This window comes from Streptomyces sp. NPDC056347, assembly GCF_042262625.1.
Lineage (GTDB): Bacteria > Actinomycetota > Actinomycetes > Streptomycetales > Streptomycetaceae > Streptomyces.
In genome coordinates this window covers 1-56,733 of record NZ_JBHJQP010000022.1, presented here as the reverse complement: position 1 = coordinate 56,733, position 56,733 = coordinate 1, and the positions used below count along the sequence as shown (strand labels likewise).

The 56,733-nt window shown below is 72.1% G+C and carries 49 protein-coding genes; 29 read left to right on the top strand and 20 right to left on the bottom strand.

The genetic code is table 11. The features are described 5' to 3' along the window. The first annotated feature begins 139 nt into the window (after positions 1-139). Positions 140-1,393: an MFS transporter gene (locus ACFCV8_RS08435; protein ID WP_376684507.1), complete on the top strand. Its 1,254-nt coding sequence runs from the start codon at positions 140-142 to the stop codon at positions 1,391-1,393. A 37-nt stretch (positions 1,394-1,430) separates the two neighbouring features. Beyond that, positions 1,431-3,998, top strand: a complete 2,568-nt coding sequence (gene lanKC / locus ACFCV8_RS08430) for a class III lanthionine synthetase LanKC (protein WP_376684506.1) — start codon at positions 1,431-1,433, stop codon at positions 3,996-3,998. A 12-nt stretch (positions 3,999-4,010) separates the two neighbouring features. Here the strand turns inward: lanKC and ACFCV8_RS08425 are convergent, their stop codons facing one another. The 5 genes from ACFCV8_RS08425 to ACFCV8_RS08405 form a co-directional block, all read right to left on the bottom strand. Beyond that, positions 4,011-4,541, bottom strand: coding sequence for a hypothetical protein (locus ACFCV8_RS08425; RefSeq protein ID WP_376684505.1), 531 nt, complete (start codon positions 4,539-4,541; stop codon positions 4,011-4,013). Between the two features lie 48 nt (positions 4,542-4,589). After that, positions 4,590-6,497, bottom strand: coding sequence for a BTAD domain-containing putative transcriptional regulator (locus tag ACFCV8_RS08420; RefSeq protein WP_376684504.1), 1,908 nt, complete (start codon positions 6,495-6,497; stop codon positions 4,590-4,592). Between the two features lie 402 nt (positions 6,498-6,899). Continuing rightward, on the bottom strand, positions 6,900-9,827 hold the full coding sequence (locus ACFCV8_RS08415; protein ID WP_376684503.1) for an AAA family ATPase: 2,928 nt from the start codon (positions 9,825-9,827) through the stop codon (positions 6,900-6,902). 83 nt (positions 9,828-9,910) lie between these two features. Beyond that, positions 9,911-10,099: a hypothetical protein gene (locus tag ACFCV8_RS08410; RefSeq protein WP_376684502.1), complete on the bottom strand. Its 189-nt coding sequence runs from the start codon at positions 10,097-10,099 to the stop codon at positions 9,911-9,913. A 105-nt stretch (positions 10,100-10,204) separates the two neighbouring features. Beyond that, positions 10,205-13,231 (bottom strand): type 2 lanthipeptide synthetase LanM family protein, encoded by a 3,027-nt coding sequence (locus ACFCV8_RS08405; RefSeq protein WP_376684501.1) that lies wholly within the window; start codon positions 13,229-13,231, stop codon positions 10,205-10,207. Positions 13,232-13,567: 336 nt separating this feature from the next. Between ACFCV8_RS08405 and ACFCV8_RS08400 the strand changes: the two genes are divergently transcribed. Then, the gene (locus tag ACFCV8_RS08400; RefSeq protein ID WP_376684500.1) at positions 13,568-14,074 is read left to right on the top strand and encodes a hypothetical protein; all 507 of its coding nucleotides are present in this window, start codon (positions 13,568-13,570) and stop codon (positions 14,072-14,074) included. Between the two features lie 185 nt (positions 14,075-14,259). Here ACFCV8_RS08400 and ACFCV8_RS08395 read toward each other — a convergent pair whose 3' ends face one another. After that, positions 14,260-15,327: a LacI family DNA-binding transcriptional regulator gene (locus ACFCV8_RS08395; protein ID WP_376684499.1), complete on the bottom strand. Its 1,068-nt coding sequence runs from the start codon at positions 15,325-15,327 to the stop codon at positions 14,260-14,262. Positions 15,328-15,448: 121 nt separating this feature from the next. On the opposite strand from ACFCV8_RS08395, the gene ACFCV8_RS08390 reads away from it, so the two are divergent. From ACFCV8_RS08390 to ACFCV8_RS08375, 4 genes are all read left to right on the top strand, one after another. After that, the gene (locus tag ACFCV8_RS08390) at positions 15,449-16,600 is read left to right on the top strand and encodes a Gfo/Idh/MocA family protein (RefSeq protein ID WP_376684498.1); all 1,152 of its coding nucleotides are present in this window, start codon (positions 15,449-15,451) and stop codon (positions 16,598-16,600) included. 174 nt (positions 16,601-16,774) lie between these two features. Further along, positions 16,775-17,917 (top strand): dihydrodipicolinate synthase family protein, encoded by a 1,143-nt coding sequence (locus tag ACFCV8_RS08385; RefSeq protein ID WP_376684497.1) that lies wholly within the window; start codon positions 16,775-16,777, stop codon positions 17,915-17,917. Beyond that, entirely contained in the window at positions 17,914-18,741 is an 828-nt protein-coding gene (locus ACFCV8_RS08380; protein WP_376684496.1) for a sugar phosphate isomerase/epimerase family protein, read from the top strand. Before ACFCV8_RS08385 ends, ACFCV8_RS08380 begins: the two co-directional genes overlap by 4 nt. A 329-nt stretch (positions 18,742-19,070) precedes the next feature. Beyond that, the gene (locus ACFCV8_RS08375) at positions 19,071-19,391 is read left to right on the top strand and encodes a hypothetical protein (RefSeq protein ID WP_376684495.1); all 321 of its coding nucleotides are present in this window, start codon (positions 19,071-19,073) and stop codon (positions 19,389-19,391) included. Positions 19,392-19,473: 82 nt separating this feature from the next. On the opposite strand, the gene ACFCV8_RS08370 is transcribed toward ACFCV8_RS08375, so the two are convergent. The 3 genes from ACFCV8_RS08370 to ACFCV8_RS08360 all read right to left on the bottom strand — a co-directional run bounded on the left by ACFCV8_RS08370 (position 19,474) and on the right by ACFCV8_RS08360 (position 23,518). Beyond that, complete coding sequence (locus tag ACFCV8_RS08370) at positions 19,474-20,211, bottom strand: immunity 49 family protein (RefSeq protein ID WP_376684494.1); 738 nt, start codon at positions 20,209-20,211, stop codon at positions 19,474-19,476. Positions 20,212-20,351: 140 nt separating this feature from the next. Continuing rightward, positions 20,352-23,096, bottom strand: coding sequence for a hypothetical protein (locus tag ACFCV8_RS08365; protein WP_376684493.1), 2,745 nt, complete (start codon positions 23,094-23,096; stop codon positions 20,352-20,354). Then, positions 23,093-23,518 (bottom strand): DUF6507 family protein, encoded by a 426-nt coding sequence (locus ACFCV8_RS08360; RefSeq protein WP_376684492.1) that lies wholly within the window; start codon positions 23,516-23,518, stop codon positions 23,093-23,095. The genes ACFCV8_RS08365 and ACFCV8_RS08360 overlap by 4 nt, the downstream gene beginning before the upstream one ends. A 916-nt stretch (positions 23,519-24,434) precedes the next feature. Between ACFCV8_RS08360 and ACFCV8_RS08355 the strand changes: the two genes are divergently transcribed. Continuing rightward, positions 24,435-24,860, top strand: a complete 426-nt coding sequence (locus tag ACFCV8_RS08355) for a hypothetical protein (protein ID WP_376684491.1) — start codon at positions 24,435-24,437, stop codon at positions 24,858-24,860. A gap of 330 nt (positions 24,861-25,190) precedes the next feature. Further along, positions 25,191-25,805 (top strand): hypothetical protein, encoded by a 615-nt coding sequence (locus ACFCV8_RS08350; protein WP_376684490.1) that lies wholly within the window; start codon positions 25,191-25,193, stop codon positions 25,803-25,805. 193 nt (positions 25,806-25,998) lie between these two features. Here the strand turns inward: ACFCV8_RS08350 and ACFCV8_RS08345 are convergent, their stop codons facing one another. After that, a complete protein-coding gene (locus tag ACFCV8_RS08345) occupies positions 25,999-26,649 on the bottom strand; it encodes a TetR/AcrR family transcriptional regulator (protein ID WP_376684489.1) in 651 nt (216 codons plus the stop codon). A 60-nt stretch (positions 26,650-26,709) separates the two neighbouring features. On the opposite strand from ACFCV8_RS08345, the gene ACFCV8_RS08340 reads away from it, so the two are divergent. Beyond that, positions 26,710-27,681, top strand: coding sequence for a hypothetical protein (locus ACFCV8_RS08340; RefSeq protein WP_376684488.1), 972 nt, complete (start codon positions 26,710-26,712; stop codon positions 27,679-27,681). 162 nt (positions 27,682-27,843) lie between these two features. Then, positions 27,844-28,479: a GNAT family N-acetyltransferase gene (locus ACFCV8_RS08335; protein WP_376684487.1), complete on the top strand. Its 636-nt coding sequence runs from the start codon at positions 27,844-27,846 to the stop codon at positions 28,477-28,479. 65 nt (positions 28,480-28,544) lie between these two features. Here ACFCV8_RS08335 and ACFCV8_RS08330 read toward each other — a convergent pair whose 3' ends face one another. Further along, positions 28,545-28,769, bottom strand: a complete 225-nt coding sequence (locus ACFCV8_RS08330; RefSeq protein ID WP_376684486.1) for a DUF397 domain-containing protein — start codon at positions 28,767-28,769, stop codon at positions 28,545-28,547. Further along, positions 28,756-29,580, bottom strand: coding sequence for a Scr1 family TA system antitoxin-like transcriptional regulator (locus tag ACFCV8_RS08325; RefSeq protein ID WP_376684485.1), 825 nt, complete (start codon positions 29,578-29,580; stop codon positions 28,756-28,758). Before ACFCV8_RS08325 ends, ACFCV8_RS08330 begins: the two co-directional genes overlap by 14 nt. Before the next feature lie 113 nt (positions 29,581-29,693). On the opposite strand from ACFCV8_RS08325, the gene ACFCV8_RS08320 reads away from it, so the two are divergent. Continuing rightward, positions 29,694-30,035, top strand: coding sequence for a hypothetical protein (locus ACFCV8_RS08320; RefSeq protein WP_376684484.1), 342 nt, complete (start codon positions 29,694-29,696; stop codon positions 30,033-30,035). A 175-nt stretch (positions 30,036-30,210) separates the two neighbouring features. Next, positions 30,211-30,732 (top strand): hypothetical protein, encoded by a 522-nt coding sequence (locus ACFCV8_RS08315; protein ID WP_376684483.1) that lies wholly within the window; start codon positions 30,211-30,213, stop codon positions 30,730-30,732. A 68-nt stretch (positions 30,733-30,800) separates the two neighbouring features. Here ACFCV8_RS08315 and ACFCV8_RS08310 read toward each other — a convergent pair whose 3' ends face one another. Next, complete coding sequence (locus tag ACFCV8_RS08310) at positions 30,801-31,184, bottom strand: winged helix-turn-helix transcriptional regulator (RefSeq protein ID WP_376684482.1); 384 nt, start codon at positions 31,182-31,184, stop codon at positions 30,801-30,803. 101 nt (positions 31,185-31,285) lie between these two features. Between ACFCV8_RS08310 and ACFCV8_RS08305 the strand changes: the two genes are divergently transcribed. The 4 genes from ACFCV8_RS08305 to ACFCV8_RS08290 all read left to right on the top strand — a co-directional run bounded on the left by ACFCV8_RS08305 (position 31,286) and on the right by ACFCV8_RS08290 (position 34,375). After that, positions 31,286-31,945, top strand: coding sequence for an NAD(P)-dependent oxidoreductase (locus ACFCV8_RS08305; RefSeq protein WP_376684481.1), 660 nt, complete (start codon positions 31,286-31,288; stop codon positions 31,943-31,945). 150 nt (positions 31,946-32,095) lie between these two features. Beyond that, positions 32,096-33,187: a hypothetical protein gene (locus tag ACFCV8_RS08300; protein WP_376684480.1), complete on the top strand. Its 1,092-nt coding sequence runs from the start codon at positions 32,096-32,098 to the stop codon at positions 33,185-33,187. Between the two features lie 162 nt (positions 33,188-33,349). Further along, complete coding sequence (locus tag ACFCV8_RS08295; RefSeq protein WP_376684479.1) at positions 33,350-33,832, top strand: hypothetical protein; 483 nt, start codon at positions 33,350-33,352, stop codon at positions 33,830-33,832. A 66-nt stretch (positions 33,833-33,898) separates the two neighbouring features. After that, the gene (locus ACFCV8_RS08290; protein WP_376684478.1) at positions 33,899-34,375 is read left to right on the top strand and encodes an SUKH-3 domain-containing protein; all 477 of its coding nucleotides are present in this window, start codon (positions 33,899-33,901) and stop codon (positions 34,373-34,375) included. Between the two features lie 235 nt (positions 34,376-34,610). Here the strand turns inward: ACFCV8_RS08290 and ACFCV8_RS08285 are convergent, their stop codons facing one another. Next, positions 34,611-35,366 carry a hypothetical protein gene (locus tag ACFCV8_RS08285; RefSeq protein ID WP_376684477.1) on the bottom strand — a complete coding sequence of 252 codons (756 nt, stop codon included), beginning with the start codon at positions 35,364-35,366 and terminating at the stop codon, positions 34,611-34,613. A gap of 56 nt (positions 35,367-35,422) precedes the next feature. Beyond that, on the bottom strand, positions 35,423-36,682 hold the full coding sequence (locus ACFCV8_RS08280) for an APC family permease (RefSeq protein WP_376684513.1): 1,260 nt from the start codon (positions 36,680-36,682) through the stop codon (positions 35,423-35,425). Here ACFCV8_RS08280 and ACFCV8_RS08275 point away from each other — a divergent pair. From ACFCV8_RS08275 to ACFCV8_RS08265, 3 genes are read left to right on the top strand one after another with little or no spacing between them, the layout of a single operon-like run. Further along, a complete protein-coding gene (locus ACFCV8_RS08275) occupies positions 36,644-37,060 on the top strand; it encodes a YwqJ-related putative deaminase (protein ID WP_376684512.1) in 417 nt (138 codons plus the stop codon). The two genes, ACFCV8_RS08280 and ACFCV8_RS08275, sit on opposite strands and share 39 nt — an antisense overlap. A 30-nt stretch (positions 37,061-37,090) precedes the next feature. Next, positions 37,091-37,567 carry an SUKH-3 domain-containing protein gene (locus tag ACFCV8_RS08270; protein ID WP_376684476.1) on the top strand — a complete coding sequence of 159 codons (477 nt, stop codon included), beginning with the start codon at positions 37,091-37,093 and terminating at the stop codon, positions 37,565-37,567. Continuing rightward, a complete protein-coding gene (locus ACFCV8_RS08265; RefSeq protein WP_376684475.1) occupies positions 37,560-37,946 on the top strand; it encodes a YwqJ-related putative deaminase in 387 nt (128 codons plus the stop codon). Before ACFCV8_RS08270 ends, ACFCV8_RS08265 begins: the two co-directional genes overlap by 8 nt. Before the next feature lie 161 nt (positions 37,947-38,107). On the opposite strand, the gene ACFCV8_RS08260 is transcribed toward ACFCV8_RS08265, so the two are convergent. Further along, a complete protein-coding gene (locus tag ACFCV8_RS08260; protein WP_376684474.1) occupies positions 38,108-39,019 on the bottom strand; it encodes a hypothetical protein in 912 nt (303 codons plus the stop codon). 176 nt (positions 39,020-39,195) lie between these two features. On the opposite strand from ACFCV8_RS08260, the gene ACFCV8_RS08255 reads away from it, so the two are divergent. The 5 genes from ACFCV8_RS08255 to ACFCV8_RS08235 all read left to right on the top strand — a co-directional run bounded on the left by ACFCV8_RS08255 (position 39,196) and on the right by ACFCV8_RS08235 (position 45,692). Then, positions 39,196-39,687: a hypothetical protein gene (locus tag ACFCV8_RS08255; protein ID WP_376684473.1), complete on the top strand. Its 492-nt coding sequence runs from the start codon at positions 39,196-39,198 to the stop codon at positions 39,685-39,687. Between the two features lie 46 nt (positions 39,688-39,733). Continuing rightward, positions 39,734-40,210 carry an SUKH-3 domain-containing protein gene (locus ACFCV8_RS08250; protein WP_376684472.1) on the top strand — a complete coding sequence of 159 codons (477 nt, stop codon included), beginning with the start codon at positions 39,734-39,736 and terminating at the stop codon, positions 40,208-40,210. A 312-nt stretch (positions 40,211-40,522) separates the two neighbouring features. Beyond that, positions 40,523-41,821: an alpha/beta hydrolase family protein gene (locus ACFCV8_RS08245; RefSeq protein WP_376684471.1), complete on the top strand. Its 1,299-nt coding sequence runs from the start codon at positions 40,523-40,525 to the stop codon at positions 41,819-41,821. 139 nt (positions 41,822-41,960) lie between these two features. Further along, positions 41,961-44,204, top strand: coding sequence for an ATP-dependent RecD-like DNA helicase (locus tag ACFCV8_RS08240; protein WP_376684511.1), 2,244 nt, complete (start codon positions 41,961-41,963; stop codon positions 44,202-44,204). Positions 44,205-44,402: 198 nt separating this feature from the next. Further along, complete coding sequence (locus ACFCV8_RS08235) at positions 44,403-45,692, top strand: citrate synthase (RefSeq protein WP_376684470.1); 1,290 nt, start codon at positions 44,403-44,405, stop codon at positions 45,690-45,692. Positions 45,693-46,344: 652 nt separating this feature from the next. On the opposite strand, the gene ACFCV8_RS08230 is transcribed toward ACFCV8_RS08235, so the two are convergent. The 4 genes from ACFCV8_RS08230 to ACFCV8_RS08215 all read right to left on the bottom strand — a co-directional run bounded on the left by ACFCV8_RS08230 (position 46,345) and on the right by ACFCV8_RS08215 (position 51,223). Then, positions 46,345-48,654, bottom strand: a complete 2,310-nt coding sequence (locus tag ACFCV8_RS08230; RefSeq protein WP_376684469.1) for a heavy metal translocating P-type ATPase — start codon at positions 48,652-48,654, stop codon at positions 46,345-46,347. Between the two features lie 116 nt (positions 48,655-48,770). Next, complete coding sequence (locus ACFCV8_RS08225) at positions 48,771-49,082, bottom strand: heavy-metal-associated domain-containing protein (protein ID WP_376684468.1); 312 nt, start codon at positions 49,080-49,082, stop codon at positions 48,771-48,773. A gap of 91 nt (positions 49,083-49,173) precedes the next feature. After that, positions 49,174-50,181, bottom strand: a complete 1,008-nt coding sequence (locus tag ACFCV8_RS08220) for a PrsW family intramembrane metalloprotease (RefSeq protein WP_376684467.1) — start codon at positions 50,179-50,181, stop codon at positions 49,174-49,176. A 121-nt stretch (positions 50,182-50,302) separates the two neighbouring features. Beyond that, complete coding sequence (locus tag ACFCV8_RS08215; RefSeq protein WP_376684466.1) at positions 50,303-51,223, bottom strand: sugar phosphate isomerase/epimerase family protein; 921 nt, start codon at positions 51,221-51,223, stop codon at positions 50,303-50,305. A 194-nt stretch (positions 51,224-51,417) separates the two neighbouring features. Here ACFCV8_RS08215 and iolC point away from each other — a divergent pair, with 194 nt between their 5' ends. From iolC to ACFCV8_RS08195, 4 genes are read left to right on the top strand one after another with little or no spacing between them, the layout of a single operon-like run. Then, positions 51,418-52,413: a 5-dehydro-2-deoxygluconokinase gene (gene iolC / locus ACFCV8_RS08210; RefSeq protein ID WP_376684510.1), complete on the top strand. Its 996-nt coding sequence runs from the start codon at positions 51,418-51,420 to the stop codon at positions 52,411-52,413. Further along, positions 52,410-53,291, top strand: a complete 882-nt coding sequence (iolB, locus tag ACFCV8_RS08205; RefSeq protein WP_376684465.1) for a 5-deoxy-glucuronate isomerase — start codon at positions 52,410-52,412, stop codon at positions 53,289-53,291. The genes iolC and iolB overlap by 4 nt, the downstream gene beginning before the upstream one ends. After that, complete coding sequence (gene iolD / locus ACFCV8_RS08200) at positions 53,288-55,177, top strand: 3D-(3,5/4)-trihydroxycyclohexane-1,2-dione acylhydrolase (decyclizing) (RefSeq protein WP_376684464.1); 1,890 nt, start codon at positions 53,288-53,290, stop codon at positions 55,175-55,177. The genes iolB and iolD overlap by 4 nt, the downstream gene beginning before the upstream one ends. Before the next feature lie 25 nt (positions 55,178-55,202). Beyond that, entirely contained in the window at positions 55,203-56,702 is a 1,500-nt protein-coding gene (locus tag ACFCV8_RS08195; RefSeq protein ID WP_376684463.1) for a CoA-acylating methylmalonate-semialdehyde dehydrogenase, read from the top strand. The last annotated feature ends 31 nt before the right edge of the window (positions 56,703-56,733 follow it).

Below are 56,733 nucleotides of genomic sequence, written 5' to 3'. Positions count from 1 at the left end.
GGACCGCCCCGCCCCCCACTTTCCGCCGCTTACCCACACCGCCCCCACTTTCCGCCGTATACCCACCCCGCCCCCGCCTGCCGGCACCTCCCCACCCCGCCCCATCGAGCCGCCCGCGACCCACCGACGGGAGCCCCACATGGCCACACCCCTGCGAACCAACCGGGACTTCCGACTGCTCTGGATGAGCGGCCTGTTCGCCGTGCTCGGCACCCAGATGACCGCCCTGGCCCTGCCGCTCCTCGTGCTGCGCGAGACCGGCTCCGCCGTGCGGGCCGGTGCGATCGGCACCGTGTCCGTCGTCGCGGTCCTGCTCACCATGCTCCCCGGCGGCGTCCTGGCCGACCGGGTCGAGCGCCGCAGGCTCATGCGGCTGTGCGACCTCGGCAGCTTCTGCGTGGTCGGCGCCCTGGTCGTGGCCGTGTGGACCGGGCACGCCCCGCTGCCCCTGATCCTGCTGGTCGCGGGCGCGGGCGCCGTCATCGGCAGCGTCTACGGCCCCGCCGCCTTCGGGCTGATGCGCAGCGTCGTACCCCCCGACGACATGGGGACCGCGACCGCCCGCCTCCAGGCCCGCACCTCCACCGCCCGGCTGGTCGGACCGCTCGCCGGGGGCGCCCTGTTCGGGCTGCACCCCGTCCTGCCGTTCCTCGCCGAGGCCACCGGACTTCTGCTGTCCACGATCTGCGTGGCCCTGGTCCGCACCCGCTCCCGGGCCGAGACCCGGGCGGGTTCCGCGTTCAGCCGGGCCGAACTGACCGCCGGGCTCTCCTTCCTGTGGCGCCAGCCCTACCTGAGGACCGTCCTCCTCGTCTTCGGGCTCGGCATGAACTTCGCGTTCGGCGCCCTCACCTTCACCGCGCTGACCGTCTTCTCCGGCGGCGGCCGCTCCGGGCTCGGCGGCGGCACCGTCGTCACCCTCACCTCGGTCGGCGCCCTCGCCGGAGCGCTCATCGCCCCCCGGCTGCGCCCCGAACGCCACCCCTGGGTACTGATCGCCGCCACCTGCTGGGCCTGCGTGGCGACCGCCGTCGCCCTCGCCCGGATCGAGATCCCGCTGCTCGCCGGACTGCTCTGCGCCGCCTGCATGTGCCTGGCCACCGTCGCCAGCATCGGCTTCCTCTCCACCCTGCTGACCGTCACCCCCGACGACCGGGTGGGCAGGGTGCAGAGCGCCGCCGGATTCCTCTCCTCCCTGGTCCAGCCGTTCGGCCCGCTCGCCGGGGGCGCACTCCTCACCACCCTCGGCGTACGGGGCGCGTTCTGGACGATCGCCGCCGTCCTCGCCGTCTCCGCCGCGACCGTCACGTTCGCCCCGTCCGCCCGCTCGGGCACGGCCCCGCCACCGGAGCCCGCCGCGGACCGCACCGAGACGGCCCAGGCCCGCCCCTGACGACGCGTACGCCCACGAGCCACCCCGGAGGTATGCCGTGCCCGGCATCCAGGAGACCCAGCTGTACTGCCTCGCCGACCGCCGCTACTACGAGACCCCGGCCCGGCTCCCCGACGAGGACACCCGCTACCCCCTCGACCGCGCCGAACCCCCCGCCGGCTGGCGGCGCGGCAGCGGCGGCCTGTGGAGCGCCCTGCACCCCGAGAACGAGCACCTCCCCGAACAGGGCTGGAAGATCCACGTCTCCACCGTCCCCGAGGAAGCCGCGCGCACCCTCGCCGACACCGCCCGGATCTGCCTGGAGCAGGGCGTGGCGTTCAAGTTCCTGCGCAGCGAACGCGCCCTGCGGCTGATGTCGGCGAAGTACATGAACCGCTCCGGCGCGGGCAAGTTCCTCACCCTCTACCCCGAGGACGAGGCCGCCTTCCTGCGCCTGCTCGACGCCCTGACCCGGGCCCTGGACGGGCGCCGCGGACCGTACATCCTCAGCGACCTGCGGATCGGCGACGCCCCCGTCTACGTACGCTACGGCGCCTTCCGCGAGCTCTGGTGCCGGGACGCCGACGGGGAACGCGTCCGGGCCATGCGCGACCCGTCCGGCGAACTCGTCCCCGACACCCGGGGCGTGGTCTTCCGGCTGCCCGCCTGGGTCACCGTCCCCGCCGAGCTGCGCCCCCACCTCGCCGCCCACGCCGCCGCCCGCGACGACGGCTTCCCGTACACCGTCACCAAGGCGCTCCAGTTCTCCAACGCGGGCGGCATCTACCTGGCCGAACACCGCACCACCAAGCAGCGCGTGGTGCTGCGCGAGGCCCGGCCGCTGTGCGGGCTCGACCCCGCCGGGGACGACGCCGTCACCCGGCTGCACCGCGAACACCGGGCCCTGACCCGGCTCGCCGGACTCGACTGCGTACCCGAGGTGTACGGCGTCCGCACGGTCTGGGAACACCACTTCCTCATCGAGGAGCACATCGAGGGCACCACCCTCTTCGACGCGATCGTCGAACGCTTCCCGCTGGTGCGCGGCGAACGCACCCGCGCCGAACTCGACACCTACGTCACCTGGGCCCGGTCCGTCACGGAGAAGCTCGCCGACGCCCTGGACCGCGTCCACGCCCGCGGGCTGCGCTTCGCCGACGTGCACCCCGCCAACATCATCCTGCGCCCCGACGGCCGCCTCGTCCTGATCGACTTCGAGTACGCCACCGACCTCGACGACCCGGACACCCCGCTCGCCGGCGCCCCCGGCCTCCAGGCCCCGTACGGCACCGGGGGCGCCGAGGCGGACGACTACGCGCTCTGGGCGCTCTGGCTGCACCTCCTGATGCCGCTCATGGAAGTCACCGACCACGACCGGGGCAAGACCCTCACCATCGAGCGCTGGGCCCGCGCCCGCTACCGCCTCGGCCCCGACGAGGGCCCGCCCCGCCCCGCCGCGCTCCGCCACGGGCTCCCCGAGGACAGCGGCGAGGCGACGGTCGACGCACTGCTGCGCGGCCCGGCACCCGACTGGCCGGGCATCCGCGAGGCGCTCCTCGCGGGCATCCGCGCCGGGGCCACCCCGGACCGCACCGACCGGCTCTTCCCCGGCGACCCGGCGGGCTTCACCACCGGGGGCGTCTGCGCCGCGTACGGTGCGGCCGGGGTGCTGTACGCCCTCCACCGCGTCGGTGCCCCGGTCCCCGACGCGTACACCGACTGGCTGGCCCGCACGGCCGCCCGCCGCGCCCCGGACACCCCCGGCGGGCTCTTCGACGGGCTGCCCGGCGTCGCCCTCGTCCTGGCCCGGCTCGGCCGCCGCGAGGAGGGCCGCGCGCTGCTCGACCGGGCCCTGCACGCCCCCGCCCCCGCCTCGGCCGACCTGTTCACCGGCACGGCGGGCACGGCCCTGGCCGCCCTCCGCCTCGCCGCCGACGGCCCCGGAGTACCCGACCAGGACCTCCTGGAGCACGCCCTGCGCACCGCCTGGGCCCTCGACTCACTGGTCCGCGACGGCGCGGGGCCCGACGGCCCGCCCGCCCCGCACTCGGCCGGACTGCTGACCGGGCTCTGCGGGGCCGCGCTGCTCCACCTCGAACTGCACGCGCTGACCGGCGAGGACTGGCTGCTGGACGCCGCCGGGACGGCCCTCGCCCGGGAGGCCGGACACTGTGTGACCATGCCCGGCGGCAGCGTCCAAGTACGCGACGGCAAACGCCACTTCCTCTACCTGGACCAGGGCAGCGGCGGCGTCGCCCTGGTCGCCCAGCGCTACCTGGCCCTCCGGGAGGACCCGGCACTGGAAGCGTTGCCGCCGGGCGTCGCGCGCGGCTGCGTCCTGGAGTTCATCCGCGAACCGGGACTCTTCAGGGGCCGCACCGGCCTGGTCGCCACCGCCCGCCAACTCGCGGCCGGGCCGCCGGAGCCCGAGGTGCTGGACTCGGTCCGCAACCTCTCCTGGCACCTGGTCGCCGAACAGGACCGCCTCCTGGTGCCCGGCTCCCGCCTGCGCCGCTTCTCCGCCGACCTCGCGACCGGCGCGGCGGGCGTCCTGCTCGGCCTGCACACGGTGTTCGCCGCCCCCGGCGAACGGCCCGACCTGCTGGACGTGCTGACGCTGGGGTGACGGGCCGCGCTTCTACCGGCGGCTCCCCGGACAGGCCGGGTCGTCGGTGATCCGCACCTTCTGGGGCGCGTTCCGGGGGAAGGTCCAGATCCGGCCGGCGGTGCTGACCGCGGTCACCGCGGTGTCGTCCAGGGTGACTTCGTGGAACGGATTGGACCAGCTGGAGACGGCGAGCCATTCCAGGGTGCTCCCGGCGTCGTCCCGGGTCAGCGCGACCCAGCCGATGGACCCGTGATGGGCGGACTCGCCCGCCCAGGCGCGGCTGCCCGCGTGGGTGTGCGTGGCGAGCGCGGAGTCGACCTCCACCCAGCTGTCGGTACTCCATTCGGTGGCACGCAGGGTCTCGGTCCAGTGCCAGCTCTCGGCCCGCGGGTCGTCGAGCCGGTCGGGCGGCCGCATGCGCAGCAGCTCCATCACCGTGAGGGAGCCGTCGGCGAACATGATGACGTCCCCGTCGGGCGCTTCCCGGTCGCGCCACCGCCGGCGCACCTGCCGGGCCATGGCCGTCGAGGCCGTCATGGCCGAATCGTTCACGCGCGGCATTGTGCCACGGGCGTGCAGGTGTACAGGCCGCGCGTGCGGGCGTGCGGGCTACGCGTGCGGGCCCCCCACCGGCTCCGGCTCCGGGACCGGCGGTACGGCCGCGCATTCGCGGGCGTACAGGCCGATCAGGCGCGGCAGTTCGTACAGCACGCAGTGGGCGGTGACCTCGCCGCTGGGGGAGGAGACCGCGCCCGCGTCGATCAGCGACTCCACCGCCCGCAGTGCCTGCCGCTCCCCGCAGCCGAGCGCCGCCATCGCCTCCGGCAGGGTGAACGGCCCCTCGCGGACGGTGGAGGCCAGCAGGGTCAGCGCCCGGCCGCTGCCGGGTGACAGGTCCTGCCAGCCGGCGGCCAGCCGGGCGCGCACCGAGATGTCGCCCGCCACCAGCTCGTCCAGCGCCCCCGCCGGATCGGCCAGCCGGTCCGCGTACTCGGCCAGCGGCAGATGGCGCAGCACCGCCAGCCGCATCCCGCTCACCCGGACCGCCAGCGGAAGCAGCCCGCAGGCGTCGGCGATGCGCAGCGCGGCGGACCGGTCCAGACCCACCCGGCCCGGCCCGATCAGCCGCCCCAGCAGGGCCAGCGCCTCGGCCGGGGCCAGCGGCGGCAGGGCGATCCGGTGCACCGGGGCGAGCCCGGCCAGCTGGCCGCGCGCGGTCAGCACGAACGAACTGCCCCCGGTGCCCGGCAGCAGGGCCCGTACCGCCGACTCGTCCGGTACGTCGTCGAGGACGACCAGCGCGCGGTGCGCGGCCAGCCAGTGGCGCCAGTGCTCCGCGTCGGTCATCGGCTCCGCCGGGTGCGGGCCGCCGGTCAGCCGGGCCAGCTCCCCGACGATCTCCGCGGCGGGGCGCACCGCACCGTGCTCGTCGCGGACCCGGATGTGGACGCGGCCGTCCGGGAACCGTTCCGCCAGCAGATGGGCCGCCCGCACCGCGAGCGCCGTCTTCCCCGTCCCGGCGGCCCCGGTGACGGCGACGACCCGGCCGCCCTCCGGGCCCAGGACGTCCAGGAGTTCCCGCAGCTGCTCGCCCCGGCCGGTGAAGTCGGGCACCTCGGCGGGCAGGACGGCCCGCAGTACGGGGGAGCGGCGGGCCGGGGGCGTGCTTCCCGCCCGGTCCGGGGCACTGCGGCCGGTCAGCATCGCCCGGTGCCGGGCGGCGATGGCGGCCCCCGGTTCCAGGCCCAGTTCCCGGGCCAGCAGCTGACGGTAGTCGTCGTACACGGCGAGCGCCTCGGCCCGGCGGCCGGTGCGGTGCAGGGCGTCCATCCACGCGGCCCGGACGCGTTCGCGGGTGGGGTGCCGTTCGGCGAGGTCCCGCAACCCGTCCACCACGGCGGACGCCCGGCCCAGCCCGATCTCCGTCTCGGCCCAGTCCTCGTGCACGGTCAGGCAGCGGGCCTCCAGCCGCTCCGCCTCCGCGGCCACCTCCGGCGAGTCCCGCAGATCGTGCAGCGGCGGCCCCTGCCACAGGTCCAGCGCCCGGCGCAGCAGAGCGGCCGCGCCGCGCTGGTCGCCGTCGTCGGCCGCCCGGCGCCCCGCCGCGGCCAGTGACCGGAAGAGCAGGCTGTCCAGCTCGTCCTCGCCGACCCGCAACAGGTATCCGCCGCAGGAGTGCGCCAGCCGCTCCGCGCCCCGGCCGTCCGGCCCGTCGGGGCACCGCGCACCGAGCAGCGCCCGGGCGGAACTGATGTACACCTGGAGGTTCTTGCGCGCCGTGCGCGGCGGGTCGTCCGGCCACACCGCGTCGGTGAGCACCTCCACCGGAACCGGGGTGTTCGGCCGGCTGAGCAGCATGGCGAGGACCAGCCGCTGCTTGCGCGGCCCGAGCGCCAGTGGCCGTCCGTCCAGCCGGCCGGAGAGCGGACCGAGGACCGAGAGGCTCAGCGCACCGGCCGACGCGGCGGGGCCGGGGACGCGGGCGGGGGCGGGGGCGGGGGCGGGGGGTCGGGGCATGGGGGGACCTCCGGAGACGGGGGTGCGGTACGGGCTGCCGGTTGCCTCCCGGTGCGGGCTGCCGGTCGTACCCCTGGATGGTCCGCCGCCGCGGGCGCCCCCGCATCGGTGCCGGACCCGCATGTTCCGTACCGGCACCCGACCAAATCCGCCCCGTGCCCCCATGTTGGGCCGACGCACCCCCACATCCGCCCCGTGGCCCCCCACGCCGGGCCCGCGCACCTGCGCATTCGTCCCGTGTCCCCATGCCGGGCCCGCGCACCCCCGTATCCGCCCCGTGCCCCCATGCCGGGCCCGCGCACCCCCACAACGTCCCGGGCGTTCAGTCGCGTTCAGTCGCTTTCAGTCGTGCTCGGTCGCTTTCAGCCGTGCTCAGCCGTACTCAGTCGTACTCAGTCGTGCTCAGTCGCGTTCGGCCGCGCACTCGGCGGAGAACTCGCAGAGCGACGCCCGATCCACGCGCCCCGTCTTGTTCAGCAGGCTCGCCATGTGCTTCTCCACCGTGCGCGGCGAGATCGACAGCCGCCGGGCGATCTGCTGGTTGCCCGGCCGCTCCGCCAGCAGCACGAACACCTCGTACTCGCGCGGCGTCACCCCGCTGGTCCGCAGCGGCGCCGGGATGCGGTCCCAGCCGCCCCGGTGCTGCCCCACACTGGCCCCCGCCTGCCGCAGCGCCGCCCGGCACGCGGCGGCGACCGGCTGGACGCCCGCCCCGTAGAAGTACTCCTCCGACGCCCGCAGCCAGCCCACCGGCTCGCCCCACCCCTCGGCCAGCGCCGCCCCGGCGACCAGCCGCAGGCCCAGATGGCGGGCGAGCGGGAAGGCGGCGGCCTCGTCGAACGCCGCCCCGACCGTGCGCACGGCCAGGTCCGCCTCGCCCGCCCGGCCCTGCAGGACGCCCTCGGCCAGCCGCAGGAACAACTGGTTCCAGGCCAGGTCGGCGCCGGGGCTCGCCAGGATCGCGTTCAGCTCCGCCCGGCCGCCCAGACCGCCCCGCCCGCCGATGATCCGCAGCAGCGGACGCAGCCCGTAGCGCCCGCTCAGGTAGAAGAAACTGGGGTGCTCGCGCTCCCAGGCCAATGAGGCGTCCAGCGCCTCCAGCGCCCCTTCGCCGTCCTCCTCCAGCAGCGCCGCGAACGCCCGGCACAGCCCCAGCTGCAGCGGCACCAGCAAGGACTCCTCGCCGCCCGCCCGGCGGAACCGGACCATCGCCCGGTCCAGGTCCCGTCTTCGGCCCCGGTGCGCGGCGAGCGCCGCCGAGGCGAGCAGCAGATAGCGGTGCGCCCCCAGATTGCGCACCCGGGCGCTGGCCGCCACCGACCGCTCGATGATCGCGTGTGCCCCGTCCCACTCGCCCCGCAGCACCGCGTTCATGGCGAGCAGCCCGTCCACGGTCTGCGTCGGCACCAGCGCGCCCAGCGACTGCGCGGCGGTGCGGGCCGTCTCCAGCCGGGCCGGGTCGCCGGTCCGCATGAACGTGTTCGCGCCGAGCCGGACCAGCGCCTCCACCCGCCACACCGGCAGGGCGTGCTGCTCGGAGACCGCGAGCATCCGCTCCAGGCACGCGTCGGCCTCGTCGAATCCGCGTTCCCGGGCCAGCAGCGCCAGCAACTGCCAGGCCTGGCAGGCGACCACGGGCAGGCTCCGCTTCTCCGCGACGGCGGCGGCCCGGCGCGCGGCCTCCTGCGCCCGCTCCTGCCGTCCGTCGCCCGCCCCGCCCGGCAGCAGCGCCAGGTGCCCCTCCACCACGTCGAGCGCCGCCGCCAGTTCGGGCCGGACGGCCGTGCCGAGCATGCTCCGGGCGGTCCGGATCTGCCCGGCCGCCTCCGCCACCCGTTCCGCCATCACCGCCGCCCAGGCGATCCGGATGTGGGCCTCGCCGCGCTGCTCGGCGGCGTCGGAGCGCGGCGGCACCGGGGGCAGCTCCGCGGTCAGCGCCAGGGCCGTGTCCAGCTCGCCCGCCTCCGCGTGGGCGACCGCCAGGGACTCCGTGATGCCCCGCAGATCGCTCTCGTGGGCGAGCGCGCGGGCCCGCTCCAGCAGGGTCACCGCCGAACCGGACGCGCCCGCCGCCAGCATCCGCCGCCCGACCCCGGCGAACTGCCGGGCGGCACCGTGCCGGTCGCCCCCGGCCAGTTGCAGCGCCGCCATCAGCTGCCGCTGCTCGTCACCGAGCCGGTTCTCCACCCCGGCCAGTTGCAGCGCCGCACGGCGCGCCGTCGCCGCCCGCTCCGCCGGGGCCAGTGACGCCACCAGCGCCTCGGCGGTCAGTGCGTGCCGGAAGGTGTAGCGGTCGGGGTCCGCCCCGTCGGGGGCGATGATGTTCGCCTCCACCGCGGAACGCAGATGGCTGAAGAGCGTACGGTCGTCGAAGCCGGTGACGATCTGGAGCACGGTCACCGAGAACCGGCTGCCCAGCGTGGCCGCGCACAGCAGCAGTTCGCGGACCGGCTCGTCGAACCGGTCCAGCCGCCGCGACCAGCTGCGCACCACCCCGGTCGGCACCGACGCGTCCGGGTTGACGTGCTCCTCCCACCGGTCGCCGGTCCGGCGCAGCTGCCCCGAGTCCAGCAGATCGGCGAGGAGCACCTCCACCAGGTACGGATTGCCGCCCGCCCGGCCCGCCAGCCGCTCGTGGGTGGCCCGCGGCACCTCGTCCGGGGCGGCCTCCAGACAGGAGGCGGTCATCTCCCGTACGTCCGCGTCACCGAGCGGTGCCAGCTCCCGCACGGTGGCGACCTGCCGCTGTTCCGCCGAACGCACCAGGTCCAGCGCGGCACCGGGCTCCGGGCGCAGCGTCCCCAGCAGCAGCACGGGCAGGTCCGCCACGTTGTCGACGACGTACTCCACCACCGCGATGGTCTCGGTGTCGGAGTCGTGCAGATCCTCCAGCAGGATCACGCAGCCGTGCTCCTGGCCGAGCACCGACAGCAGCCGCAGCAGCGCCTCGGCCAGCTCGACCACCGTCTCCGGATAGCCCGGCGCGGCCCCCTGGCGCCACTCCGGCACCAGCCGGGCCAGCGCCGGACGGTAGGGGTCCAGTTCCGGGTCGGTGGGCGTGCCGGCCGCCCGGAACCGCGACGACAGCGCCTCGATCAGCGGGCGGAACGGCACCACGAGCCCCGTCGACGTGGCCCGGCCGCGCAGCACCGGCATGCCCCGCTCGTACGCCCGGTAGGCGCACTCACCGGCCAGCCGGGACTTCCCGATGCCCGCCTCCCCGACGAAGAGGACGGCCCGGCCCGAACCCCGCGACGCGGCGTCCAGGGCGCTGCTCAACAGGCCGGTCTCAGCGACACGCCCGACAATCACCGACGAAGTGGCACGCATGTACGCAGGCTACTCGAGCGACTGTCCGCCGGTCAGCGCTCCAAATCGCTTGATCTGGAACGGGATTGGTCCGCGTGCGGGGTTCAGTTCCAGGTCATCGTGGTCCACGGCAGGTCCCCGGTGTTGTCGCCCACGGTGTCGGCGGCGCCGAGGATCCTGCTCCGCAGCCCGAGTCCGCCGCCCGCACCCAGGGTGATCCCGCCGACGGGGTGCTCGTCACGGGCGTCGTCGAACTCGACGGAGCGGAAGGCGGTGGCTTCGGTGGTCTGCATGGTCTGCCTCTTCTCGTGTTCGCTTGTTCTCGTGGGAGGTTGTTGTGGAGGTCGTTCGTGCGTGAGCCGGTACGGAGGAGACGCCGGGGGAGCGGCGGTCCGGGGTCAGGCGAGCAGCAGCACCGAGGGCACCCGGTCGGGGAACCCCGCCCGCAGCAGCCCGTGCCCGATCCCCGCGAGACCGGTCAGCAGCCCCGGATGCGGAACCTGGCCCGGCGTACCGCAGCGCGGTTCCGTGCGGTCGGCGGCCGCGAGCAGTGCCCCGGCCCGCTCCACCCAGCGGGTGCGGGCCCCCGCCGGTTCGCCCAGGCGCAGCAGTTCGAGGACACCGAGCTCGCCGTGGCACAGGCTGTCGTCCGGCGGCGGCTCGGCCCCCGCGATGTCCGCCGCGGCCCGGTGCGCCCAGCCGGACAGCTCCGGGTCGGCCCGCGCCGCCGGGCTGTCCAGCACCGCCAGCGCCACGCCCGTCCGCCCCCGGCACCAGGAGACGTCCAGGTCCCCGGCCCCGGTCGCGGCCCGCAGCGCGGAAAGCCCCGACACGCGGTACGGCTCACCGCCGCCCGCCTCGGCGAACCGCAGCAGCGCCCAGCCGACCCCGGCGGACCCGTCGGCGAAGCCGGGAGCCCCGGGCAGCGGCGCCTCGCACAGTGTCCGGGCACAGCGCTCCGCCGCCCGCCACACATCGTCCCGGCCGGTGACCCGGTACCCGGCGACCAGCGAGGCCAGCCCCCCGGCCGAGCCCGCGCGCACCCCGGGCTCCCGCTCGGCGACCGCCGCCGCACCCGTCAACCGCAGGGCCGGCGCCACCAGTTCGGCCAGGCGCGGATCGTCCAGGACGTCCGAGACCCGGGCCAGCGCGTACGCGATCCCGCCGAGCCCGGCGAAGGCGCCCGAGCCCACCGGGCCCAGGTCGTCCGGGCGGGCGTGCAGGGTGTCCAGCAGACCGGCGAGCGGCGCCAGCGCGGCCCGCGCGGCGGCGGCGTACCGGTCGGCACCGGTGAGCGCGGCGAGCTGGGCGAGGAAGTGCGCCGTGCCGGTGTAGCCGCCCGCCAGGTCGGCGGCCATCGGCGCCAGCCGCCAGTACCGCTCGTCGAGCAGCTCCAGCCCGATCCAGTTCAGCCGGGACGGACCCAGGTAACCCTGGGACACCAGCTCGTCGCCGACCGACCGGGCCGCCGCGAGCAGCTGTTCCGGCTCCGGCGCGGTCGCGGCGGTACGGGCCCGGCGCGGTCCGGGACGGGTGGTGTGCGCGGGCTCGCGCGAGGTGGTCACCATCGCGGCCCGGATGATCCGTTCCTGGTCGTGCCGGTCCACCGTGTCCATCGCCGCCAGCTTCGCCCGCACCAGGTCGAGGCCCGTCCTCGCGAGGGTGCCGGGCAGCAGCCGCCCGTTCCCGCTCCACAGGTCGGCGCGCTCGGGCAGGGCGGTGAACAGGGGGACGTCGCCCGCCCACAGCTGAGCGATCTCCTCGTCCAGCAGGCCGGGCAGCGCGGCGGAGCCCAGGGTGCCGGTGCCGAGCAGCGCGAGCACCCGGTGGCGTTCGGCGGCGTCCTTCATCAGGTCCGGGTGCGTCGACTCGTCCAGCAGCGAGGCGTAGATCCAGGTGGGGCGCGCCACCACTCGCACCTCGTCGTGCGCGAACCGGTCCAGCAGCCCGCCGGTGCGCAGGAGTTCGGCGCGGGCCTCCATGAGCGCGGTGTACCCGGCGCGGAATCCGGCGCACAGCGCGCGGGTGAAGGCGGACGGGTCGGCGGGGGTGCCGGTCAGCCGGGGCCGGTTCGCGGAACCGCCGATCCGGGCCGCCCGGCGCACCAGCCGCATCCTGTCCGTCCCCGCGTCGGCCCAGTCGACGCCGCGCACCGGGGACTCGGCCGCCTGCCCGCCGCCGATCCCGGACATGTCGAGCGCCGAGTCGTCCCCGACGAGCAGCTGCGGCAACAGCCCCACCCGGTGCACGGAGCCGTGCAGCGCGCGGGCCGCCGGGTCGTCCGAGGCGGCGGCGGGCAGCGGCGGATGGAACAGCGTCTCCACGTCGACGAGCACGGGGTACTCGCCGTCCGCGATCAGGTTCTCGTGGTGCAGGTCGGTGCCGTCCAGCACGTGCAGCAGGGACAGCAGCGCGCCCTGGCGCCGGTAGAAGGAATCGACCTGGCGGGCGGTGCGGCAGGGCCGTTCCGCGACGAACTCCACCCAGCCGTACGGGCCCCGGTCCAGCAGGGCGAGGGTGCGCAGCCCGGGGGTGCCGGGCAGCGTGTTGAACCACTGGACCAGCTCGTTGAAGTGCCGGTGCGCGGCGAGCGGGCGCGGCTTGTAGACGAGCCGGGCACCGTTCTCGAACCGCAGCAGCATCACCGTCCGCCCGCCCCGGTGACCGTCCCCGGCGCCGGGCTCGACGCCCACCAGCCGGCTCTCCCCGGCCGACGCGCCCCCGGGATCGCGGACGCCCGGCAGCGCGGGCCGGTCGGTGGCGTACCGGACCAGCATCTCGGTGAGCGCGGCGGCGGCGTCGAGCGCGGTGCGGCCCAGGACACGGGCCAGTACGGGGTACGCGGCGCAGAGCGCGGCCAGCCCGGACCGGGCGCCGGTGAGCCGCAGGAAGTCGGCGTACCGCTCCTCGGGGCCGTGCCCGCTCAGCCGCCCCTCGCGGCGCGCCGTGTGCAGCTCCAGGACCAGGGTCCGGGCGGCCTGGCGGGCCAGTCGCCGGGACAGGTGGCGCTCGAAGTCGGCGCGCACGGCGTCCGGATCGGCCCACCGGTCCAGCCGCCGGGGCAGCCCGTCCCGTACCCGCCGCGCGGCGCAGGCGGTGAACGGGGCGAGGACGCGCTCGAATCCGCGCAGCCCCGGCAGGTGCCCCGGGTCCCCGATCGCCGCCCGCACGGGTGCGGCGGCCACCGCGTCCTCGACGAACTCCGCCCAGTCCGGGGCGCGTTCGGGTGCCGTACCGTCGGCCGGCAGGCCGTCCGTCAGCGCGGGCCGCCACCACGGGCCGTCGGCCCAAAGGAATCCGTCCGCCACCGGCCGCTCGGCCTCCAGCAGGCCGACCGCGTCGGCGGAGGAACCCGCTGCCACGGCCGGACGTGACGCGGAAGCGACCCCCGGCCGCTCGCCGCCGCCCACCTGGATCTCCGCCATCGCACCTCCTCGGTCCGGCACCGGCACCGGCCGGTCCGCCACGCCCCATACTTCCGGCAGCGGCCCCGGCGGTCATGGGGGCAACACCCCCATCTTTGTGCCCGCGCCCCGAACGGTGCCGAGGACCCTTGTACCCCCGCCCGCCGGTCCCACAGACTGACGGACACATGCGACGGGGACGCCGGTGCGGCCGAGACGCCGATGCGGCCGAGACGCCGGTACGACGGAGACGCCGGTACGACGGGACGTCGTCGGCATGACCGGGACGTCGGCACGAACGAAGCGTCGTCGGTGTGACCGGGACGTCGGCACGAACGAGACTTCGACGGGGGAACGATGGCCAGGGAAGCCGAGCGCGCGCTGGGCGCATTCGTGCGCAACCATCCGACGGACAACGCGCGCCGAGGACGTGTCGCGATCGTCGTGCTGCTGATCGGCCTGGTCGCCGTGGGTATCGCCGTTCCGGTGACCTTCGCCGTCTTCGACCAGAACGGTGAGGGCACGCAGGTCGCCGGGCTGCTGTGGGGCGCCGCCCTCATCGGCGTCTACGGTGGGGTCTCCAACGGCCTGCGGACCCTGCGGCGGCACGGCGAGGTCTTCGTCCTGCGGGAACAGGGGCTGGTCTACAAGCGGACTGGGGAGACCCGGGTCCTGCCCTGGGCGGAGATCCGCTCCACGGTCGAGCGCGGCCAGAACCACGCCCTGGGACGGCTGATGGGCTGGGACGTCCACCTCGTCATCCGGCCCCGTGCGGGCGGACGGCTGCTGCTCAGCGGCTACACCGAGGACGCGGCCCGCCTCTCCGGCGAGATCCGCGCCGCGGTGGCCGCCGGCGCCCGCTAGCCCGCTGGTACGGCGCCGGGGAGTCGGCACCCCCGGGCGGTCGGCAGTTCCTGCGGTCGGGAGTTCGTGCGGAGCCCGGGGTGGTTCGTGCCGAGCCCAAGGGCCCGAGCAGGGGCCGGGTGCCCCGTACGGAGCCCGGACCCGCCCGAGTACGAGCCCCACCGCTCCTGGGCCCGCCCGGGTTCCTACCGTTCCCGGGGCGGTGCCGTCGACCCCCGCACCATCAGCTCCGCGTCGATCGTCGCGATGCCCCCGGGCGGCGGGTTCTCCTTGCCCATCGCCAGGCGCCCCGCCCGCGCGCCCGCCTCGAACAGCGGAAGCCGTACGGTCGTCAGCGCCGGGACCGCGTCCACCGAGAACGGCAGGTCGTCGAAGCCCGCCACCGAAACGTCCCCCGGGATGCCCAGCCCCCGGTCCCGTACCGCCGCGCACGCGCCCAGCGCCACCGTGTCGTTGGCGGCGACGACCGCCGTCACCTCCGGCTCGCGGCGCAGGAGTTCGAGCGTGGCGTCGTAGCCGGAGCGGCGGTCGTACGGGCCGTGCACGGTCAGCCGGTCCTCGTCACCGGCCAGCCCCGCCGCCCGCATCGCCTCGCGGTGGCCCTCCAGCCGGTGCCGGGTCGTCGTCCGCTCCAGGGGCCCCGCGACATAGCCGATGCGGCGGTGGCCGAGCGAGAGGAGGTGCTCGGTGAGCCGCCGGCCGCCGCCCCGGTTGTCGAAGGCGATCGTCGCGAGGACCCCCGCACCGTCCGGCAGCGGAGGCCGCCCGCACAGCACGACCCGGGTGCCCGCGTCCGTCAGCCGGGTCAGCTTGGCGGCGACGGCGGCCTGGTGCGCCGGGTCCTCCACCGCGCCGCCGGTCAGCACGACGGCGGCGGCGCGTTGACGCTGGAGCAAGGTGAGGTAGGTCAGCTCGCGCTCGGGGGAGCCGCCGGTGTTGCAGACCACCGCCAGCTTCTCGCCGCCCGCCCGGCCGGAACCGTCCCCCGGCCCGCCGATCTCCGTCTGCGCCGCCCCCGCCATGATCCCGAAGAACGGGTCCGCGATGTCGTTGACCAGGATGCCGACCAGGTCGGACGTGGCCGCCGCGAGCGAACTGGCCGGGCCGTTCAGCACGTAGTCCAGCTCGTCCACCGCACGCAGCACCCGCTCCCGGGTGGCGGTCGCCACCGGGTAGTTGCCGTTCAGCACCCGGGACACGGTGGCCGGTGACACCCGGGCGCGGGCCGCCACATCCGCCAGGGTGACCGTCATCGCTCTCCTCCGAGGTTTCGGGCCGGGCCCTCTTGTCCGCGCCGCTGTCGGCAGGCTAGCGTCCTCTCGTATAGAAAGCGCTTGCTACGGACAGGGCGGCGCCGATGCTGGAGGAGTTTTCGTGACACGCAGGACAGTGCGCATCGCCATGAACGGCGTCACGGGTCGCATGGGGTACCGGCAGCACCTGGTGCGCTCGATCCTCGCGATCCGCGAGCAGGGCGGCCTCGACCTCGGCAACGGGGACGTGCTGTGGCCGGAGCCGGTGCTCGTCGGCCGCCGCGCCCACGCGCTGGAGGAGCTGGCCGCCAAGCACGGCCTGACCGAGTGGTCGACCGACCTCGACGCCGTCCTCGCCGACGACACCATCGACATCTACTTCGACGCCCAGGTCACCTCGGCCCGGGTGGACGCGATCAAGAAGGCGATCGCGGCCGGCAAGCACATCTACACCGAGAAGCCGACCGCCACGGACGTCGAGGGCGCCCTGGAGCTGGCCCGGATCGCCCGGGACGCGGGCATCAAGCACGGCGTCGTCCAGGACAAGATCTTCCTGCCGGGCCTGCTGAAGCTGAAGCGCCTGATCGACGGCGGCTTCTTCGGCGAGATCCTCTCCGTGCGCGGGGAGTTCGGCTACTGGGTCTTCGAGGGCGACTGGCAGGAGGCCCAGCGCCCCTCGTGGAACTACCGCGCGGAGGACGGCGGCGGCATCGTCGTCGACATGTTCCCGCACTGGGAGTACGTGCTCCACGAGCTGTTCGGCCGGGTCACCACCGTCCAGGCGCACGTCCAGACGCACATCCCGCAGCGCTGGGACGAGCAGGGCGAGCCGTACGCCGCCACCGCCGACGACGCCGCGTACGGGGTCTTCCAGCTGGAGGGCGGCGCCGTCGCCCAGATCAACTCCTCCTGGGCGGTCCGCGTCAACCGCGACGAACTGGTCGAGTTCCAGGTCGACGGTACGCACGGCTCCGCCGTCGCCGGTCTGCGCAACTGCCGCGTCCAGCACCGCTCCGCCACCCCCAAGCCGGTCTGGAACCCCGACCTCCCGGTCACCGAGTCCTTCCGCGACCAGTGGCAGGAGGTCCCCGACAACGCGGTCTTCGACAACGGCTTCAAGGCCCAGTGGGAGCTCTTCCTGCGCCACGTCGTCCTCGACGAGCCCTACACCTGGGACCTGATGGCCGGTGCGCGCGGCGTGCAGCTCGCCGAGCTGGGCCTGAAGTCCCACGCGGAGGGCCGCCGCTTCGACGTCCCGGAACTCTCCCTGTGACGACGTCCGCGTGACGATGTTCCTGTGACGACGTCCGTGTGACGACGTCCCTTCAGGGCGGCTGTCCCGGAGCAGTCCCCGCGACGGCCGCCCACCCCTCGTCCCGAAGCCCGGAACCGCCCCCGGGACGACTCGCCCCCGCCTCCCGCACCGCGCACCGGAGCTGATCCGCGTATGACCATCCACCTCCCGCAGGGCCCGTACGAGCCCCGCACCACCCCGCTCGACCTGGCCCCCGGCACCGGCCCGCTCGCCTCGCGCACGGTCTTCTCCGCCGCCCACGTCGTTGCCGACCCGTACGCCGACGTCAGCCCGGACTCCCCGGCCGCCGTCGACTGGGACGCCACCCTCGCCTTCCGCCGCCACCTCTGGTCGCACGGCCTGGGCGTCGCCGAGGCGATGGACACCGCCCAGCGCGGCATGGGCCTGGACTGGGCGGGCGCGGCCGAACTGATCCGCCGCTCCGCCGCCGAGGCGAAGGCGGTCGGCGGCCGCATCGCCTGCGGCGTCGGCACCGACCAGCTCACCGGCCCCGCCACCCTCGCCGAGGTCCGCGCCGCCTACGAGGAGCAGCTCGCGCTCGTCGAGGAGAGCGGCGCCCAGGCCATCCTCATGGCCTCCCGCGCACTCGCCGCGGCGGCGAACGGTCCCGAGGACTACCTGGAGACCTACGCCCACCTGCTGCGCCAGGCCACCGAACCGGTCGTCCTGCACTGGCTGGGCCCGATGTTCGACCCCGCGCTCGACGGCTACTGGGGTTCCACCGACCTCGACGCCGCCACCGACACCTTCCTGAAGGTCATCGCCGAGCACCCGGACAAGGTCGACGGCATCAAGATCTCCCTCCTGGACGCCGAGCGCGAGATCGACGTGCGCCGCCGCCTCCCCGGCGGGGTCCGCTGCTACACCGGCGACGACTTCAACTACCCCGAGCTGATCGCGGGCGACGACCAGGGCTTCAGCCACGCCCTGCTCGGCATCTTCGACCCGCTGGGCCCGCTGGCCGCCCACGCGGTCCGGGTGCTGGACACCGGCGACGTCCAGGGCTTCCGGGATCTCCTGGACCCCACGGTCGAGCTTTCCCGCCACCTCTTCCAGACCCCTACCCGCTTCTACAAGACGGGTGTGGTGTTCCTCGCCTGGCTGGCCGGGCACCAGGACCACTTCACCATGGTCGGCGGCCTCCAGTCCGCCCGCTCGCTGCCGCACCTGGCGAAGGCGTACGAACTCGCCGACCGGCTGGGCCTGTTCCCCGACCCGGAACTGGCCGAGTCCCGGATGCGCGCACTCCTCACGGTCAACGGAGGCACCCGATGAGCGACGGCCGTCTCTCCGTCAACCAGGAGACCATCAAGCAGTGGTCGCTGCCCGAGCTGGCCGCGGGCTGCGCCGGGGCGGGCATCGACAAGGTCGGCCTGTGGCGGGCCCCCGTCCAGGAGTACGGCATCGAGCGCACCGCCGCCCTCCTCGCCGACCACGGACTCACCGTCACCAGCCTCTGCCGGGGCGGCTTCTTCACCGCCCTCGACCCGGCGGAACGCGCCCGCGCCCTGGACGACAACCGCGCCGCGATCGACGAGGCGGCGGCCCTGTCCACCGACACCCTGGTCCTGGTCTCCGGCGGCCTCCCCGCCGGCAGCAAGGACCTGCACGGTGCCCGCGAACGCGTCGCCGACGCCCTGGCCGAGCTGACCCCGTACGCGGCCGAGCGCGGCGTGCGCCTCGCCATCGAACCGCTGCACCCGATGTTCGCCTCGGACCGCTGCGTCGTCTCCACGCTCTCCCAGGCGCTGGACCTCGCGGAACGTTTCCCGGCCGAACAGGTCGGCGTGGTCGTCGACACGTACCACATCTGGTGGGACGACCAGGCGCCCGCCCAGATCGCCCGCGCGGGTGCGGGCGGCCGCATCCACTCCTTCCAGCTCGCCGACTGGATCACCCCGCTCCCGGCGGGCGTCCTGCTCGGCCGGGGCCCGCTCGGCGACGGCTCGGTGGACTTCCGCGCCTTCCGCTCGATGGTCGAGGCCACCGGCTTCGACGGCCCGATCGAGGTGGAGATCTTCAACGAGACCCTCTGGGCCCGCGACGGCGCCGAGGTCCTCGCGGAAGTGGCCGCCCGCTACGCGGAACACGCCTGCTGACACCTCGTTCCTTGCCCCCAAGGCAAAGAGATCGTCAAGCCGCCCACCTCCGTACAACCCTTCCGTTCCCACTCGGGTCATAGGTTGCGTCGGGTGCTTCCGGGGAGGGATCTGGGGGGATCTGGGAAGCCCTGACGGTGGGGGAAAACGAGGGGGGTCCGGTCATCCGACCGGGCCCCATTTCGTTTCCCGCCCCGGCCCCCGGCCGGTACGGCCGGTGCGGCTCACGCGCTCCGCCGGACTCATCAGCTCTGCCGCTCGCGCAACCCGTACGGGTACCCCGGCGTCCGACCCTTCGACGGACGACTGCCGACCACCCGGGAGGGCACATGGCGAAGAAGGACCGGACAACGGACGCGGCGGGGGACAAGGACCGCGAGAAGTGGATGGCGCGTTTCCAGGTACGGCTGGCCATGCAGCCGGGCGTGGACCGGCCGGTGGTGCTCCAGGCGGTCAAGGAAGTAACCACCCACTGCGCGGACACGGGGGAGCACCCGCGGGCCGCCTTCGGCGACCCGGACGCCTACGCCGTGCAGGTCGCCGCGCGACTGGTCCCGGCGGACCGGGCGGAGCGCGCGAGGCGGCAGGACACCGCGGTGAACACGCTCGACTCCGTGCTGAAGAAGGCCCGGGAAATCACCGGCCTGTGACCGGCCGGAGCGACACCCGCCGGGGCTGCCGGGCGCCCACGCCTGCGCGGGTGCCCCGGCCCCGGCACACCGGACTACGGCGTCACGCGTCGAACTCGCCGCGCCAGGAGAAGTCGAGCAGGGCGCTCGGCAGGTAGCCGGACTCGACCTCGATCGGGATGCCGTTGGCCTTGGCCAGACAGGCGATGGCCAGGGGGGCGATGGCCACGACTCCTTCGATGTTCTCGGTGCGGTCCTCGTCGGCCGTCCAGTACTCCTTGTGCCAGCGCAGGGCGTCGTTGAGGGCTTCGTTGAAGCCGGCCGTGTCGTTGCGCAGGTACCGGTAGAACATCATCATCGGCGGGTACTTCAGCTTGCTCATGGTCTCGGAATCCATGACGCGGGCGTGCTCCGGTGCGCTCAGGTCCACGGCTCGCACGAGGTGCTGGCCGACGTCGTCGCGTCGCAGCCAGAAGCTCCGCAGGGTCTCCACCCAGGCGTAGATGTACTCGTCCATGACGCCGCCGCAGTCACGCAGCAGCGATTCGGGCACCCGCGCCAGCATGTCGAGCCGTGCCGTCTCCCGGCAGATCAACGCCAGGTAGAACGCCTCGACCCAGGTTCCCGCATTGAGGTAGAACTGCGGCCCCGTGGCTTCGAGTTGCCGCTGCTCCTGGCGGATCTTGCAGGTCACCGTCGGCTGGTCGGTGATTGCGGCGGCGAAGACGGCCGAGGACACCTGCATGGCCAGCAGCCACGACTCCCAGGTCTCCAGCATCACCGCGTCCGGATCCCCGACGCAACGGATGCGGGCCACGTTCAGAGACTTCGACAAGACCATGCTTCTGGCACTTTGCGAAGCCTCGATGGATTGCACCATATTGTCCAGAGATTTCTCCATGGTGGGGATGACTTCATTCATTTCGGCTACCGGATAAACCTGTCGAGTTACGATTACGGCCACTTTCTCTCCTGCTAATATCAGATCTTGAAGTACTCGAGGACAGCTCCGGCGTAGCTGCCGCTTCCTTCGCCGGCCTTCACCATTACATATTCGAGTTTTCCATTTATGAGGGCCGTTTCCAGCTCGCTTGCCAGATCGGAATTCTTCCAAACCTTACCCGCACTGTCGGTTACTGACAGTTTAGGGCGAAGGTTCATTTCGGCGATTATGGTCTCCAGGTAGCGTCTGGTGCCCTGCTGAACCATAAGCCCTGAAGCGGCGCCATTTCCCTTGCGCCAGATGAGCCCCGACTTCGGCGCCTTCGCCTCGACGATCATGAGCTTGCCGTCCGGCCGCCGGTACAACTGGTCGAACATGTTGGCGCCGTTGGGTGTCTTCGGCAGGGGCTGTTCGACCGAACCCGCGAACCGCTCGGGTACCACGTGCAGCCGTGCGGCGTCTTCGCCCAGACGCTCGGAGTAGCTGCTGTTGTTGGACGTCTGGTCGTCGAAGTGGTCGATGAACTGCTGCCTGGCGCGCTCCACGTCCGCCAGCGTCTGCTCGGTCGGACTGTTCTTGTGCGCGCGCTCGGCGTTGGACAGCTCCACGGAGACCTTGCGGTCCTTCGCGACATCGTCGAGATGGTCGATCTGGTCGACCGGAGCGCTGTCGCGGGTCAGCGGGTCGCGGCCGTACTTTTCCACTCCCGGGGCCGAAGGCAGCTCGTTCTTGGACATCCAGGACCCGTCGCTGTCCTTCGCGAGGATGGGCAGCTCGACGCCGTCGATCTTGGTGTGGATGCTGTGGCGATGGCCGTCGATCCGGTAGTACTGGTCGAACCAGGTCTTGTCCGGGTCGTTCGCGCGTCGGATGAACTCGTCCTGCTTGGCCTTGATCTCTTCGACGCTCGGCTCGCGGCCGTCCGGGTGCGTCGGCTGCGCCGCGTCATCCGCGCCGTGCGCCGCGCCGCCCGGACCGCCTGTCCCCGGGGTGCCCGGCACATGGCTGCCGCCGTCCGCGGACGACGGCTCGTGGTGCCCGCCGCCGGGCCCGTCCGTGTGGCTGCCCGCGCCGGGAGGGCCGTCGGCGTTTCCGTGCCCCGAGGGTCCGTCGGTGTGGCCGCCACCAGGGGTGTTGTCGAGACGGTTGCTGGGCATGTGATCGCCCGCGTGGCCGCCCGGTGCGTGGTCCGGCGCGTGCTCAGGCACGTGGACCGGGTCGGAGATGTCGCTGCCCAGGCGGATCGCGTCGTCGCCGCCGCGGCCGCCGACGCCCACCAGTTCGCGTTCCGGGACCGCGGCGGTGGCCGGTGAGTCCACGTTCGGGGCGTCGGTGCGCGGGAGGTCGGCGCCCGCGTCCGGCCGGCCCGTCGGGGCGTCCTTCACGTGCTGGACGAGCGCGCCGTCCACGTCGTAGATGTTGCCCTTGAGGTCCATGAACTGCGGCGGACCGTCCACCGGCAGCTTCACCGTGCCCGGCGGAAGGGTGGTGGTGCCCTCGGGGAGCCTGATGTCGCCGTCGGGGAGCTTGATCGCCCCGTCCGGAACCGGCGAGCCGGACGGGAGATGGATCACTCCGTCGGGGAGGTGAATGGTGCCCTCGGGGAGAGCGATCGCACCGTCCACGTCGATCTTCGGGACCTCGAGCCTGCCCAGGCCCTTCAGGCCGTTCATGACGTCGTTGATCTTCGTGAGCCCGGCGCCGGCGCCCTTGAAGACGTACGTCATGGGGTCGACGACCCGGCCGGCCTTGCCCGCGAAGGAGAGGGCCTTGGCCGCCATCCCGGCCTTGCCCGCACCCGCCGCCGCACCGCCGGTACCGCCGGTGAAGACGGTGGTCACGACGTTGAACGTGACCGCCCCGGCCGCGCGGGCCGGGTTGGAACCCCACTGGTCCCACGCCACCAGCGCCTTGCCCGTCTCCTTCATCGCCGTGCGTGAGTCCCGCACCCAGGAGGGGAGTTTGTCGTCCGGCATGGCCCAGAAGAGAGCGTTCACACCGGGCGTGATGGCGAGCGTCACTCCGGTGGCGAGCTTGGCCAGACCGGTCCATGCCTGCTTCGTGGCATCCCAGCCGTCGAAGCCGACCAGGGTGCCCAGCCCCTTGATCGTTCCCCAGACCCCGTCGACGACGAAACCCTTGCCGAAGTCGTAGGCGTGCTCCCACACCTGCCACCAGGGGGTCGACTCCTCGACCGGATCTCCCCAGGGCAGCCCCTCCGCCTGCTTGAGGGCCTCGGCGTCGTAGCCGTACATGCCCTCCTTGCCGGAGCCGTCGTTCGTCTTGAGCGCCTTGCCCCCGACCAGGGCGACGATCTTCGCGTGGCAGGCCCGCTCCACCTCCTGGAACGCGGCCCACACCTCGGCTATCTCGTCGCGACGCCGGTTGTTCTCCTCGACCAGGTCGCCGTCCTCGCGCCACTTGTCGTCGCTGTCGGCCTTCACGCGGAACGCGACGGCGTCCCGCTTGAGTTCCTTGAGCTTCTCGACCAGCGGGAAGGCGTCGTCGGAGTACGTGCCCAGCGCACCGGCGATGACGCACAGGTCCGAGCTCAGGGTGAGACCGGTGTCGGTGACCGGCTTGGTCGTGGCGAACAACTGCTCCGCCTCGGGTGCCTTGTAGAAGGCGCTCAGCCCGCCGAAGCTGCTGTGCACGTCACCGGCGGCCGTCGCGATCTTGGCCCCGCTGCCCGACAGTTCGGTCACCTTCGTGTCGAGCAGTGCCAGATCACCGGTGAAGACCGGTATCCCGAGCGGGTCGACCGGAGAGGTGTTGTCACTCACTTGCGTCCCCCGTCGTGCTTGAGGAGATCCAGGCGCACGGACTTCGCCGCGTTCTGCGCGCGCTCGGCGGTCTCCAGGTCGCCCGCGCAGTACGCGTTCGTGGCCTCGACCGCGCCCAGAATCGCCGCCTCGATGCGCTCGGCCATGGACTTGAGGTTCTTCTGCCGCGCTTCGAGGTACTCACCCAGCGCCGCAGCCACCGGCCCCATCGCCTTCTGCGACAACGGCGCCTGCCCCGGTGCCACCGGACCCTGAAGGGGCGTCGCGGCCTGCGGGCCGGGCACGGCCGTGCCCGCCGCCTGCGCCGCCTCCGACACGGTCGTCATCAGCGCGGTCAGGGCCTTCTCCAGGTCCCCGGCATGTGTGCCGGTGACCTTCAACTGACCCTGTACGCCCTGCGGTTTGATGTCCCAAGCCACCATGCGAAGCCCCCCTCTGCCGAACTGCTCCGGCATGCCACGTAATCCATGACCCGCTCCCCAGGGGAATCGTTTCCTCTTGTGCGGGGAGGTGCGCATCGGCCACTGCTCCCGACCGGGTCTTCGCGCGTGTAACCGTGTGTTGCGTTGTGTCCGTCGTTTCCCCCCGGCATCACGCTCAACGGCTGGGCGAGGTTCTCCGTCCCCTGCGACGAGCGGCCTCTCCGCAGCCTCTGCCGTGGTGCTCATTCGCCGTGCGACCTGTGACGGAGTGCGCCGGCGCCGTCCCCGCCCGCGCGTCGCGTGCCGCGATCGGCTCCGCCGGTTGCGCGATCACCACCGGAGAGTTCGTGCCCTCGCGCCGCCCTCTCACGTTGTCCCCCACCGTGTCTCGCGAACGTATGTGCCATCACATGTATCAACTCTGCATTGCCGATGCAATCGAGTGGTGCCGTGCTGTGAGCGGTCCGATAAGCGATCGGAGCGGAGAGTCGGGGGCTATTTATGCTCATACTTGAGGCTCTGTCACGAATTGGTGATCGGGGCCTTCTGGGGCAGCTGGACCGTCAGCAATTTAAGGCCGAACCAAGTCCGCTCTAGGTACTTGAATGTGACGTTCCCTTTGGTGCGGCAAATCCGGCGGGCAATGGATGTGCCGTGTGGGCGGGCCGAGTATTCGCGAGTGCCTGGCGAGGAGAGTTCACGGCTGTGGGATGTCCGGCCGGAATCCTTCGACGCCGACTGCGCGATATCACGTTGATCCGCCCCTAGGCAAGTCTCTTATGGATTGCCGCAAAGGATTGTCGCCACCTGTCCCGGGGCAACACGATGGGCGCTCCGATCCGGTCCCGCCGCTGGTCAAGCGGTGGATCGGCCCGTGTGTTCCATGGGCCGAAGCTTTGAAACGGAGGACAATCAGGTGAAGTTCAACCGGGCTGCTCTTGGTCTTGCCGGCGCCCTGGGCGCGGTGGCGGCAACGCTCACTCTCTCCGCCCCTGTACAGGCCGCGCAGGTGGGCATTACCGCCGCGTCGCCGACGGTTTCTCCCTCGGCCGAGCGTACATATCTCACGTCGGCCGGGCTCTCGTCCTGCGACCGGGGGCGGTACTGCACCGAGACGCTGGACCCCGCGGCGGGCAACATCTGGAGGGTTCACGTCTTCTATGAGTGCAAGACCTACGCGCTGTCCAACTGGATGGGCACCGGGTCCCATATCAACAACCAGACCGATGGTGTTGCGGCCAGGGTCTACGACAAGAACATGAAGCTGTTGTGGTCGTCGCCCGCGGACAACAAGAAGGACTGGGAAAACTGGACGGCGGCCTATTACATCAAGCCCTGCTGACGGTCGCACGGAGTGCATGAGCCGGGTCGCGCGACGGGCGCGGCCCGGCTCCCTCATTTCGGTGGAGTGGCGGGGCGACGGAGGGGCGTGGACCAGGAAGGCCCGTGTCTGGCGCGCCCGGTCAAGCGGGCGCGGACGGACTTGCCGCTGAGGGTGCCCATGAGGACAACCCGCGCGGCAGTATCCGCCAAAGGGAGTATGGAGGGCGGAGGGGCGGAGGGCGGAAGGCCGCCAATCGGGCCGGGCTTCCGGGCGGGTCCGGCATGGCTGCGGGCCGGCGGCGCGGTGCGCCTGGATGCTGGTGGTCGAACCAGGCAGGCAGGAGAGACCGTGGACGATCCCAGCCCCCGAGGAGCCCGGAGCCCGGCATCCACCGGTGCGGGCCGCGATGCCTCCGGTCAGGCGGGGATCGTGGGCATGGGTCTCGCCGCCGTGCTGACCTTCGCGCTCGCGCAGGGGTCGTGGCAGTGGTTCGCCACGTACATCGGACTGGCGCTTCTCGCGGTGGTCCTCTCCTTCTACCGGCTGCCGACGTGGACGCCCGGCCTCCGGTCCGTGTACATGCGCAACCTGGTGGCGTACGCGCTGGTCGTGGGGTTGTGCGCGGCGATCGCACTGGCTCCGATGATGCAGCGCTGGGCCTGGCTGTTCCCGATGCCGGGCACGCGTGACCGGTGCCCCGCGATGGGTGCCTACGAGAGCCTTCGAACGCAGGCGGCGCTGGGGGACCTGGCCGGCCGTGACACCGCGGCTCTGGCGCAGGCGCAGGGCGTCCAGAGCCATGCCGCCGTTGCCGACTGCCTGTCCGCCACCACGACCCTGTGGTTGCCGGTCTACGCCGCCGCAGTGGCCGTACTGGTCGGTCTGGGTACGTGGACCATCGGCCGGTTCCGGGCGAGGGGCCGGTCGACCGCGACGGGCCGGAGACCGTCCCACAGGGCGTGAGCGGACTGGAGGGGCCACGAAGGCGACGGTCGCACGCGACGGGCGCCGTCGAGGACCTCCAGCGCTCGCACCGGCCGGCCATGCGCGTACTCGGTGTTCCGTGCCACGGCGCGAAACGCGACCACCTTTCCGCTTCTCCGCCGCCCGGGCGCGCGCAACACCGCCCGGAAGCCGGCGTCGGGTCCCTCCGGACTCAGCCCGTGCAATCCGCCACGTGCAGTCCGTGGCACAGCCGGTCGAAGGCCCCGGACGCCGCCGGGGCGATCGTGTCCCTTACGCGTGCGGCGGGTTCGCCGGACATGACGCGACGTCGGATCTCGCGCAGAACCGCCCGGTGCGTGCCGGCGACGGCCCCCGCCAGAAGCGTGGGCAGCAGTGGATCGGCGCCACCCGTACCTTCCTCCGCGGCCGTCGGCGGATGCTCGGCCAGCGCCACCGCGAGGGCCGCCTCGGCGCGTTCGCCGATCTCGCGCTCCCGGGCACGGAGCGCGGGGCTGTCGAGGATGACCTGCCAGAACCTGACCGCGCCCGGGTGGAGCCCGAGCATGGGCTCGTTCGCCCGCAGCGCGGCCAGCAGGCCGTCCCGGACCGCCTCCACCGGGCAGGCGCCGGGCGCCCGGTCGCGTACGAGCGCGGCGAGATGCTCCTCGGCCTCGGCCTGCCGGTCGAAGAACAGGTCCTCCTTGGCCGGGAAGTAGTTGAACGCGGTGTTGGTGGACACCCCCGCCCGCCGCGCGACCTCGGCGACCGTCACCCGGTCGAACCCGTGCTCCAGGAACAGCCCCAGGGCCGCGTCCGCGATCGCCGTACGGGTCTGCTGCTTCTTCGTCTCTCGGAGTCCCACGGATGAATGATAGCGTCACTCCAAAATTGGTGTGACACCAAAAATTTGGAGGGGACCATCATGACCCTGACCTTCGGCATCTATCCCGGCGGCCTCCTGGGCGACGACCACGGAATCGTCCACCCGGCCCTGCCCGACCGCCCGGACCGCATTGCCGACGCGCTCGACCGGCTGCAAGGTGCGGGATCCACGCTGTCGGTCCGCGCCTACCAGCCCTTCGCGGCCACGTCCCCGCAGGATCCGCCCACCCCCGCCGACCCGCAGCAGTACCTCGGGCGCGGGCGCCGACTCGATCTCGTGCTGCCCTTCCGGGAGCAGTCGGGGCGGCTGGACGGCTGGCTCGAATTCGTCCGGGAAGCCGTCCGTGCGCATGGGCCGCACCTGGCCTCCCTCCAGATCTGCGAGGAGCCGAACGCCGATCTCCCCGTCCTGGACGGCAGCAGCCCCAACGTCCTGAACGCCCTGGTCCAGGGTGTCGTCGCGGCCAAGGAGGAGGCTCGCGCGCTGGGTCACACGATCGAGGTCGGCTTCAACGCCGTACCGACCTTCGGCCCGGTCAGCACCTTCTGGTCCGACCTCGCCGCCCTGGCCGACGAGCGCTTCCTGGCCGAACTGGACTACGTCGGACTGGACTTCTTCCCCGACGTCTTCCGCCCCGTCGCCGCCGACCAGTTGGAAGCGGCGGTCACCGGCATCCTCACCGCCTTCCGGCGGACCGACCTGCCGAAGGCCGCCATCCCGGACACCGTACCGATCCGCATCTGCGAGAACGGCTGGCCGACCGGCCCCGACCGCCCCGAGCGACGGCAGGCCGAGGTCCTGGAACGTGTCGTCCGGACCGTCGCCGCGCTAGCGGGCGAACTCAACATCGACGGCTACACGTTCTTCTCCCTGCGCGACGCCGACACCGGCGCCGACGGCCTCTTCCACCACTTCGGCCTCCTGCGCGACGACTACACGCCCAAGCCGGCCTTCGAGGCCTACCGCCGCCTCGTCGCCGAGCTGGGGAGCGTTCCGGCCGGGGGCGTGTGACGCCTCGGTCCGGGCGGCGGCCAGCCGTCGGGGGCGATATTCGGCCTTCATGTAAGTGCTGCGCATCGCACCTATGCCTTACTTCCGGCAGTGGGTAACATTCGTTTCCGCATTGTGAGTATTACGCGGGCTGCGGATGCGGCCCTGTGACGGGAGGGCGCGATGCTCGCGAACACGGTCAGGACATGGGTGGCGGGCTGGGCGGTGTCCCGGCGGACGCCGCCACCGGTCGAACAGCCCTGGGGCTACTACATCGAGGTGGCCGACAACCCCGCCGAAGTGGGACGCCATGTCCTCCCGGTGACCGAGGAGTCGTTGGTCCGTGGCGCGGCTGCCTCGGTGTCGGTTCCGCGTACCTGGATGAAGATGCCTGCCGAGCCCGAGGAGATCGAGTCCTGGATCACGCCGGGATGGGTGGTGGCCTGGGAGGAGACCGGTCACCTGATGGCCATCGACCTGACGGTCACGGAACCGCGTGCGCCCGAGGGGTACGCCGTGGCCGTCGAGTACGTGGACGGTGTCGTCCACGTACATGTGCGGGACGCGGCAGGCGGGTCGGCGGCCCAGGGGCAGGCGGCGATCATCGGCGAGGCGGCGGTCATGGACCGGGTGGTGACCGACGAGGCCCATCGACGGCGCGGCCTGGGCAGCCTCGTGATGCGCACGCTCGCCAGCCAGGCCCTGGCCCGGGGCGCGTACACGGGAGTCCTCGGCGCGACGGACCCCGGCCGCGCGCTGTACGAGACGCTCGGCTGGAAGAAGCACTCGACGATCGCGGAGTGCATCTACCGGCCTTGACGGAGGCGTTGTCACGCACAGCGGGCCGGTCCCGGGCGGGACCGGCCCGCTGGGTGCGGTACGCGTCAGGCGTTGAGGCTGTCGCTCTTGACCGCCGCGACGAACGCCGACCAGCCGAGTGCCGTGAAGAGGATTGCGGGGCCGGTGGGGTTCTTGCTGTCTCGTACGGGGACGGAGGCGTGGCCGTCGACGACTTCGAGGCAGTCGCCCTGGCTGCCGCCGCTGTAGCTGGACTTGCGCCACCCGGCGAGGATGGTCGAGTCCGCAACGCTTCGCCTACTGGTGACCATGCTCGTGTTCCTCTGCTGCTGCGCGCACAAGGGCAATGGATTCCTGATGCGACATCGCATCGCTCAAGGCAAGATCGTAGACCGTGCGACAGACCTCCACTAGCGTCGGATCGTCCATCAGGTTGCCCGTCAAGAAGCCTTCGACGTAGGCCACCGGCTGGGAGTCCGGAAAGCTCATGAGGGATGCCAGGCCCTCTTGCAGGGCATGTGCTCCCACTCTGAACGGGAGTACATGAAGTCGGAGCCGTCCGGCCTCGGCCATGTCCGCGATCTTCCGCAACTGTTCGGCCATGACCTGAGGGCTGCCAACTTGGCGTCGTAGAACTGCCTCGTCTAGCAACGTCCACAGGACTGGCTGCAACGGACTATCCAGGATGCTGGCACGTTCCGTTCGGATGACGACGTCCTTGTCAATCTCATCCGGGCGGTAGTTGGGCTTCAGCGATTGGAAGAGGGCGCGTGCGTAGCCGTCAGTCTGGAGCAGACCAGGAACCAGCGAAAGTGCGAACTGCTGGATGAGCGTTGCTCGTCTCTCCAGTTCGGCGACAGCCGCGAAATGGTCGGCGTACCTGGTGTCCAGGTCTTCCAGCCACCGCTCGAAGAACCCGTCCGTCCCCAACGCGCGGTCGATGCGACGGGCGTCCTCCGGGGACGGCAGGCGGCGGCCCGCTTCGTAGTGGCTGATCAGTGTCGGTGAGCAGACGATGATCTCGCTCAGGGCCTCCTGGGTGAGCCCGGCGGTCAGGCGGCGGAGGCGTAGCTCCTCGCCGTACTTCTCGCGTGGTGTGCGTGGACTTCGTTTCGTTGTCATGCGGTCCAACTCCCCGTCTTGACCCGTGTGCCGTCATCCCCGCCCCTCTGGCAGCGTAGCGACGATCGACCCCACTCTGTGATGAGTTCGCTACAGAAAGAGAGCAGGTCGAGATGGAACAGCACGTCACCGCCGAACGGCCGGGCGTCGAGCCCTCGATGGCGCGGTTGCTGCCGTGGACGGGGGAGGGCGGCAAGCCCTGTTATCTGCTGGCGGGGGGTGACGGGGGCGGGCTCATGTCGCGGATGGCCGACGACATGGAGAGCGTCCAGCTCGGCATGGCGGGCGATCTGCTCGGGCACGCCGATGACCTTCTGGTCGACGAGAGGTCGACGGCGCCGCAGATCCGGTTCCTCGCCGCCCGGCTGAGCGAGTCGCTGCGGCAGGTCGTACGTGTCGCGGAGAGCCGGGGGCTGCGGCTGGCCGGGGTCGTGCCGGGCGACGGGGAGCCGTGAGCGCGTTACGGACCGTCCGGGGCGCGGGCGCGGGCGCCGCCCGTACCGCATCCTCGGCGCGTGCGTGGCGTTGAAGTCGATGGGGGTGTGTGGCGGCCGCGGCGGGGGAGCGAGCCCCGTTCCGGTTGCCCAGGAACGCCTCTTCGTCCCGTCCGTCTCCCAAGGGGGAGACAGCATGTCCTCGGAACTCCGGCTACCGGTCCCGTCCGACAGTCGCAGCCGTAGTGGGGAACGGGCCCGGCTGCGCGGTGATCTCGGTGTCGCGAGCATCGTCTTCATGGTCACGGCCGCCGCCTCCCCGCTCGCCGTCGTCGTCGGCCCCGTACCGCTGGGCATCGCCGGGGTCGTGCTCCTGTTCTTCGCGGTGGGCTTCACCGCGATGACGCCCCATGTCTGGAGCGCGGGGGCCTTCTCCTCCTATGTCGGCCGAGGGTTCGGCCGGGGCGCCGGGCTCGGTGCGGGATTCGCCGCGCTGCTCTCCTGCATCACTCTGGAAGCCGGGGTCTTCGGGCTGCTCGGTCCGGGGCTCGCCGCCCTGTCGGCCGGTGGTCAGGTGCTCGGTGCGCCCTGGTGGGTGTGTGCCGCGTCGTATGGTGCACGGCCACCACCTCGGCCGGGTCTTCGAGGCGGCCGTTCCCCTGAGCACCGCCCAGCTGGCCGAGGCCGCGGCGGAAGCGGACCGGCTGAGCGCGCGTGAGGAGCACGGGGCGTGGCAGGCCTTCTCGCAGGACTTCGCCGAGGAGTGCCCGGACCTCCGCTGACGGATCACGGTCCGCCGGGCGCCGGTGCGGTGTCCCCGTACGTGTCCCGGGCGTCGAGGAGCTCCGGGAGGTGGGCGGCGGCCCAGGTGCAGCAGGCGTTCAGCGGGGCGAGCAGCGTACGGCCCAGGGGGCTCAGCGCGTAGTCCACCCGGGGCGGGGTGGAGTCCGTGACGGTGCGGGTGAGGAAGCCGTCCCGTTCCATCGCGCGGAGCGTTTCCGTGAGGACCTTCGGGGTGATGCCCCGCAGCGGGACCTCCAGTTCGCTGAAGCGCCGGGGGCCGGACTCCAGGCATCGGATGATCATCGGCATCCACTTGCCGCCGATCCGGAACGGGGTGGGGGCGTGGGTGCAGCCGGTGAACATGTCGGGATCGAGAGGTTCGTTCACCTCGCGAGCGTACGTAACTATCGTTGCGGAAACCATGGGTGGGCGGTCTAGCGTCCGGCGCAGCGGCCCGCGTTGGGCGGGCCCCGGTGAGGGGGATTCCCATGGGTGGCAGCAGGATCGTTGTGTTCGGGGCCGGAGGGCGGGCCGGGCGGCGCGCGGTCGCCGAGGCGGTGGCGCGCGGGCACCGGGTGACCGCCGTGGTGCGGGACCCGGACAAGTACCGGGAGCTGGGCGGGGACGGGGTGCACGTGGTCGCCGGTGACATGACCCGGGCGGACAGTGTCGCGGAGGTCGCGGCCGGGCACGATGTGGCGATCGGCGCGGCGGCCCGGACGGACGTGCCCTCGACGGAGTTCTACGCGGGTGCCGCCCACGCGCTGCTGGACGGCCTCGGCCGGGCCGGGGTCGGCCGGCTCGTCCTCCTCGGGATCGGCACCACGCTGGAGACCGCCCCCGGAGTGGCAGTCCACGACGCGCCCGGGACCCCGGCGGAGTACCGGGCCTTCTCGCTGGGGCACGCTGCGGCGCTCGACGTGCTGCGCGCCGCGGAGACGGACATCGACTGGCTCGTCCTCGCCCCGCCGCCCGTCTTCCTCGACGACGAGGCGCCCCGGACCGGCCATTACCGGACGGGGGACCACCGGGTGCTGCCGGACGTCGGCGGCCCGTCCGGGTTCTCGTACACGGACCTGGCGGTGGCTCTGATCGACGAGGCCGAGAGCCCGAAGCACCACCGTTCGCTGGTCGCGGTCGGCGCCTGACCAGCCCCCGGCCCCGGTCGATCCAGGGCGGTGGTGCGCCCGCGCCCTCCCCGTCGACCCGGCCCGGTCCGCTGTCGGTGCCCCATGCAATCATGCGGTCGCGCCCCGGGGAGTGGGCGCGATCTGCTGCTGACGGTCGGGGAGTCGGGGATGGGCGCGGGTACGGATTCGGACGGTTCTTCCAGATCGGACGAGGAGTGGGAGAGGTTCCTGCGCGAGTCGGTGGAAGGTGTCGCCGATGCGCCCAAGGAGCCCTCGGCGCGGGCCCGTGAGGTGACGAGGCGGCTGCGTGAGGAGCCCGACCGCGTACCGGACGGCTGGCGCACCTACACCCCCGCACGACCCAGGCGGCGCAAGGGTCTCTACCTGTTCGGGCTGGTGGCCTCGGTGGTGCTGCTGGTGGTGGCGCTCGCACCGGGGCGGGTGGTCGACCTGTTCTCCGGTGACGATCCCTCGCCGTCGGCGGCCGAGACCGCCCGCCCGACCCAGGCGCCCCCGTCGGGGCCGGCCCGGCGCGCCACCATGGACGAGCCGTTCCGGGGCTCACCGGCGGCGAGTTGGGCGGATGGGGCGGCGGGGATCACGGTGCCGGAGGCCGCACCGGTCGGCTGGATGAATGAGGCCGAGGTGCGGCGGGCCCTCGCCCGCACCCGGGACTTCCTCGTCGCGTCCGGCCTGGACCGGAGAGTTCTGCGCGGCGAGCGCCCGGAGAAGGCGATATCCCTGCTCAACCCGCACCAGAAGGACGTGCGGGACCTCGTGGACACGGCCCTGCGAAGCCCCAGCAAGAAGAACAACCCCCTTCTTCTCTTCAGCCGCTTCCAGCCCTCCCGTACCCGCCTGGTCGGCGACGTCGTGAAGACCCGGGGCCGCCTCACCTACCAGGAGGGCGAGCGCGGTGCGCTCCAGGTGACTGCCGACGCCACCTTCGTCTACCCGGTCACCCGCGCGGGCGCGGACGGCGGCGACGAGGTCGTCCGCACGATCATCCGGCGCGAACTGGTCCTGAACTGGGACGACCCCGATAAGGTGATCACGGAGCCGGGCACGTTCTCGGTCGTCTCGTACAAGTACGACATGACCAACGGCGGGTGCGGCGACGAGACGGGCTACTTCGACCCGCCCTTCGGCGACGACCGCCCGGCGGACGACACCGCCGAGAAGACCGACCCGTACGACCGCACCACACCGGTCGGACGCGGCGGCTCCGGAGACGAGTGCCGGAAAGCGACGCGGTCCTGAGAAGCCCGGAACCCCCGGCACGGCCGAACCGACTCCCCGCGCGCGCCGCGCCGGTCCCGCCACGCCGACACGACCGATTCCAGCTGTGGCACCGGGGCTGCCCCACATAATGATCAGCGCCGACAGCGGCAGGCAACGACGTTGGTCCAATGGGGAGTTGGCATGCAGGGCGTGTACGGCGGGGGCATCCCCATGTCGCTGGTGGCCGTCAGCCTGGTGGTACGACAGCAGCTGCGCACCCGCCCGGTGCGACGCAACGGCTCGCTCGTCGTCCCGGTGGTCCTCGCCGTCCTCGGGGCCGCCCTGATCGGTCTGGGGGTCGCCTCGGTCGCCAAGGACCACCCACTGCCCGCGCTGTCGGTCGTCCTTCTGGCGGTCAGCCTGCTCGTCGCGGGGCTGTTCGGCGCGGTGCGGGCCCGGACCGTACGGGTCTGGCGCGAGCCCGGGGGCGAGGTGGTGCGCCAGGGAGTGGCGGCGACGACCGGACTGTGGCTCGCCTCGGTCGCCGTGCACGCCGGGCTGGGGCTGTGGATCGACCACGTGGCCGGGGCGGGGGTCCTGGGGGCCGCGTCGCTCTACGCGTACCTGGCGATCGGCCTGGGCACGCAGAACCTCCTGGTACGCGGGCGCGCCGCCGCGCTGTGACCCGGCGGGCTCAGCCCGGAATTCACATGCATCTTTGAAGAGAGACCCGCAGAACAGGAATATCCTATGCCCTCGACCGGGCCGACCAGGGAAGTCCTCGATTGGCTGAATCGCAACGGCTGGTTCCCCGGAAGGGATATCGGCGACTCCGCACGGGACCTGATTCAGGTGAGGCTCAAGGACGCAGAGGCCCAGGGCTTCCCTCTTGAGGCCGTGGAGGCAGCTGTCCACGTGATCCGCACGTACGGGCTCCTCAGTCTGGAGCACCCGAGGGCATCGGATTCGGCATTCGAAACGGAGCCGACCGGCGGGTACGACGGGGACGCCCGGGAGATTGCGGAGATGGCTGCCAACCTGGGTGTTCCGCTCTTTCCCGTAGGATTCGAGTCGTCAGAGCTGGGAATCATCCTGGTGGACAAATTCGGTCGATGGTTCCTCCTGCACCACACAGGAGGATATTTCCTTGGTGAAGATGCGTACGACGCATTCTCTCGATTCATCACCAATGCCGAGACCCCGGATGCGGAGGACTTCTTTGTCTGACCAATTCCCTGCCGTGGCTTCCTTGTTGTTGATCGGCGCCAGGCCGTCAGCCATGCGAGTCTGATCGGTGGAGGAAGCGTCGACCTTCGTCCCGCCGACCAGTTGTGGGCCCTCGACGCCACGCGCGCCGATGGCTGAGGCGGTGAGGTCGTCACGTTCGCGTCGGCCGTGCGGCAGCGCGTGGCTGATGCCGTACGCGGCGGCGCCGATGGGGAGCACGGCGGTTCCGGTGGGTTCAGGGTGTGGGCGAGGCGTCGGTGAGTTCCGTCCAGGCCCGGAGCGTCTCCTGGTGCGAACCGGTCCTCGTGCTCGCGGCCACCGCCACCGCCTCCGCGTCCTGCGCAGAGCACGGCGCGCCCGCCCGGGTGAGCAGGACGAGCGGCCACTCCGGGCCCGCGCCGACCGGGTCCCCGTCGAAGGCGGTCCAGTCCCAGGGCCCGTCGAACCGCCACGCACGGCCGGTGGCGTCGGCCACTTCGTCGCCCGCCCGGAGAGACGCGTACGGCCGCATCAGCAGTTCGAAGGTGAAGGGGATGCCGTCGCCGGGGTGGATGGTGAAACCCGATCCGTCGAGATGGCTCCCGTCCGGGAACTCCCGGTAGGAGAGGCCCCGGCGGAGCACGGTCACGGTCGAGGTGGGGCGCGGCAGCCAGGCCGTCTCCAGCGGGGGATCGTGGTGGTCGAAGGCGGTCACGTGCACCACTGTGGGCGGCACGCCGACCCGGCAGGGGTCTCCCGCCCTCAACTGCTCGGGCGGAGGGTCGGTACGGAAGAGTTCGGCGGCCGTCTCGGGTGCGACGTGCCCGCCGTCGTCCACGCCGAGGGCGACGATTCCGTTCCAGCGCGCGAACGCGCAGTCGTCGTCGATCTCCCACCACGGCCAGCGGACCGACACGTTGTCCCCCGTGACGCCCTGTTCGACCGTGGTCGCGGTGAAGGGGCAGGAGACCGACAGCACGTCACCGACCCGGAAATCCCCATCGTCTGCCATTCGGCCAGGCTAGAGGGGTCCTTCCGGCGCCCCGCGGCCGCCCGGTCCCGGACGCGCTACCGCGACACCGCGCGACGGATGCCGTACGAGGAGGCGCCGACGAGGAGCACGGCGGCCCCGGCGATCACGGAGGGGAGGGGGAGGGCGAAGGCCAGGGCGAGGCAGCCGGCGAGGCCGACGACGGGGACGATCCGGGCCGGGCCCCCCTCGGCCGGTGTCAGGGTCAGGGCGGAGGCGTTGGCGATGGCGTAGTAGGCCAGGACGCCGAAGGAGGAGAACCCGATCGCTCCGCGCAGGTCCGTGGTGGCGGCGGCCACCGCGACGACGGCGCCGACGAGGAGTTCGGCCCGGTGCGGGACCTTGAACCGCGGGTGCACGGCGGCCAGCGCGCGGGGCAGATGGCGGTCGCGCGCCATGGCCAGGATGGTGCGCGAGACACCGAGGACGAGGGCGAGCAGGGAGCCGAGGGCGGCGACGGCGGCGCCGACGCGTACGACGGGGACGAGCCGGTCGGCCCCGGCCGCGCGCACGGCCTCCGTGAGCGGAGCCTCGGCGGCGGCCAGACCGCGCGGCCCGAGCACGAGCAGGACGGAGACGGCGACGAGGACGTAGACGACGAGCGTGATGCCGAGCGCGAGAGGAATGGCCCGCGGGATGGTGCGGGCCGGGTCGCGGACCTCTTCGCCGAGGGTCGCGATGCGCGCGTAACCGGCGAACGCGAAGAACAGCAGCCCGGCCGCCCCGAGCACCCCGCCCGCCGTCGCGTCCCCGCCGATTCCCAGGCGGGCCGTTTCCGCGGCACCGGAGGTGAGGGAGGCGACCACGACAGCGGCGAGCACCGCCAGGACCACCGTCACGACGACCCGGGTGATCAGGGCGGACTTCTGGACCCCCGCGTAGTTGACCGCGGTCAGGGCCACCACGGCGGCGACCGCGACCGCGTGCGCCTGGCCGGGCCACACGTAGAGACCGACGGTCAGGGCCATGGCCGCACAGGAGGCGGTCTTGCCCACCACGAACGCCCAGCCCGCCAGGTGGCCCCAGAACTCGCCCAGCCGCTGCCGCCCGTAGACGTAGGTGCCGCCGGATGCCGGGTAGAGGGCGGCGAGCCGGGCGGAGGACGTGGCGTTGCAGTAGGCGACGACCGCGGCCAGGGCGAGGCCGATCAGGAGCCCGGAACCGGCGGCACGGGCGGCCGGGGCCAGGGAGGCGAAGATCCCCGCGCCGATCATCGCCCCGAGCCCGATCGTCACGGCGTCGGGCAGTCCCAGGCGCCGCTGGAGTTCGTCCGGCGCCCCGGTCGAGGACGGAGGCATGCTGCTCAACTTCTTCTCTCCTCGTCGTACGGGCCCGCGGATGCGCCGGCGCCGCATCCTGTGCTCAGCACGATCCTGAAGAATGTCGAAGACATGCTAAAGGCCGCCGGTAAGGAGAAGGGGATCGGTCACGGCAAGTGTGCCGAGATCTCCCTGATCAGTGACCGACTGCACCAGCTGGACCCGACGGGCAAGCCGATTCGCACCATTTGTGAAGCGAAGGCAAAACTGGAAGGTGGCGTAATGCATTCACGTCAAATCGGAGATCTCTATTCCCGGAAAACCGGAGAGCTGATCAGTCGGCACAATGATTTTCTGCCACCCTGTCGATCCTGTTCGCACGTCCTGCCTCAACTGGGAATTCGAGTAAACTCGTAGAAATCCTTCGTCGCGAAACGGAAAGAAGTAGTGAACAACGATCTCCTGACGCCCGAGGTGCACGCGTGGTTGTCCTCGTGCGGCTGGTTTCCCGGGCGCGACATCGGGGCCCACGCCAACGAGTTCATCAAGATCCGACTGGAGGACGCCGAGCGGCACTCGGTCACCCTGATTCCGACGGCGGACGCCGTCCGCGTCATCCGAAGCTACGGCGAACTGAGGCTGGTCCATCCCGTCGACCCGGAATCAGGGTGGATTATGGACCCGACATTCGGATACGACGGCGACGCGGCGAACATCAAGGAACTTTCGTTCGAGCTCGGCACCGAGCTTTTCCCTGTCGGGTACGATGCCCTCGAATATGGAATCATTATGGTCGACGAATCCGGTCGTTTCTTCCAGCTCCACCACACTGGTGGGTACTACATGGGAGCGAATGAGGCGGATGCGTTTTCCAGGCTTCTCGCCGGGGAGCCCCCGGTGGACGCGGAGGACTACTTTGTCTGAGCAATTTCCCGCTGTAGCCGCCTCCCTGCTCATCGGCGGCCAGATCGTCAGCCATACGAGCCTGGTCGGCGAAGGCGCGGCCAATCTTCATCCCGCTGTCCGGTCGTTCGTCGATTCGCTGCCCCTCGACGTACGCAGGCTGTTCACCGGCCGCTGCGCGGAATCCGCCCTGGTGTCCGACCAGTTGTGGGCCCTCGACACCACGCGCGGCGACGGCCGTACGACCACGCTCGACGAAGCCGCACCGCACTTCGCAGGCTCTGCGATCGTTTCCAAGATGATCCGCGGTCAGGGGCACCCCGATCACGGCAGGACCACGGAGCCGTGCGAAGTCTGTGGTCTGCTGCTACGGAAGCTCGGCGTGCAGGTGATGGCCTGACAGGTACTGGTCCGACGAGTGATGGTCTGACGGCGGTGTGGCCGCCGCGCCCGCGCCGTTGCCGCGACACCGCGCGGCGGATGCCGTACGTGGCGGCGCCTATGAGGAGCACGGCGGTTCCGGCGATCACGGAGGGGGAGGGCGGAGTTCCTTGTGGCGTCTTACGGAGACGGGCTGGCGGGTGCCGGGCGCCCGCCCGGCACCGGCCACGCCCGGGTGGGGGCGTGGGCGACATCGAGATCGTGCAACTGGGCGGCGAGCAGTCGGCTGGCCGCCCGAGCCGCGCCCTGACGGTCCGCCATCTGGTGCGGGCCGTCCAGGACGGACATGGTGAGTTGGTAGGTGGCCAGGGCCTTGTCCCTCCCGGCCCCGGTCCGCTCCTCGGGCTGCGCGCGGGAGAGGGCCAGTACCGGCGGCTCCCGGTTCTCGGCGACGGCGGCGGCGAGGCGGGCGTGGCCGTCCAGGACCAGGTAGCAGTGGAGCCCGCTGAACCACCAGAGCAGGACGGGCGGCAGGGTTCCGTCCCGGGCCTGCTTGCGGTACGCCTTCACCCGGCCGTGGTCCGGTGAGGGCATCCGCCGTAGCGGCAGCACGTTCCACGAGCCGGCGAACCAGTCGATGCAGCCGTCCGGATGCTCGTCGAGCAGCACGGAACGCCACCGTCCGGCCGGTTCGCCCTCGGCCCGGGGCACCCCGTCCCGGGCGAGCTGCCGGGAGAGCACCCACGGTCCCTCGTGGAGCGGGCCGAGGGGGGACGCCTCCAGGGCGTCGGCGAAGCGATGCGCCCAACGCGCGCACCAGGACGGTTCTCCGTGCCCGGTGACCTCGCGCGCCCCGGCGGCCCGCAAAGGGGCGACGGGGGACCGGTAGCGGTCCGTACGGGAGTACGTGACTCCGCCCCGGTCGTCGTCGACGGTGGCGAGCAGCACCGTCTCCGGCCCCTGCGACAGGACGATCCGGTTTCCGTTCGCCGCCCACGGCCGCAGCCCCGGCCCGGCCGTGCAGGGAAGCTCCAGACGGAGAGCGACCCAGGATCCGTTGTCGGTCGGCGCTGTCAGATTCGTCCGGTGCACCGGACGAATCGTAGTGCCGATGCCGTGCTGACGGGCTGCCGCTCCCTGGCGTGGCAGCCCGCCCCAGGGTCGTCCGGCACCCGGCGGCACAAAATGGATGCGCATACAGCGAGAGTGCCCTACCCTCCGAGTGGAACATGTGTACGAACGAAAATGCTCGGTGAAAGGTCCCCAGCGTGTCGCAGAACGTTCAACTGACCGCAAAGCTCGATTCCGTGGACGGCCTCAAGGAGCTGTTCGGCGGCGGACTCTTCGGCAAGCGGGCCAAGAAGAACCACGCCCTGTTCTCGCAGGCTGCCGTGAAGGGCGTGGCGCGGGCCACGGTGCTGGCCACCCGGGACTACGGCGACGACGACGTGTACCACGTCGTGGCGTTCAGCACCGGACCGGACGCGGTGGCCGAGGACCGGCTCGCCGGGCTGCGGCGGCGGGCCGAGGAGCTCGCCGACGAGCTGCGCTCGCACGGCTACTTCTACTACGACAGCCCGACCGTCTGGGACGGCGACGGCAAGCTCTGGATCAGCAAGAAGCCGCTCTTCCGCGACCTGAGCGCGCCCGCCGAGGGGCTGTACGTCTTCCCGCTCCAGGAGAGTGCGACGGCTTCGGCGCCGACCGATGTCGCCTGGGCCGTGGTCGACGGAAAGTTCCACATCGTCGTGCCCTCGTAGGGTGCGGAGGGGCTTCCCCCGCGCGAATCACGAGGCAGGAGAACGGATGAGGTCCGATCGAGCGGCACCCGAAGTGCGTGACTGGCTCGTCGCCAATGGCTGGGCTCCCGGCCGTGACATCGGGGCGCGGGCCGAGGAGCTCATCCAGGTGCGGGTACGGGACGCGGAGCGCCAGGGATGCCCTCTGCGGCCCGTGCCGGCCGCGGTGCGCGTCATCCACGCGTTCGGTCTGCTCACCCTCGAACACCCCACGGTGCGGCGCGTTTCCTGGGTGATGGACCCGGCCGTCGGGTACGACGGCGACGCACGGCTCATCCGGGAACTCTCGTCCGGACTGGGGACGGAGCTGTTCCCGGTCGGCCACGAATCCTCCGAGTACGGGATCCTCCTGGTGGACGAGAGGGAGCGTCTCTTTCACCTCCACCACACCGGCGGCTATTTCCTGGGAGAGAACACCCTGGACGCATTCTCCCGATTTCTGACCGGTGCGCCCGACCCCGATGCGGAGGACTGCTTCATCTGAGCGATTCCCCTGAGCAATTCCCCGCCGTGGCCGCCTCCTTGCTCGTCCGCGGCCGGATCTCCAGGACGATCAGCGGCGAGGGGCGCCCCGGTCTCGGCAGGGTCGCGGAGCGGTGCGGGGCCGCGGGCCGCTGCCGCGGGAGCCCGGCGTACGGGAGCCGCCCCGGCGGATTCCCTGACGCCGGGCTCACAGGTTTCTGACAAGTCCCGGTCAGGGTGGGCGCGTCCGTCCACGGCACGCGGAGCACATCCGCCCGGTCGTGGTCGGTCGTGAACGACCGGAGCGACCTGGGAGGCTGGACCGCGTATGGCGGTGACGACGGTAGCGAAGCGAGGCAGCCGGGTGGCCGGTACGGCGGCGCTGGCCGCGGGGGCCCTGATCGTCGCGGGTGTGGTGACCGCGCCCGCCGAGGCCGGGGCCGTCACCGCGGACCCGGCCGCGGCGACCGTGTCCGTGGGGCGGGCGGTGTACGACCTCGGGGACCTGGCCTTCGAGCCCGGGGCGCCGTACGAGGGGAAGAGCGAGATCGCCGCGGTCGTCCGCTACCCCGAGGCGTCCGGGTCTCCGGGGCCGGCGCCGGGCAGGCATCCGCTGATCGTCATGCAGCACGGGCAGTGGGCCACCTGCGCGGACCGGCCCGCCCAGCGTGCGCTGACGAAGGCGCGGAAGGCGCTGGAACGGGCCGAGCAGGCGGGCGACGAGGCGGCGGCGGCCCGGCAGACGGAGATCATCGACAGGATGAGCGACCGGCTCTGGGCCTGGCCCTGCCGGGCCGGGGTCGCGCCGCTGCCGAGCAGCTCCGGGTACGAGTACCTGGCCGAGAAGCTGGCCCGCGAGGGCTTCGTGGTGGTCTCGACGGGGGCCAACGGGATCAACGCGACCAGCGGCGGCCAGGCTGACTCGGTGTACCGGGCGCGGGCCGCGCTCATCAACAAGCATCTGGAGCTGTGGCGCCAACTCGACGCGGGCAAGGGGCCGTTGAGGGGGAAACTCAAGGACCCGGCGACCGGGCGGGGCAAGGGCGCCGCGTTCGCCGGCCGCCTGGACCTGGGCCGGGTCGGCACCCTCGGCCACTCCATGGGCGGCGGGGGCGTGATGCAGCAGGTCTCCGACCGGCGGCACGGCGACTGGCCCGCCGGGGTGAGGGTGAAGGCGGCGCTGGGCCTCGCACCCACCGCCACCTGGGACGTCGAGCCGGTCACCAAGGTGCCGCTGGCCGTGCTGTGGGGCACCTGCGACCAGGTCAACACCGGTGAGTACGTGAAGTGGAACAAGCGGAAGAACAAGGCGCCCCTGCACGGCATCACCCTCACCGGCGGCAACCACAACTACTTCAACACCCAGTGGTCCCCGAGCAGTGGCCAGGTGGCCGCGGTGAACGACGCGATCCCCGGCGAGCGGCGCGGACAGTGCGTCGCGCAGGACGGCACGGACCGGCGGGACCAGGGGCTCGGCGAGGCCGCCCAGCGCCGGATCGCCACCGGCTACACCGTGGCGTTCTTCCGCCGGTACCTCCTGGGCGACACCTCGGCGCAGCCACTCCTGGCCGGCCGGAAGAGGCTGCCCGGCGTGCCGGACGTGGTGAAGGTGGAGTACGTGAAGCCGCACTGAGGGAGCCGCACTGAGGAAGTCGTACCGAGGGAGCCGTGCCGAGGAAGCCGTACCGAGGGAGCCGCACTGAGGAAGTCGTACCGAGGGAGCCCGCCCCGGAGTGTCGGTGCGGGCCGGTACCGTCGGTTGTATGTCCACCATGCCCAACCCGGCCGTCCTCGAAGGTGTGCTGGAGCGCATCACGTACGCCAACGAGGAGAACGGGTACACGGTCGCCCGCGTCGACACCGGCCGCGGGGCGAACGACCTGCTGACGGTGGTCGGTTCGCTGCTCGGGGCGCAGCCGGGGGAGTCGCTGCGGATGGAGGGCCGCTGGGGTTCGCACTCCCAGTACGGCAAGCAGTTCGTCGTGGAGAACTACACGACGATCCTGCCCGCCACCGTCCAGGGCATCCGCCGCTATCTCGGCTCCGGCCTGATCAAGGGCATCGGCCCGGTCATGGCCGACCGGATCACCACCCACTTCGGCGTCGACACCCTGGACGTCATCGAGCAGGAGCCGAAGCGCCTGATCGAGGTGCCCGGCCTGGGCCCGAAGCGGACGAAGATGATCGCCGCGGCCTGGGAGGAGCAGAAGGCGATCAAGGAGGTGATGGTCTTCCTCCAGGGCGTCGGCGTCTCCACCTCCATCGCCGTCCGTATCTACAAGAAGTACGAGGACGCCTCGATCTCCGTCGTGAAGAACCAGCCCTACCGGCTGGCCGCCGACGTCTGGGGCATCGGCTTCCTCACCGCCGACAAGATCGCCCAGGCGGTCGGCATCCCGCACGACAGCCCGGAAAGGGTCAAGGCCGGACTCCAGTACGCGCTGTCCCAGTCCACCGACCAGGGGCACTGCTTCCTCCCCGAGGAGCGGCTGATCGCGGACGGGGTGAAGCTGCTCCAGGTCGACACCGGCCTGGTCATCGAGTGCCTCGCCGAGCTGGCGGAGGACCCGGAGGGCGTCGTACGGGAGAAGGTGCCCTCGCCGGAGGGTGGCGAGCTGGTCACGGCGATCTATCTGGTGCCGTTCCACCGCGCCGAGGTGGCGCTCGCCGCGCAGGTGGGTCGGCTGCTGCGGACGCCCGAGGAACGGCTGCCCGCCTTCGCCGACGTGGACTGGGACAAGGCGCTGACCTGGCTCAGGGGACGCACGGGGGCGGAGCTGGCGCCCGAGCAGGAGGCGGCGGTGCGGCTGGCGCTCAGCCGGAAGGTCGCGGTGCTGACCGGCGGGCCCGGCTGTGGGAAGTCGTTCACGGTCCGGTCGATCGTGGAGCTGGCGCGGGCCAAGAAGGCCAAGGTGGTGCTGGCCGCGCCGACCGGGCGGGCGGCCAAGCGGCTCTCCGAGCTGACCGGCGCCGAGGCGTCCACCGTGCACCGGCTGCTCGAACTGAAGCCGGGCGGCGACGCCGCGTACGACCGGGACCGCCCGCTGGACGCGGATCTGGTCGTGGTCGACGAGGCGTCGATGCTGGATCTGCTGCTCGCCAACAAGCTGCTGAAGGCGGTGGCACCAGGTGCCCATCTGCTGCTCGTCGGGGACGTCGACCAGCTGCCGTCGGTCGGTGCGGGGGAGGTGCTGCGGGACCTGCTCGCCGACGGAAGCCCCGTCCCCGCCGTCCGGCTGACCACGATCTTCCGCCAGGCCCAGCAGTCCGGCGTGGTCACCAACGCGCACCGGATCAACTCCGGGGTGCCGCCGCTGACCCAGGGCCTCGAGGACTTCTTCCTCTTCGTGGAGGACGAGACGGAGGACGCGGGCAAGCTCGCGGTGGACGTCGCGGCCCGCCGGATTCCCGCCAGGTTCGGGCTCGACGCGCGGCGCGACGTACAGGTCCTCGCCCCGATGCACCGGGGCCCGGCCGGGGCCGGGGTGCTCAACGGGCTCCTCCAGCAGGCCGTCACCCCGGGCCGCCCGGACGTCCCCGAGAAGCGGTTCGGCGGCCGGGTCTTCCGGGTCGGCGACAAGGTCACCCAGATCCGCAACAACTACGACAAGGGGGAGAACGGCGTCTTCAACGGCACGGTCGGCATCGTCACCGCCCTCGACCCGGACGAACAGAAGCTGACCGTGCTCACCGACGAGGACGAGGAGATCGGCTACGACTTCGACGAGCTGGACGAGCTGGCCCACGCGTACGCCATGACGATCCACCGTTCCCAGGGCAGTGAGTACCCGGCCGTGGTCATTCCGGTCACCAAGAGTGCGTGGATGATGCTCCAGCGCAACCTCCTCTACACCGCCGTCACCCGAGCCAAAAAGCTTGTCGTACTGGTCGGTTCGCGTCAGGCGATCGGCCAGGCGGTCCGCACGGTTTCCGCGGGCAGACGCTGTACGGCGCTGGATTACCGGCTGTCCGGGGGCTCCGGCGGAGGATCGCCGGAGGAACGGCAGATAAAATGATCGATCAAATCGGTGGGAAACATCACGCGGCCCTTCCGGAACCGGAAGGGAGGGGGCAGGATGAGTAGGCTCGCGGCACTCAGTGCCGCGAGTAGGTCCAATGGACGACCCCGAGTGCACTCTCCTGCGCCAAATGGGGGAGGGTGAAGACAGTCAGGGAACCCTCTGAGAAGAGGCACTACGTCGGTGAGGGATGACGTGAGCGACAACTCTGTAGTACTGCGGTACGGCGACGGCGAGTACACCTACCCGGTGATCGACAGCACCGTCGGCGACAAGGGCTTCGACATCGGGAAGCTCCGGGCCAATACCGGTCTGGTGACACTGGACAGCGGATACGGCAACACCGCAGCCTATAAATCCGCCATCACCTACCTCGACGGTGAGCAGGGCATTCTCCGCTACCGCGGCTACCCCATCGAGCAGCTCGCCGAGCGCTCGACGTTCCTGGAGGTCGCGTACACGCTCATCAACGGTGAGCTTCCCAAGGTCGACGAGCTGTCGACCTTCAAGAACGAGATCACCTCGCACACGCTGCTGCACGAGGACGTCAAGCGCTTCTTCGACGGCTTCCCGCGCGACGCCCACCCGATGGCCATGCTCTCCTCGGTCGTCAGCGCGCTGTCCACGTTCTACCAGGACAGCCACAACCCGTTCGACGAGGAGCAGCGCCACCTCTCGACGATCCGGCTGCTCGCCAAGCTGCCGACGATCGCGGCGTACGCCTACAAGAAGTCGATCGGCCACCCCTTCGTCTACCCGCGCAACGACCTCGGGTACGTCGAGAACTTCCTGCGCATGACCTTCTCGGTCCCGGCCCAGGAGTACGAGCTGGACCCGGTCGTGGTCTCCGCGCTCGACAAGCTGCTCATCCTGCACGCGGACCACGAGCAGAACTGTTCGACCTCCACCGTGCGTCTGGTCGGCTCCTCGCAGGCGAACATGTTCGCCTCGATCTCCGCCGGCATCTCGGCCCTGTGGGGCCCCCTGCACGGTGGCGCCAACCAGTCGGTGCTGGAGATGCTGGAGGGCATCCAGGCCAACGGCGGCGATGTCGACTCCTTCATCCGCAAGGTGAAGAACAAGGAGGACGGCGTCCGGCTGATGGGCTTCGGCCACCGCGTCTACAAGTCCTTCGACCCGCGCGCCAAGATCATCAAGGCCGCCGCCCACGACGTGCTGTCCGCGCTCGGCAAGTCCGACGAGCTGCTCGACATCGCGCTGAAGCTGGAAGAGCACGCGCTGAGCGACGAGTACTTCATCGCGCGCAACCTCTACCCCAACGTGGACTTCTACACCGGTCTCATCTACCGGGCCATGGGCTTCCCGACCGAGATGTTCACCGTGCTCTTCGCGCTCGGCCGCCTGCCCGGCTGGATCGCCCAGTGGCACGAGATGATCAAGGAGCCGGGTTCCCGCATCGGCCGCCCGCGCCAGATCTACACCGGCGAGGTCCTGCGCGACTTCGTCCCGGTCGAGGGCCGCTGAACCGCCTGACACCCCCCGCACGACCCCCGGCCACCGAGGCCGGCCGACTTTTCGCCCCGCGTACCGCGCTTTCGCACAGAGCGCGGTGTCCGGGGCGATTTGCGTGTGCGGGGCCCGTCGCGCGTGGTCCCGCCGCAGCCCGGAACCGCGTGGTCCCCGCCGCCCGGAAGGGCGAGACCGGAAGAGCGAGACCGGAAGAGCGAGACCGGAAGAGCGAGACCGGAAGAGCGAGACCGGGGAAGCGGGACCAGAAAAGCGAGAAGCGCCTCGTCGTCGATCCCCCCACGGGCCGACAACGAGGCGCTTCCCATGTCCCGGAGCGGATTCCCCCCACGGGATCCGGCCGGGCGTCTGTGGGAGCCGCAGCTCCTGAGCGCCGCGCGGCTGCTGCGAGCCGCGCATCTTCTCTTGTGGTCCTGCTCCCGCGGTCCTGAGTACCGCGCGTCCTGCTGCGATCTGCCGGGGTACGTACCGTACGGGAGGGCCGCTCAAAGCTCCCCGGTGCACGTGCCCCGGCCAACGCTTGCCCGGAGCGTCCCCCAAGACGCTCCGCGGACGTCCCCCAAGACATCCTTGGCATCGCACTCTTAGACTCACGAGCCCGCCGGATGGTTACCTGGAAATCCGTGTGATCTGGATCTCTTTGTGGAAGTTACGTGAAGGCGCGCAACCGTAGGCTGTTCGTCACGACGAAGACCGATGAGAAGGCCATCGCCGCTCCCGCAATCATAGGGTTGAGCAGGCCAAATGCCGCAAGGGGCAGGGCGGCTGTGTTATAGCCGAATGCCCAGAGGAGGTTGCCCCTGATGGTGGTCAGGGTGCGCCGGGACAGCCGGATCGCGTCGGCGGCCACCTTGAGATCTCCACGAACCAGCGTGAGATCACTCGCCTCGATCGCGGCGTCCGTTCCGGTCCCCATCGCGAGGCCCAGGTCGGCGGTGGCCAGGGCGGCGGCGTCGTTGACCCCGTCCCCGACCATGGCGACCGACCGGCCCTCGGCCTGAAGAGCCTCGATGACGTGCACCTTCTCCTCGGGCAGCACCTCGGCGTGCACCTCGTCGATCCCGACGGCACGGGCCACCGCCTCGGCGGCGGCGCGGTTGTCGCCGGTCAGCAGGACGGGGCGGAGGCCGAGCGCCCGCAGCTCGGCGACCGCCTCCGCGCTGGTGTCCTTGATCTTGTCCGCGACCTCCAGGACCGCCCGCGCCTCGCCGTCCCGGGCGACCAGGACTGCGGTGCGCCCCCGCGCCGCCGCCTCGGCGACCGCACGGGACAACGGCTCGGGGACACCGATCCCCGCGTCGGCGAGGAGGCGCGGGCGGCCGACAAGGACGGCGTGGCCCTCGACGGTGCCCTGGACGCCGAGTCCGGGGATGTTGGCGAAGTCCTCGGGGGTGGGGAGGGTGGACTTGGTGCGGTCGGTGGCGCCGGTGGCGACGGCCTGGGCGATGGGGTGTTCGGAGGAGTGTTCGAGGGCTCCGGCGAGGCGGAGTACTTCGTTCTCGGTGGTGGTGTCGGTGGTGTGGACGTCGAGGAGGGTCATGCGGCCGGTGGTGACGGTGCCGGTCTTGTCGAGGACGATGGTGTCGACGCGGCGGGTGGTTTCCAGGACCTCGGGTCCCTTGATGAGGATGCCGAGCTGGGCGCCGCGTCCGGTGCCGACCATGAGGGCGGTCGGGGTGGCGAGGCCCAGGGCGCAGGGGCAGGCGATGATCAGTACGGCCACGGCGGCCGTGAACGCGGCCGTCACGTCGTCCGCGGTCAGCAGCCACACCACCAGGGTGACCAGCGCGATCACCAGCACCACGGGGACGAAGACGGCGGAGATCCGGTCCGCGAGGCGCTGCACCTCGGCCTTGCCGCTCTGGGCGTCCTCGACGAGCTTCGCCATCCGGGCGAGCTGGGTGTCGGCGCCGACCCGGGTGGCCTCGACGACGAGCCGGCCGGAGGTGTTCACGGTGGCCCCGGCGACCCCGTCCCCCACGCCGACCTCCACGGGCACGGACTCGCCGGTCAGCATCGAGGCGTCCACGGCCGAGGCGCCCTCGACGACGGTGCCGTCCGTGGCGATCTTCTCGCCGGGGCGGACCACGAAGCGGTCGCCCACGGTGAGCCGGGCGATGGGGACGCGCACCTCCGTACCGCCGCGGAGCACGGAGACCTCCTTCGCGCCCAGGTGCAGCAGCGCCCGCAGCGCGGAACCGGCCTTCCGCTTGGACCGCGCCTCCAGATAGCGGCCCAGCAGGATGAAGGTGACGACCCCGGCCGCGACCTCCAGATAGATGGTGGAGGTGTCACCGGCGTGCCGGACGGTGAGGTCGAAGCCGTGCCGCATCCCGGGCATGCCCGCATCGCCGAGGAAGAGGGCCCACAGCGACCAGCCGAAGGCGGCCAGCGTGCCGATCGAGACCAGGGTGTCCATGGTGGCCGCGCCGTGCCGGAGATTGGCCCAGGTGGCGCGGTGGAAGGGCAGTCCGCCCCAGACGACGACGGGGGCGGCGAGGGTGAGGGAGAGCCACTGCCAGTTGTCGAACTGGAGGTAGGGCACCATCGCGAGCAGGACGACGGGGGCGGCGAGCACGGCCGAGACGGTCAGCCGCCGACGCAGCGCGTCGGGCGTGTCGTCGTCGGGCGTGTCGTCGTCGGGCCCGGCGTGCCGGGACCCGGCACCGGTCCGCGCCGCGGGTGACGGCGGGGGCGGGGGCTTCGGGGCCCGTACCGGCTGTGCGGTGTAGCCGGTCTTCTCGACGGTGGCGATCAGGTCCTGTACGGAGACGTCCTCGCCCCGGTAGCTGACCTTGGCCTTCTCGGTGGCGTAGTTGACGGTGGCGGTGACGCCGTCCATCCGGTTGAGCTTCTTCTCGATACGGGCCGCGCAGGAGGCGCAGGTCATCCCGCCGATGGTGAGTTCAGCGGTCGAGTCCGCCGCGGTGCGGGTCTCGGCCTCCGTCGTGCTGTGCATGTCCGAAACTCCTGAAATGCCGACCGGGCCGTGCCCTACCAGTATCTGCTGGCGGGTCCGGCCCGGCTGCGGGGGCGTCGCGGACGTGACCGACGCGCTCCGTGGCGGCAAGGTGCTCAGGCGAGGCCGACGAGCTCGTAACCGGCCTCGTCGACCGCGGCGCGCACCGCGTCCTCGGCCAGCGGGGCCGTGGAGACGACGGTCACCAGGCCCGTGGAGGCCACGGCCTTCACCGAGGTGACACCCTCGATGCCGGAGACCTCCTCGGAGATGGCACCCTCGCAGTGGCCGCAGGTCATGCCGGACACCTGGTAGACGGTGGTCACCCCGCCCGACGCCTGCGTACCGGCGTCCGCCCCGCTGTGGCAGGAGCCCTCGGGGGTGCAGCAGGAACCGGTGGCCTGGGGAAGCTGGGTCTCGGCGGTCATGGTCTTCTCCTCTTCGGCGGGCGGGAAGGTGTGCGTCGCCGGAGCGGGCCCGGGAGGCCCGGTGCGTTCCGACGTGTTCCACTGTATACCCCTAGGGGGTATGAATGCGAGTGCCCTGCCGAGGATCGTTCCCCGGACTTCGCGCGCTGTGGGCCAGCGAACGCAGCCAGGCCAGCGCGATCAGCGTGATCACCACGATCCCGCCCACCGAGAAGAGGGTGAACAGGTGCTGCTGTGCGGCGGTGGGGGCCGGGAGGTAGCCCTGTGCGAAGAGCTCGCGGCTCAGGTTCGTGTCGGTGACCCTGATGACCAGCCAGAGCGCGATGCCGTGCATCGAGTCCCAGAGAGCGTGCAGTACGGAGACGCCGAGGTAGGCGCCGATCACCGGCGCGGCGAGCCGGAACCGCCCGTTCGGCCTCCGGTACGAGAGCAGTACGCCACCGGCGATCGCGGTCCAGAGCCCGTGCCCGAAGGGTGCCAGCACCCCGCGCAGCACCTCGGTCTCCAGCAGGGCCCGCAGATCGATGCCCTGGATCGTGACGGCGGCGTTGAAGGCGTACCCCGCGCTCTCGAAGGCGGCGAAGCCGAATCCGACCGCCGCGCCGAGCACCAGTCCGGCCCGCATGCCGCGCACCTCGGGATGGCGGCGCAGGACGAACATCAGGGCCAGGAGCTTCACCGCCTCCTCGATCAGGCCGACCCCGAGGAAGATCCAGATCGAGGGGTGCAGCAGATACGACTCCGCGACCGAGGCGCCGAGCACACCCAGGATGCCGCCGGTCAGGGAGCAGCCGAGGATCAGCGGCGCGCCCAGGTCCCGGCCGTGCCGCTCGTACGCCCACAGGACGAAGACGGCGGGAATCAGGAAGCTGCCGAGCAGGATGAGCGTCGGCAGCAGATTGGTGTTCTGGGTGGTGTACGTGATGATCGCGGTCAGCAGCCAGAGGGCCACCCCGCCCCACAGGCACCGCTTCCACAGGCCGCGGCGCGGCTGCGACGGTGCGGGCGGGCGCCGGTGGCCGGCGGCCGGCGCGGGCGGTGAGGGCCACCCGGGTGGTTCGGCGGGCGGCGGGCGGCCGGGATCGCTGGGCCAGTTCACTCGGACTCCCTCGGCGATGGCGATTCGCGCGTATTCCCCGATGTGTCCGCATCCTATGGCGCGGGATGGGACGGGGCATTCGGGGAGCGGGAGACGGGAGGGGGCCGCGGGGCGGGGCGGCTCAGGGGCGGCCGCCGCAGGAGCGCAGGAACTCCCGGGTCCGGCGGGCGACGGGGAAGGGCTTGTCGGGCGGGCAGGGGTACATGTCCTGCTCGACGATGGCGAAGAGGTCCACGTCCAGCCGCCGGGCGGCGGCCAGCACCGGCTCCAGCGCGGGCACCCCGCCCGGCGGTTCGCACATCACGCCCCGCGCCACGGCCGGCCCGAACGGCACCCCGTCCGCCACCACACCGGCCAGGATCTCCGGGTCCACCTGCTTGAGGTGGAGGTAGCCGATCCGCTCGCCGTACGTCTCGATCAGCTTCACGCTGTCGCCGCCGCAGTAGGCGTAGTGCCCGGTGTCCAGGCAGAGCGAGACCAGGTCCGGGTCGGTGGCGTCGAGGAAGCGGGCGACGTTCTCCTCGGTGTCGATGTGGGTGTCGGCGTGCGGGTGGACGACGACGCGCAGTCCGAAGCGGTCGCGCACCTCGCGGGCCAGCCGCTCCGTCTGGGCAGTGAGATCGCGCCACTGCCCGGCGGTCAGGTCGCGGTCCTCCAGCACCTCGCCCGTCCGGTCGTCGCGCCAGAACGCGGGGATGACGACCAGGTGCCCGGCGCCCATCGCCCGGGTGAGTGCCGCGACCCCGGCGACATGCGCCCAGGTCCGGTCCCAGACGCCCGGTCCGTGGTGCAATCCGGTGAACACCGTCCCGGCCGAGACCGAGAGCCCGCGCCGGCCGGTCTCCTCGGCGAGGCGGGCCGGATCGGTCGGGAGGTAGCCGTACGGGCCCAGTTCGATCCACGCGTAACCCGCCGCGGAGACCTCGTCGAGGAAGCGCTGCCAGGGCACCTGGCGCGGATCGTCGGCGAACCAGACCCCCCACGAGTCGGGAGCCGAACCGATGCGGATACGGGACGGGGCCACCGCCGACGAGGAGGTCATGCGGTCCAGGGTCACGGCCGGGTGAGCAGGTGTCAATCATTGGTCCGTATGTCCGGACAAACCATTGACAGGGGTCGGGTGGACGACTAGATCTACGACTGGATCCGAGGGCGGTCACCTCGGACCCGGGTCGGCCGGGACCCGGATCGGGCCGGACCCGGATCGGGCAGAGGGGCGGTGTCGGAGGGATGGATGTGCCGGAGCGGTACGACGTCATCACCATGGGCCGTATCGGTGTGGATCTCTACCCGCTCCAGACCGGTCTGCCCCTCTCCCGGGTCGACACCTTCGGAAAGTTCCTCGGCGGCTCACCGTCCAACGTCGCCGTCGCGGCGGCCCGGCTCGGCCGGCGGACGGCGGTGGTGACCCGCACCGGCCAAGACCCCTTCGGGACGTATCTCCGCGAGCAGCTGCGGGAGTTCGGGGTGGACGACCGGTGGGTGACGTCCGTCGACGCGTACCCGACACCGGTCACCTTCTGCGAACTCTTCCCGCCCGACGACTTCCCGCTCTACTTCTACCGGCAGCCCAAGGCCCCCGACCTGGAGATCCGCACCTCGGAGCTGGACCTGGACGCGATCCGGTCCGCCCGGGTCTTCTGGGCGACCGGCACCGGCCTGTGCGCCGAGCCCAGCCGCTCCGCCACCCTCGCCGCACTGCGCGCCCGCGACCGCTCCGGCATCACCGTCTTCGACCTGGACTGGCGCCCGATGTTCTGGGACCCCGCGCGGGGCACCGGCCCCGCCGCCCTCTACCACCAAGCCCTCGCCCTGGCCACCGTCGCCGTGGGCAACCTCGAGGAGTGCGGGATCGCGACCGGCGAGCGCGAACCGTACGCGGCGGCCCGCGCCCTGCTCGACGCGGGCGCCGAACTCGCCGTCGTCAAGCAGGGCCCCGAAGGCGTGCTCGCCGTCCACCGCGACGGCACCGCCGTCCGGGTGGAGCCGCTGCCGGTCGACGTGGTCAACGGCCTCGGCGCGGGCGACGCCTTCGGCGGCGCGCTCTGCCACGGCCTCCTCGCGGGCTGGCCCACCGAGCGCGTCATGCGGTACGCGAACGCGGCGGGCGCCCTCGTCGCCGGCCGGCTCGCCTGCTCGTCCGCCATGCCGTTCCCGTACGAGATCGAGGCCGCGCTGCGCGGGAACGAGGAGACGGCGCACGAGAAGAAGGAGAGGAGCACAGGAGCATGACGACCGACGGCGGCACCCGCCACCACCTGCGCGCCGGGAGCACGGCGCACGGCGACCACGTCCTCGACATCGGCCCCGAGCTGGCCGGCTGGGACCGCTCCGGCCTGCGCGTCCTGGAGCTCGCCCCCGGCGGCGTCCACACGTTCGACACCGGGGACAGCGAGTGGATCGTGCTGCCGCTGACGGGTGGCTGTACGGCGCGTTCCTCAGGTGAGATCTTTGAACTGCTGGGCCGGGAAAGCGTGTTCAGCGGCGTGTCCGACTTCGCCTATGTACCGCGCGACGCCCATGCACAGATCGCCTCCGGCGCCGGAGGCCGCTTCGCCCTGGCAGGAGCGAAGTGCGAGCGACGACTCCCCGCTCGCTACGGCCCCGCGCCGGAGGTTCCCGTCGAACTGCGCGGCTCCGGGAACTGCTCCCGGCAGGTCAACAACTTCGCGGCCGCCGACACCTTCGAATGCGACCGGCTGATCGCCGTGGAGGTCCTCACCCCCGGCGGCAACTGGTCGTCCTACCCGCCGCACAAGCACGACGAGCACCGCCCCGGCGCCGAATCCGTGCTGGAGGAGATCTACTACTTCGAGGTCGAGCACGACGGCCTCGGCTACCACCGGGTCTCGCCCTCCCGGGCCGGTGGTACGGACGTGCTCGCCGAGGTCCGCAGCGGCGACGCGATCCTGATCCCGGACGGCTGGCACGGCCCCTCCATCGCCTCCCCGGGCCGCACCCTCTACTACCTCAACGTGATGGCGGGGCCCGGGGAGCAGCGGGAGTGGCTGATCACCGACCACCCGGACCACGGCTGGATCCGCGACACCTGGCCCCAGCAGCCGGTGGACCCCCGGCTCCCCTTCTACGGCCCCGAGGCGCGCCCATGAGCACCGGAACCCGCAGACTGACCACCGCCCAGGCCCTGGTCGCCTTCCTGGCCCGCCAGTACACCGAGCGCGACGGCCGGCGGCAGCGCCTGATCACCGCCACCTGGGGCATCTTCGGCCACGGCAACGTCGCCGGGATGGGCCAGGCGCTCGTCGAGTCCGCCGCCACGATGCCCTACCTCCAGGGCCGCAACGAACAGGCCATGGTGCACGCCGCGGCCGGCTACGCCCGCCAGTCCGGGCGGCTGTCCACCCACGCCGTCACCACCTCCATCGGCCCCGGCGCCACCAACCTCGTCACCGGCGCCGCCCTCGCCACCGTCAACCACCTCCCCGTCCTCCTGCTGCCCGGCGACACCTTCGCCGCCCGGCCCGCCGACCCGGTGCTCCAGCAGCTGGAGGTCCCGGGCGCGGGCGACGTCACCGTCAACGACTGCCTGCGCCCCGTCTCCCGCTACTTCGACCGCGTCACCCGCCCCGAGGCCCTGGTCCCGGCCGCCCTCCAGGCCGTACGGACCCTGACCGACCCCGCCCTGACCGGCGCCGTCACCCTCGCACTGCCGCAGGACGTGCAGGCCCAGGCGCACGACTGGCCCGAGGAGTTCTTCGCCGAACGCGTCTGGCACGTACGCCGCCCCGCCCCCGACCCGTACGAACTCGACCGCGCGGTACGGGCGGTGCGCGCGGCGGACCGGCCGCTGATCGTGGCGGGCGGCGGCGTCCACCACAGCGCCGCCGAGGAGGCCCTGGCCGCCCTCGCCGACGCCACCGGCATCCCCGTCGCCACCACCCAGGCGGGCAAGGGGTCGCTGCGCCACGACCACCCCGCCGAGGTCGGCGGCATCGGCCACACCGGCACCGCGACCGCCGACGCCCTGGCCCGCACCGCCGACCTGGTCATCGGCGTCGGCACCCGCTACTCCGACTTCACCACCGCCTCCGCCACCCTCTTCGCGCACCCGGACGTCCGCTTCCTCAACCTCAACATCACCGGCTTCGACGCCCACAAGCTCGGCGCGCTCCCGCTGGTGGCCGACGCCCGCACCGCCCTCGAAGCCCTCACCACCGCCCTGGCGGAAACCGCCCGCCACCGCGTCGCCCCCGCCTACGTACGCGAGTACACCGAGGCCAAGACGGCCTGGGAGCGCCGCGTCACCGCCGCGTTCGCCGCCCCCGACCCGGCCGCCCGCCCCACCCAGGCCCAGGTCCTCGGCGCCCTCGACGCCCTGGTCGGCGACGACGACATCCTGATCAACGCGGCCGGATCGCTCCCCGGCGACCTGCACAAGCTGTGGCGGGCCCGCTCCCCGCGCCAGTACCACGTGGAGTACGGCTACTCCTGCATGGGCTACGAGATCCCGGCCGCGATCGGCGTCCAGCTGGCCGCCCCCGGCCGCCCCGTCTGGGCGCTGGTCGGCGACGGCACGTACCTCATGAACCCCACCGAGATCGTCACCGCCGTCCAGCTCGAACTCCCCGTGAAACTGGTCGTCCTCCAGAACCACGGCTACGCCTCCATCGGCGGCCTGTCCGCGCAGGTCGGAGCCGAACGCCTGGGCACCGCCTACCGGCGGCGGGCCCCCGACGGAACGTTCACCGGGGAGCCGCTGCCCGTCGATCTCGCGGCCAACGCCGCGTCCCTCGGGATGCGGGTGCTGCGCGCCGAAAGCGTGCGTGACCTGCGTGAAGCCCTGGCCGAGGCCCGCTCCTTCGACCGTCCCACTTGTGTCTACGCCGAGACCGAAACGGCAGACACTCTGTCGGGCCCCCCTCCGGCACAGGCGTGGTGGGATGTCCCCGTAGCGGAGACGGCCACCCGGCCGTCGGCCCTGAAAGCCCGGGAAGAGTACGACCGCCACGTCGCCGACCGTCGCCACCACCTCTGAAGACGTCACTGAAGGAGTTCCTGTCATGAAGACCGTCAACCACTGGATCGGTGGCAAGACCGTCGAGGGCGCGTCGGGCAACTACGGCCCGGTCACCGACCCGGCCACCGGCGAGGTCACCACCCAGGTCGCGCTGGCCTCCATCGAAGAGGTCGACGCCGCGGTCGCCTCCGCCAAGGCCGCCTACGCCACGTGGGGCACGTCCTCGCTCTCCACCCGTACGGCGATCCTCTTCCGCTACCGCGCGCTGCTGGACGCCCACCGCGACGAGATCGCCGCGCTGATCACCGCCGAGCACGGCAAGGTGCACTCGGACGCGCTGGGAGAGGTCGCCCGCGGTCTGGAGATCGTCGAGCTGGCCTGCGGCATCACCACCCAGCTCAAGGGCGAGCTCTCCACCCAGGTCTCCAGCCGGGTCGACGTCGCCGCGATCCGCCAGTCGATCGGCGTCGTCGCGGGCATCACCCCGTTCAACTTCCCGGCCATGGTGCCGATGTGGATGTTCCCGCTCGCCGTCGCCTGCGGCAACACCTTCGTCCTCAAGCCCAGCGAGAAGGACCCGTCGGCCGCCAACCTGCTGGCCGAGCTGGCCTCCGAGGCCGGTCTGCCCGACGGCGTGCTGAACGTCCTGCACGGTGACAAGGTCGCCGTCGACGGGCTGCTCGCCCACCCCGACGTGGCCGCGGTCTCCTTCGTCGGCTCCACCCCGATCGCCCGCCACATCCACCGGACCGCCACCGCCAACGGCAAGCGCGTCCAGGCGCTCGGCGGCGCGAAGAACCACATGCTGGTGCTGCCGGACGCGGACCTCGACGCCGCCGCCGACGCCGCCGTCTCCGCCGCGTACGGCTCCGCGGGCGAGCGCTGCATGGCGATCTCCGCCGTCGTCGCGGTCGGCTCCGTCGGCGACGAGCTGGTCGCGAAGATCAAGGAGCGCGCCGAGAAGATCAAGATCGGCCCCGGCAACGACGCCACGTCCGAGATGGGCCCGCTGATCACCGCCGCCCACCGCGACAAGGTCGCCTCCTACGTCACGGGCGCCGCGGCCCAGGGCGCCGACGTCGTCCTGGACGGCACCGGCTACACCGTCGAGGGCTTCGAGAAGGGCCACTGGATCGGCCTCTCCCTCCTCGACAACGTGTCCACCGACTCGGACGCGTACAAGGACGAGATCTTCGGCCCGGTCCTGTGCGTGCTGCGCGTCGACACGTACGAGGAGGGCGTCGCCCTCATGAACGCCTCGCCGTTCGGCAACGGAACCGCGATCTTCACCCGCGACGGCGGCGCCGCCCGCCGCTTCCAGCTGGAGATCGAGGCCGGCATGGTCGGCGTCAACGTGCCGATCCCGGTGCCGGTGGGCTACCACTCCTTCGGTGGCTGGAAGGACTCGCTCTTCGGCGACCACCACATCTACGGCAACGACGGCGTGCACTTCTACACCCGCGGCAAGGTCGTCACCACCCGCTGGCCGGACCCGTCCGACGCCCCGGCCGGTGTGGACCTGGGCTTCCCCAGCAACCACTGACCGGCGGCCCGGCGGCCGCTCCACCCCCGGG

Bases quoted from the DNA above. Each gene is read 5' to 3' on its own strand.
- ACFCV8_RS08285 (WP_376684477.1), bottom strand. From the start codon at position 35,366: ATGGCAGACGATGGGGATTTCCGGGTCGGTGACGTGCTGTCGGTCTCC.
- iolB (WP_376684465.1), top strand. From the start codon at position 52,410: ATGACGACCGACGGCGGCACCCGCCACCACCTGCGCGCCGGGAGCACG.
- ACFCV8_RS08320 (WP_376684484.1), top strand. From the start codon at position 29,694: ATGGAACAGCACGTCACCGCCGAACGGCCGGGCGTCGAGCCCTCGATG.
- ACFCV8_RS08295 (WP_376684479.1), top strand. From the start codon at position 33,350: ATGCAGGGCGTGTACGGCGGGGGCATCCCCATGTCGCTGGTGGCCGTC.
- ACFCV8_RS08250 (WP_376684472.1), top strand. From the start codon at position 39,734: ATGAGGTCCGATCGAGCGGCACCCGAAGTGCGTGACTGGCTCGTCGCC.
- ACFCV8_RS08340 (WP_376684488.1), top strand. From the start codon at position 26,710: ATGACCCTGACCTTCGGCATCTATCCCGGCGGCCTCCTGGGCGACGAC.
- ACFCV8_RS08300 (WP_376684480.1), top strand. From the start codon at position 32,096: ATGGGCGCGGGTACGGATTCGGACGGTTCTTCCAGATCGGACGAGGAG.
- ACFCV8_RS08230 (WP_376684469.1), bottom strand. From the start codon at position 48,654: ATGCACAGCACGACGGAGGCCGAGACCCGCACCGCGGCGGACTCGACC.
- ACFCV8_RS08380 (WP_376684496.1), top strand. From the start codon at position 17,914: ATGAGCGACGGCCGTCTCTCCGTCAACCAGGAGACCATCAAGCAGTGG.
- iolD (WP_376684464.1), top strand. From the start codon at position 53,288: ATGAGCACCGGAACCCGCAGACTGACCACCGCCCAGGCCCTGGTCGCC.
- ACFCV8_RS08195 (WP_376684463.1), top strand. From the start codon at position 55,203: ATGAAGACCGTCAACCACTGGATCGGTGGCAAGACCGTCGAGGGCGCG.
- ACFCV8_RS08425 (WP_376684505.1), bottom strand. From the start codon at position 4,541: ATGCCGCGCGTGAACGATTCGGCCATGACGGCCTCGACGGCCATGGCC.
- ACFCV8_RS08420 (WP_376684504.1), bottom strand. From the start codon at position 6,497: ATGCCCCGACCCCCCGCCCCCGCCCCCGCCCCCGCCCGCGTCCCCGGC.
- ACFCV8_RS08375 (WP_376684495.1), top strand. From the start codon at position 19,071: ATGGCGAAGAAGGACCGGACAACGGACGCGGCGGGGGACAAGGACCGC.
- ACFCV8_RS08415 (WP_376684503.1), bottom strand. From the start codon at position 9,827: ATGCGTGCCACTTCGTCGGTGATTGTCGGGCGTGTCGCTGAGACCGGC.
- ACFCV8_RS08215 (WP_376684466.1), bottom strand. From the start codon at position 51,223: ATGACCTCCTCGTCGGCGGTGGCCCCGTCCCGTATCCGCATCGGTTCG.
- ACFCV8_RS08225 (WP_376684468.1), bottom strand. From the start codon at position 49,082: ATGACCGCCGAGACCCAGCTTCCCCAGGCCACCGGTTCCTGCTGCACC.
- ACFCV8_RS08405 (WP_376684501.1), bottom strand. From the start codon at position 13,231: ATGGCGGAGATCCAGGTGGGCGGCGGCGAGCGGCCGGGGGTCGCTTCC.
- ACFCV8_RS08370 (WP_376684494.1), bottom strand. From the start codon at position 20,211: ATGGTCTTGTCGAAGTCTCTGAACGTGGCCCGCATCCGTTGCGTCGGG.
- ACFCV8_RS08410 (WP_376684502.1), bottom strand. From the start codon at position 10,099: ATGCAGACCACCGAAGCCACCGCCTTCCGCTCCGTCGAGTTCGACGAC.
- ACFCV8_RS08360 (WP_376684492.1), bottom strand. From the start codon at position 23,518: ATGGTGGCTTGGGACATCAAACCGCAGGGCGTACAGGGTCAGTTGAAG.
- ACFCV8_RS08280 (WP_376684513.1), bottom strand. From the start codon at position 36,682: ATGCCTCCGTCCTCGACCGGGGCGCCGGACGAACTCCAGCGGCGCCTG.
- ACFCV8_RS08305 (WP_376684481.1), top strand. From the start codon at position 31,286: ATGGGTGGCAGCAGGATCGTTGTGTTCGGGGCCGGAGGGCGGGCCGGG.
- ACFCV8_RS08315 (WP_376684483.1), top strand. From the start codon at position 30,211: ATGTCCTCGGAACTCCGGCTACCGGTCCCGTCCGACAGTCGCAGCCGT.
- ACFCV8_RS08290 (WP_376684478.1), top strand. From the start codon at position 33,899: ATGCCCTCGACCGGGCCGACCAGGGAAGTCCTCGATTGGCTGAATCGC.
- ACFCV8_RS08395 (WP_376684499.1), bottom strand. From the start codon at position 15,327: ATGACGGTCACCCTGGCGGATGTGGCGGCCCGCGCCCGGGTGTCACCG.
- ACFCV8_RS08325 (WP_376684485.1), bottom strand. From the start codon at position 29,580: ATGACAACGAAACGAAGTCCACGCACACCACGCGAGAAGTACGGCGAG.
- ACFCV8_RS08400 (WP_376684500.1), top strand. From the start codon at position 13,568: ATGGCCAGGGAAGCCGAGCGCGCGCTGGGCGCATTCGTGCGCAACCAT.
- ACFCV8_RS08385 (WP_376684497.1), top strand. From the start codon at position 16,775: ATGACCATCCACCTCCCGCAGGGCCCGTACGAGCCCCGCACCACCCCG.
- ACFCV8_RS08240 (WP_376684511.1), top strand. From the start codon at position 41,961: ATGCCCAACCCGGCCGTCCTCGAAGGTGTGCTGGAGCGCATCACGTAC.
- ACFCV8_RS08330 (WP_376684486.1), bottom strand. From the start codon at position 28,769: ATGGTCACCAGTAGGCGAAGCGTTGCGGACTCGACCATCCTCGCCGGG.
- ACFCV8_RS08335 (WP_376684487.1), top strand. From the start codon at position 27,844: ATGCTCGCGAACACGGTCAGGACATGGGTGGCGGGCTGGGCGGTGTCC.
- ACFCV8_RS08435 (WP_376684507.1), top strand. From the start codon at position 140: ATGGCCACACCCCTGCGAACCAACCGGGACTTCCGACTGCTCTGGATG.